A 54,084-nucleotide genomic window follows, 5' to 3' on the forward strand; every position below is an offset into this window, starting at 1 on the left:
ACGTCGTCCTGGCTGCCGGCGAATTTGGCGGGGCCGCGCGCGTCGATCACCTGCTCCGCGCCGGAGGCGACATTGGCCAGCATCTGGTCCAGCGAGCGCACGAGGGCCGGATTGAGACTTGCGGTGAAGGTCTTGGGCTCGGGCCGCACCGGCGACATGTCGGAGGGGAGCTTCTCCTTCACCCATTTGCCGTAGCCGCCGTCGAGCATGGCCACCTCCTGATAGCCGAAGATGCGGAACATCCACCACACGCGGGCAGCGGCCGCGCCGCCGCACATGCGGTCGTAGACGATCACCTTGTCGCCGTCGCCGATGCCCAGCAGGCCCACCTTCTTGGCGAACTCCGCCGCCGGCGGCAGCATGTGGGGGAGGGGATTGGTCTTGTCGGCCACGGCGTCGATGTCGAAATGCACCGAGCCCGGCAGATGGCGGCCGCGATACTGGGTGCGGCCGTCCATGTTGGAGCTTTCATGCAGCCAGGTGCAGTCCAGAATCTTCACGTCCGGGGCCGACAGATGGTCCGCTAGCCATTGGGTGCTCACCAGCGGTCCGGGAAGAACGGTGGACATGACGCAAGGCTCTCCTGTGGCTGTGGGGCGGTGTTGGGGCGACGTCGCTTTGGGTGCAGTCGCGTCCCGGGGCGGGGTGCCCCGGGACGGCGTCGGGTGGGGGCTCAGCGCACCTTGGGCAGGCTGTAGCCGGGACGCGGATGGGCGTCGTAATAATCGGGGCGCTCGGGCCAGCCGCCCTCGGGATTGAAGGTGAACTTGACCACCTTCACCGGCGCGCCAGGCGAGCAGGACACTTCGGCGAGCTTGATCTCGCGCGTGCCCGGACCGACCGAGAAGTCCGCGACGGTCTTGCCGTCGGCGGTCACGGCACGGGCGAAGCCGGGGGTGCCCACCTCGCCCGCCTTCACCGCCGCATCCACGAAGCTCGGCACTTCCGAGCCGTCTTCCGAGGGGGTCGCGAAGGCCGGGGTGGCGAAGGTGAAGGCCGCGAGCTTGCCGCTGCGGTCCACCGGATGGTCGGCATTCACGGGCCGGGCGACGGAATAGAAGGTGAGGGTGCCGCCGGCGAGGGCAGCCTTGATATCGTCAAGGGAGGACGAGGCGAATTCGGACGCGACGAGCATTTCCAATCTCCGGGGCACTATCGGTCAAACGAACTGTCCGCTGACGGGATCAAGTTTCGTGCCAGCCGCCGCGAGGGCCGGCGCCATGACTTCGGCTTGTCTTGTGAACGTGCTGGAAGTCTTGCGCCGATGCGGGTTCGCGGCCGTGGACGGACCGAAAGACGGCGGATCGCCCGGAGGTAAAGGCGGGCGTCGTGTCGGAAATCCGTCGCACCACGCGGGAAATGCGACGCTGCCGAGGTGGGCGATCCCACAGGGCGAGGCCCAAAGCCGACCGTGCGCGCCGTCGCAGGGCGTGGGAAATGCCCGCAAGGCCATATTTCCCGGAACTGTGCGCGAATCTTGCAAGGGCTCCAATCAGCAAGATTTGCGAGGACTGTTCCATGCTGGATACGGCGATCATCGGCGGAGGGCTCTGCGGCCTCGCGCTGGCGCGGCAGTTCAAGAAACAGGAGCGCAGCTTCACCCTGTTCGAGGCGCGCCCCCGGCTCGGCGGTCGCATCCTCTCGGCCGTGGCCTCCAGTAACGGCGCGGCCTTCGATCTCGGTCCCACCTGGTTCTGGCCCGACACCCAGCCGCTCATTGCCGCCTTCGTCGCGGAACTCGGCCTCGCGTCGTTCCCCCAGCATGACGAAGGCACGGTGCTGCACCTCACCGAGGCGGACAAGAACCCCCAGGGCTTCGCGCAGGAGGTGCATGGCGGCGCGCGGCGGGTCGCCGGCGGCATGGCGCGTCTGGTGTCGGTTCTCGCCGAAAGCATCGGCGAGGATCGCCTGCGCCTCAACCACGTGCTCCACAGCGTGGAGGACAAGGGCGACCATGTGGTCCTGACCTTCCGGGTGGACGACGCCTTCTTCATCGTCGAGGCGCGCCACGTGGTGGTGGCGCTGCCGCCGCGCCTCGTCGCGGAGACGGTGCGCTTCATCCCGGAACTCGACAGCGCGACCTTCGACGCCATGGGTGCCGCGCCCACCTGGATGGCGCAGCAGGCCAAGGTGGTGATGGCCTATCCCTCCGCCTTCTGGCGGGTCGCCGGCCAGTCTGGCAACGCCTTTGTCACCCACGAGCAGGCGGTGGTCGGCGAGATCTTCGACGCCTGCGACGTCACCGGCGCCAAGGCGGCCCTCGGCGGCTTCCTGAGCTTTCCCCCCGATCTGCGCGAAGCCTTCGCCGACGGCCTGTCCATGCTGATGGACAGCCAGATGGTGCAGGTGTTCGGCTCGGCGGCGGAAGGCGGTGAGCAACTCTATCAGGACTGGGCCGGCGAGGCCTTCACCTGCTCGGCCCGCGACAAGGCGGAGCCGAGGGGCGAGCACGTGGCCTTCTCCAATCCCCTGCTGCGGCGGCCACTGTGGGACGGGCGGCTGCATCTCGGCAGCTCCGAGACGGCGACGCAGGGGGCAGGCTACCTGGAAGGCGCGCTGGAGGCGGCGCGACGCATCGACCGTGCCCTGTCGCGCGAGCGGGCGGAGGAGACGGGAGCCGTCATTCCCGAGGGCCTGCCGGTGAATGCCGCCAGCCTCGCCCGCTTCGCCAACTGGGTCGCCGGGCAGAACGATGCGGCGTTCGAGGCCTATCGCATCCGCCTCAACCGGGCGCTCGCCAGCCAGGACCGCGAGCAGCTCACCCAGAGGGCGATGCTGGGCGCCATCGAGGACATCTACGAGCGCGCGGCGGATCTCATCGAGACGCTGCCCTTCGACATGAGCGACGTGCCGGTGGAGAAGGGCCGCTCCGCGCTGATGGGCGACGTGCAGCTGCCGTTCCGCGACTTCATCCAGACGCTGCTCGACGATGTTGTCGCGTTCAACCGCACCTCCTGTGCGCTTTCCAACTTCCCCGGAGAGCATCACCTCTCGCGCGATTATGTGCAGACCATCCTGCGCGACGTCGCCGCCGCCTGGCGGGACTTCTGCCTCGCCGCCAACCGGCGCCTGCTGGCCAAGGCCGAGGCCGGCGCTCCCCTGACCCCCGGTGCCGGCAGCGGCCCGGTCCTGACGCGTGCATCGTGAACGAGGATAAGATGGAACCGACCGTCATCGACAACGAAGCCCCCCAGGATGCCCTCCCGGACGAGGCGGCCGCCGTCGCCTACGTCATCTGCTCCATGAGCGACATCCCCAGCCAGCGGGCCCGGGGTTTCGAGCTGATGCAGGTGGCGGAGGATGGCTCCGAGCAGCCGTTCAAGATCGTGGTTGTGCGGTGGGGCCGGCAGGTGTTCGGCTACATCAACCGCTGCCCGCACGACCAGGTGCAGCTGGACTGGGAACGCAACCAGTTCCTCGATCCCAACGGCATCCGCCTGATGTGTGGAAAACACGGCGCCCTGTTCGAGCTCGGCACCGGCGTCTGCCTGGAAGGGCCGTGCAAGGGCAAGAGCCTCATCCCGGTGGCCCTTACCGTGCTCGACAACGACATCTGCGTGACCGGCGTGACGCTGGCCGAGGAGGCGGATGACGACGAGGAGGAGATCACCTCCTGCTCGGACGAGGGCGGCGGCGTCTGAGCGGTGCGCACCTTATGGGAATAAAAATGGCCGGGCTTGCCCGGCCATTTTTTGTGTCGCGATGTGCTGACGGAGACGGCCCGGCGTGCCACCCGGTCCTGCCGGGCGGCACGGGGCGCTGGCCCCGGATCAGACCGGGCGGTTCTCGTTGCGGTTCTTCACCGGCTCCATGATGGAGACGCCCTTTTCATAGGTGATGATCTCGTAGTCCTCGTGCCACGCCGCGGCGGCGTCGAGCACCACGTCGGTCTTGCCACCCGTGTCCATCTTCTTGATGTCGTTCTTGTCGATGGAGAGGAGGTCGGTCATCTCCTTCCACACGGTGCTCTCGTCGCAGGGCAGGACGTAGAAGGTCTTGCCGTTGTGGGTGACGCGATACTTCGCCAGCAGGTCGATGTTGTTGCAGAACAGGAAATACTTTCCGTCGGGCGCCAGCGCGTCGCCGAGCACGTCGACCACGTCGGAGAGGAAGGCGAAATTCTGCAGGTAGCCGGCGAGCACCGGGATGGTGGACTTGCCCTCCTCGGCGAAGGTCAGCACCTGCTCCATGGTGTACTCCGGCGGGCGCTTCTCGTCCGCGACCTGCTGCTGGAACTTCAGCGCAATGTCGCCGCGGAAATCGAAGCGGCCGGGCTTGGTGGGCTGCTTGAGCACGGCATTCAGGAGTCGCCCCTCTTTATCCAGCCGGCCCAGGGGGGTGTTCTCGATCGCGGTCATCAAAAAGGTCTCCGGTTCAGCACACGACTGTTCAGACGGGTCTTGGGTTCAACACGGGCGCGAGCCGCGCTCGTCCCGGACAGGAGCGCCCGGGAGAGAGTGCCGCCCTCCGCCGAATGCCGTTCGGCGGGCCACCCGCGCAGGGGCAGGCGCTGCGCTTCATGCAAGCCCTTTGCCGCTTCGCCTGACGGGCGAGGCGAAACCCGCCGCCAGCGACAATCGGCCCCGTGCGGGCACCGGCCGAGGGCTGCCGGCAAGGCGCGGGAAGCCCGCAGGGGCACGGAAACGCGGGGCTCGCCTGGCCTCGCGGCGGGGTGCGCCTCGCCATTCCGGCGCGCCACGCGGGGGCGGCGGGAGTGGTCCGTGCCCATGTCCGAAACCGGACACGCGTCGCAAAGGCAACAGCTTCGATCCTGAAAATCGAAAGAAATCAGCCCGTTGCTGTCTGGCACGAGGCTTGCTGCTGTCCCGGCAGACCAGTCTTTCAAGCGAAGGTCGAGCAATGATCAATTTGACCGACAGCGCACTTCATGCGGTCCGCGACGCGATCCATGATGCCGATCAGCCCGTCAGCGGCCTGCGCATCATGGTCGAGACCGGCGGCTGCGCCGGCTACCAGTACAAGATGGGCCTCGTCACCGATGCCGAGCCCGACGACACCGTGGTGGAGCGCGAGGGCGTGCGCGTCTTCGTCGATAACAAGAGCCACGAGCTGCTCGCCGGCACCACCATCGACTTCGTGGTGGCCCTGGAAGGCTCCGGCTTCACCTTCGAGAATCCGAACGCCACCTCCAGCTGCTCCTGCGGCAAATCCTTCGGCTGACCGCCATCCGCGCGCCGTCCTCTGATGGGCGGCAGAACAGAGAACACAGAGAGGATATTGCGATGTTGGCCGAGACCGAAGCGCCCGCCCCGCTGAGCCGTGAAGCCCACCGCGAGGCGATCATCCGCGAGGTGATCGAGGAGATCCGCCCCAACCTCATCCGCGACGGCGGCGATTGCGAGCTGGTGGAAATCGACGGCACCAAGGTCATGGTCAAGATGACCGGCGCCTGCGTCTTCTGCAAACTGGCGAGCGAGACCATCGAGGGCATCCAGTCCAAGATCGTGGAGCGCCTCGGCGAGCTGATCCGGCTGATCCCCGTCGCCGGCGCGCAGAACAAGCCGCTGGTGAGCCTGAAGGGCCCCGGCCCGGCGCTTTCCGCTGCGCCCAAGCCCGCTGCCCCCAAGCCCGCCGCGGCTGCCCCGGCCGTTCCGGCGCCGGCGGCGCCGTCTCCCATCCGCTGACGGCCTGCCACACAGCAAGACGCCGCAGCCGACCCGAGGGGTGAGCGCCGTGCGCCCGGTCTATCTCGACAACAACGCGACGACGCGCACCGACCCTGCCGTCGTCGCGGCAATGCTGCCGTTCTTCTCGGAGCATTTCGGCAACGCCTCGTCCACCCACGCCTTCGGCGAGCATGTGGGCGAGGCGCTGAAGAAGGCCCGCAAGCAGTTGCAGGCCCTTCTCGGTGCCCAGTTCGACCACGAGATCATCTACACCTCGGGCGGAACGGAATCCGACAACGCCGCCATCCTCTCCGCGCTGGAGACCCAGGAGGGGCGGGACGAGATCGTCACCACCACGGTGGAGCACCCGGCGGTGCTCACCCTCGTCGCCCATCTGGAGAAGACGCGCGGCATCAAGTTCCATCTCATCGGGGTGGACCGGCAGGGGCGGCTCGACCTCGACGCCTTCGCCGCGGCCTTGTCGCCGAAGACCGCGCTGGTCTCCGTGATGTGGGCCAACAACGAGACCGGCACGCTGTTTCCGGTGGCGGATCTCGCGCGACAGGCCCATGCGGCGGGCGCCCTGTTCCACACCGATGCGGTGCAGGCGGTGGGCAAGGTCGCCATCGATCTCAAGTCCACCGAGATCGACATGCTGTCGCTCTCCGGCCACAAGCTGCACGGCCCCAAGGGCATCGGCGCGCTCTATGTGCGCAAGGGCGTGAAATTCCGTCCCCTCGTCCGCGGTGGCCATCAGGAGCGCGGACGGCGCGGCGGCACGGAGAACGTGCCCGGTATCATCGGCCTCGGCGCGGCGGCCGAGCTGGCGCTCGCTTACATGGAGGAGGAGCGCACCCGCGTGAAGGCGCTGCGCGACCGGCTGGAGCAGGGCATCCTGCAGCAGGTCAGCCATACCCTCCTCAATGGCGATGGCGACAACCGCCTGCCCAACACTGCCAACGTCGCGTTTGAATATCTCGACGGCGAGGCGGTACTGCACAATCTCAACAAGGCCGGCGTCGCCGCCTCCACCGGCTCGGCCTGCACCTCCGGCTCCACCGAGCCCTCCCATGTGCTGCGCGCCATGAACCTGCCCGCGAGCGCGCTGCATGGTGCGCTCCGCCTCTCCTTGTCCCGCGAGAATACGAGCGACGACGTGGACCGGGTGCTGGAGGTTCTTCCCGACATCGTGGCCCGCCTGCGCGCCATGTCGCCGGCCTGGGCGGTGGCCACGGGCGAGGCATCTGCCGTCGCAGATCATGTTTGACGCCGGACATGCCGGACGTCCGGCGCCACACCCTTTCGTGCTCCGTGCGGTGCCCCGCGCCCGGCGCGCATCACCAGCGTCCCCGTTCGGGCCTTCGGTCCTGCCGGGTCACAGCGGCGAGTAAAGCCCGATCAAGGAGCCAATAAATGAAAGTCATGATTCGCCGTTCCCCGGAAATCGGCCTGTCCATCTACGTCCCCAAGAAGGACCTGGAGGAGCCGATCGTCGAGTTCGAGCACGAGTCCCTGTGGGGTGGTTGGATCAAGATCGCCAACGGCTGGGTGCTCGACCTGCCCGAGATGGCCGAGGGAACCACCCTGCCCATCACCGTCAACGCGAAGAAGCGTGGCGAGGAGGAGTGAACTGAGATGAACATTTCCGTCGCCAATATCGAGACGCTGAAGCTCGCCGACGCCGAAGCCGTCCTGAAGGACGTGGCGGCGGAGTTGCGTGCGGACAAGGTCGTGCCCTATCTCGGGCCCGGCCTCGTCGCCCTCGGAACGCCCGCCATCCCGGTGACGCCGGAAGACCTTTCGGTCTTCTTCGGCACCAAGGTGGCGCTGCCCAAGCGCGCCAAGGGCAATTGCTGGGCCGCGGCCCAGCACATCGAGAGCATGAAGCACCGCAACACCGTCTCCGCTCTGATGGCGGAGGCGTTCGGGCCCGAAGTGGCGCCGCTGCCGTTCCACACTTTTCTCGCGGGCCTGCCCCTCGCGCTGATCGTGGACACCTGGTACGACGGCGCCATGCGCGGGGCCCTCGCCGGCCGTACGGACTGGGGCGAGGCGCAGGGCATCACCCGCGCCGGCATCGGCGAGGACCGCTGGTATCGCTTCTACGATCCGGCCGGCGCCGAGAGCGACCGCGCCACCGCGGAAGGCTGGAAGACCGTGCTCTACAAGCCGCACGGCAGTGCCGCCCCGGCGAAGAACTGGCTGATCTCCGACGCGGACTATGTGGAAGTCCTCACCGAGATCGACATCCAGACCCCCATCCCGGACGTGGTGAAGAACCGGCGCACCGAGCGCAGCTTCCTGTTCCTGGGCTGTCGCTTCCACGACCAGATGCTGCGCACCTATGCGCGGCAGATCTCCAAGCGCTCGCGCGCGCCGCACTTCGCCATCGTGGACGAGGCGACGCTCACCAAGAACGAACTGCGCTTCCTGCTGGGCCACGCCATCACGCCCATCGCCATGTCGCTGCCGAAGGCGCTCGACGTCATCATGTCGGCCTGATGCGGGCTGCGGCCCGGCGTGAACACTGAGGGGGAGCATGTCCGACACCGGGCATGCTCCCCTTGCTTTTGGGATTGTCGCCTTCGCCCGGGAGGTGGTGGCGGGCTGGCTTTCGGGCTTCGCATTGATCTCGATCAATTGCGCGCAGGGGCGGGCCGGAATTCGACGCCGGAGCATGTAACTTTTCCAACATGTCAGTCGTGTCGCGGCTCGATGTTCACAAGCCGACAGCCTGTCGGTCGCTCCTAGTCTCTTGATATATATCAGCTATTTTGTCTCTGATGGGCTGGCACGGCTGTTGCTCTTCCTTGGGCCAAGGATTTATCGGGATCCTGCTGCAAGCGAGGAGCAGATAGATGCACGCGTCGACACAGCAAGAAAACGCGGTTGGCCTGAACGCCGTCGGAATGGACGAGAAGCTGGCCGAGGTCATGCAGGCCAAGGCCGAGCACCAGGGCTGCGGCACCTCGGGTGGTTCGGGCAAGGCGAGCTGCGGCTCGTCGGCCGGACAGGGCGACCTGCCCACCGAGATCTGGGAGAAGGTGAAGAACCATCCCTGCTACAGTGAAGAAGCCCACCACCACTATGCGCGTATGCATGTTGCCGTTGCCCCGGCGTGCAACATCCAGTGCAACTACTGCAATCGCAAGTATGACTGCGCCAACGAGAGCCGCCCCGGCGTGGTCTCGGAGAAGCTGACGCCCGAGCAGGCCGCGAAGAAGGTGCTGGCGGTGGCCTCCACCATCCCGCAGATGACCGTGCTTGGCATCGCCGGCCCCGGCGACCCGCTCGCCAACCCCGAGAAGACCTTCAAGACCTTCGAGCTGATCGCGAAGACCGCGCCGGACATCAAGCTCTGCCTGTCCACCAACGGCCTTGCCCTGCCGGACCACGTGGACACCATCGCCGGCTTCAACGTGGACCACGTGACGATCACCATCAACATGGTGGACCCCGAGGTCGGCGCGAAGATCTATCCCTGGGTGTTCTGGAAGCACAAGCGCTACACCGGCTATGAGGCGGCCAAGCTCCTCACCGACCGGCAGATGCTCGGCCTCGAGATGCTCACCGAGCGCGGCATCCTGTGCAAGGTGAACTCGGTGATGATCCCCGGCATCAACGACAAGCACCTTGTCGAGGTGAACCGTGCCGTGAAGTCGCGCGGCGCGTTCCTGCACAACATCATGCCGCTCATCTCCTCCCCCGAGCATGGCACCGTGTTCGGCCTCAACGGCCAGCGCGGCCCGACCGCCCAGGAGCTCAAGGCGCTCCAGGACGAGTGCGAGGGCGAGATGAACATGATGCGTCACTGCCGCCAGTGCCGCGCCGACGCCGTGGGCCTCCTCGGCGAGGACCGCTCCGCCGAGTTCACCACCGACAAGATCATGGCCATGGAGGTCAATTACGACCTCGACAGCCGCAAGGCCTACCAGGCCCTCGTCGAGGAAGAGCGCGTCGCCAAGGTGGCGGCGAAGCAGGAGGAGCTGGAGGCTCTCGCCGGCGAGCAGAGCGACATCAAGCTGCTCACCGCTGTCGCCACCAAGGGCTCGGGCCTCATCAACGAGCACTTCGGCCACGCCAAGGAGTTCCAGGTGTGGGAACTCTCCACGGCGGGCGCCAAGTTCGTCGGCCATCGCCGCGTCGACCTGTACTGCCAGGGCGGCTACGGCGAGGAGGACAGCCTCGAGACCATCATCCGCGCCATCAACGACTGCCATGCGGTGTTCGTGGCGAAGATCGGCGGCTGCCCGAAGGCGGACCTCATCAAGGCCGGCATCGAGCCCGTCGACACCTTCGCCCACGAGTTCATCGAGAAGTCGGCGATCACCTGGTTCAAGGAATACCTGAACAAGGTGAAGACCGGCGAGATCGTCCACACCGCGCGCGGCGACGCCGAGATCCGGCAGGGCGCGCTCATCAACGCGGCCTGACCGGCGAAGTAAAGGAGCATCGCCATGACCCTCAAAATCGTCGCGTCGCAGTGCACGAGCTGCTCGGCCTGTGAGCCGGAATGCCCCAACGTGGCCATTTCGGAGAAGAACGGGACGTTCGTGATCGATCCGAAGAAGTGCACCGAGTGCATCGGCCACTTCGACGTGCCGCAGTGCGCGGCGGTCTGCCCGGTGGACGATACGTGCGTGATCGACAACGCGTATCCCCGCTACCAGCCCACCGCCTGAGGATCTGCGCGATGAACTTCACCATGACCCGCTCCGCCGCCCGCTTCATGCGCATGATGATCATGGCGGACGGCGGCCCCACCGCCGGCTTCCGCATGCATGTGACGCCCGGCGGATGCTCCGGTCTCAACGCCGACATCTCCGTGCTGCCCGAGCCGCAGCCCGGCGATGTGGTGGTGGAGAAGGACGGGGTGAAGCTGTTCCTGCCGGCGGAAAGCCGCCTGCTGCTCGATGGCGTGACCATCGACTTCACCGACACGGCCGCCAAGACCGGGCTCGTCTTCAACGATCCCAAGGCGACCACCTGCTCCTCCCACGCCCATTGAGGGCGGGGAGGGCGGCAACGTCTGATCACGACCCGGGGCGGCCTGGCGCCGTCCCGGCATTTCCGGGCCGGATTTCCGCCGGCACCAGGACAGGACGGGGACAGGGAATGGACGGGATCGTGGGTTCCGCGCAGGTCTCCGGCGAGCCCGATTTCCTGACCCCCGAAGCGCTCCTTGCGAGCGCGGTGATGGGCGGAGGGTTGCCGGAAGACGCACAGTTTCATCTGTGGGAAGCCGGCCTCTCCTACCAACAGTACGACGTTGCGGAAGCGCATCTTCGCAAGGCCGAGGCCATCGCCCCCGGTCATGCGGCGGTGCTGATCGGGCTCTACCGCTTCTACTTCTACAAGGGCCGCCTGCGGGAGTGCCTCGGGGTGGCGCGGGAGTGTCTCGCCAAGGCGCAGCGGGAGACCAATCTCCCGGCCGACTGGCGGGACGTGCGGGCGGAGGACGCGGAATTCTCCCGCTATGACCGCCTGATGCCGCGCTTCTTCCTGTTCACGCTGAAGGGCTACGCCTACCTCAACATGCGCCTCGGGGATCTCGACGAGGGGCGCGCCGCGGTGATGAAGCTGCTCGAGCTCGATCCGTCCGACAAGATCGGCGCGAAGCTCTTGCTCGACGTGCTGAACAGAGCGGGGCAGGACGATGATGACTGACGACGACATCGAGGATGCCAAGACCTGGCTCGGCGAAGACGTCGACTGCCGGAGCTGCGCTCATGCGGGCGACCTTCTGCCCGCCGGCAAATGCCAGCTGCGGCGCGCCTGCGTGAACGACCGGTACGCCCGACGCATCGACCGCTTCTTCAACTGGAATCCGAAGCTCGCCAATTCCTATGTGGGCCACGAGCATTTCGAGGTCCGTGCCATCGCGGCGAAGCATGCCGACGTGTTCTTCCTGAAGCCGCTCCTCAACGATCCCGAGGAGACCGTGCGCTGGAACGCGGCGCGCCGGTTGCCCAAGCGGCTCATCCTGCCGCTGCGCAACGATCCCCATCGCGAAGTGCGCATCCGCATCGTCTCGCTGCTGGAGGATGCGGAACTGGCGCCCATGCTGGCGGATGACGATTACTACGTGCGCCTCGTGGTGGCCCGCCGCATCGCGCCGCCGCTGCTGTCGCGCCTCGTGGACGATCCGGAGCCGGAGGTGCGCAAGGTGGTGGCCCAGCGGCTGCCGGCCGAATGGCTGATGTGCATGGCGAAGGATCGCAGCGCCGCCGTCCGCCTGGAAGTGGCGCAGCGCCTTGCCCCGGACCTGCTCCCGGCGCTCGCCGGCGATGCGGACTGGCGGGTGCGCTACGAGGTGGCGGGCCGCGTGGCGCCGTCCCAGCTCGCCCGTTTCCTGGATGACGACGACGACTTCGTGCGCGAGGTCGCCCGCTCCCGCATGGAGGCGGGCGGGCCGCTCTTGAGGGAGATGCCGCTATGAGCAACATCGTCCGCGACAGTGATGTGGTTGAGATTTCCGAGCCGCCCTACTTCAATTTCGGCGAGAAGGTGAAGGCGAAGCGGGTGATCCGCAACGACGGAACCTATGCCGGCAAGGAGATCGGCGAGATTCTCGCGAAGAAGGGCGAGATCGGCTACGTGGTCTCCATCGGCACCTTCCTCCAGCAGTTCTACATTTACGGCGTCGAGTTTACCGAGAGTGGCAACCGCGTCGGCATGAAGCGCAAGGAACTGGAGAGCGCCGTTCCGCGCGAAGAACAGGACATCCCGCTGCCCCCCGCCCCCGGAGTTTGACTGCCATGATGCTCGAACCGCGCCTGCCCAAGTATGACTGGGGCATGAAGGTCAAGACCCTCATCGATCTCTACAATGACGGGTCCTATCCAGACATGCCGGAGGAGGGGCTTCTGGTCGGCGTCGGCACGGTCGGCGAGATCGTGCAGGTGGGCCAGCACACGGATACCAACACGCCCATCTACCTCATCGAATTCAACGAGCGCCTGGTCGTGGGTTGCCTCGAGGAAGAGATCCAGCCGCTCTGATCCCTCGATGCGGGGCATCGGCGCCGCGCGAGACACAGCCGCGAGAGATAGGACGATGAGGCTGCCCGCTCATCCGAACGATCTCGACAGGAAGCGCATCGAGCGCGCCATCCGGGCGCGCAAGCGCTATCGCTATGTCACGCCCCGCGTCCTGGCCACGGAAGGCGGCTACCGGATCGAGAGCGCGTGCTGCTCGCGCAATATCGATCCCGAAGGCGGGGTGGTCGACATCGCCCTGATGATCTTCGATCCGGAGCAGGCCGCGTGGCAGCTGTTCCGCAAGAACCACGGCAAGCGCCTCTGGGAGCTCGACAGTATTCACGAGCGGCTGAAGGAATTGCTGGAGCTTCTGAACGACGACACCGAGCGTCGATTTTGGCAGTGATCCAAACTGGCAATGATCCTGCATGGCATGGGATGGACCGCGACAAAGCCGCCGGTCGTGTCTCATTCCGGCACGGGAGAGTAAGGTTATGGCCCTGAGCGACAGCGACCTCACCGAGATCGAGAAGGTGCTCACCGCCGAGGAGCCGGCGGGCCCGGTCTTCGCCGAACTGCGCAAGCGCTTTCCGGCCCTCTCCTGGACCCAGTGCGACGCCTCCGACGTCACCGAGGCGCCGTTCCGGACCTATCCCCGGTACGACGTGCATCTGCTCGACACCGCGGATCACTGCGCCCACATCACCTCCGATCCCGGCGCCGCCACCGGCGTGATCCTCGCACGGCGGAGCGCGTGATGAGCGACGCCGATTTCCTGGACGATTTCGATCTCGGCGAGGGAGAAGGTGGCGAGGCCACCAATATCCTTCTGTCGGATCCCGACATCACCGTCATCGAGCTGCAGGCGGTGGCCGAGGCCATGCAGGCGCCGCGCCTGTCCAGCGGTCCCCTGGCGGAGCAGTTCGAGGCGGAGTTCGCGGCCTATCTCGGCCGCAAATATGCCGTCGCCGTGCCGAGCGGCACCCTCGGCCTGCTCTACACGCTGAAGGCCTACGGCATCGGCCCGGGGGACGAGGTGATCGCCTCGCCCTATTCCTTCCGCGAGACGGTGCACGCCATCAGCCTCTCCGGCGCGCGCCCGGTGTTCGCCGACATCGACTATTGGGCGGGAACCCTCGTGCCGGAGAAGGCCGAGGCGAAGATCACCGACAAGACCAAGGCCATCGTCGCCGGCAACACCAATGGCCATCCCGCGCCCTGGACCGCCTTCCAGGAGCTGGCGCGCAAGCACAAGCTGGCGTTGATAGAGGATTCCACCGAGGCCATCGGTTCGCGCTACAAGGGTGCGCTGGTGGGGACGTTCGGCGACACGTCCGTGTTCGATTTCTCACAGCCCTTCCCCATCGTGTGCGGCGAGGGCGGCATGGTGGTGACGGACGACATCGACGTCGCCGTGGCGCTGCGGCGCTTCCGCTCTCACAAGCTGGAGGAGCGGTCCTCCGTCGTCGTCAGCATGAGCGCGCCCTACCAGGGCGCCATGAGCGATATCACCGCCGCGCTGGGCCTCACCCAGCTGCGCCGGCTCGAGGAAATCCTCGAGCAGCGGCACACGGTGGAGCACCTCTACCAGAAGTACGTCCAGTCCTTCGAGGGCATCAAGGATCCCTTCATCGGGCCGGACGTGACGGAGGTGAACTGGTTCCTCTACGTGGTCCATCTCGGCACCCGTTTCTCCAAGTCGAGCCGCGATTCCATCGTCGAGGATCTGAAGGTGGAGAAGGTCGAATCCGCCGGCTACAGCACCCCGCTGCATGTGCAGCGGCACTATTTCGACCTCGGCTATCGCCGGGGCGATTTCCTTGTGACGGAGAAGGTGGCCGACCGCGCGGTGGCGCTGCCGTTCCACACCCACCTGAACGAGGAGGAGATCGAGTTCATCGTGGCAACGATGAAGGATGCCTCGGTCAATGTAGGGGCGGGCGCCGCCATCTACTGAAACGCAACAAGATCGCACCCCAAACACTAAGACGAAACGACAGGAGTTGTTGATGTCCACGGTTACGCTGAAGGTCCTCCCCATGGGCAAGACCATTGAAGTCGCGGAAGGCACGAACCTCCTCGAGGCGCTCATCACCGTCGAGCCGGGGCTCGCCGAGCGCCAGAAGAGCGACAAGGACGGCAGCGCGTCCCACGTGTTCGTCCAGGAAGGCCGCAAGGGCCTGTCCAAGACCACCCGTGAGGAGAACGAGAGCCTCGACGCGATCGTCGGTGTCGGCTCCAAGTCCCGCCTCGCCAAGCATGTCACCGTGCTCGGCACCGAGAACGTGACCATCGAGCTGCTCGGCGAGTTCTCGGGCTTCTGATGGCGGGGAGCGGCGCTTCCGCGGGGGCGCCGGGGCTGTCGGCGACGGGAAGGGCGGAGCCTTCCGGTCGCGGCTGAAGACACAAGCTTCCGGTGGCGCGCTGCCGGAAGCTCAACAAAAAGCGTGCCGGGTAATCAAGTCGTCGTGCGGGTTTGCGGTGAAACGTCGGTTTCGCTCCGGGCCTGCGCCAGTGAAGAGCTTTGAGAGGAGAGACGAGATGAGCGACGAGACTGTGATCATTCACGCCCGCTTTGCCGCCAACGGCACCATCGCGGAGATCAGCGAGCGGCCTCAGGGACTGAATCCCCAGGAGTGGTTCGACTTCCTGTCCTACCGTTCCGCCGACAAGTACCAGGCGCTGGCCGGCGGTCGCGGCGTGTTCCGCCTCACCCGCGCCGAGGTCGAGGCCTCCAAGGTCGACGCGACCACCAAGGCGGCGTGAGCCGACGTTTGCCGCGGCGTATCCCGGCCGGGTTTGTGGTCGGCGCGCCGCTGCATCCGGCCCGTACCGGGCCGATGCCGTGATCGTTTTGCGAATACTTGAGGGCCGACTGGTTCATCCGGCCCGACGTGTTTTCGAGGTCGTTCCATAGTGCAGCAAAAGGGCCCGGATGCGCGCGCATCCGGGCCCTTTTTTGTGGGTCGATCCCTGTCAGGCGGTGACGGCGACGCCCTTGTCGGCGAGGAGCTGGGTCAGCTCGCCGGCCTGGAACATCTCGCGGACGATGTCGCAGCCGCCGACGAATTCACCCTTGATGTAGAGCTGGGGAATGGTCGGCCAGTTGGAATAGGCTTTGATGCCCTCGCGCACCATCGGATCCTGCAGCACGTCCACGGCGCGATAGGGCACGCCGACGCCGGCGAGCACCTGCACGACGGCAGCGGAAAAGCCGCACTGGGGGGCGGCGGGAATGCCCTTCATGAACAGGACCACATCGCTGGAGGCGATGATGTCTTCAATACGTTCGGCAGTGGTGGCCATGGGGCAGTCTCCTGATTGAAACGAAGCGGATGAAAATGGGAATTTGAAATGGTCCTGAACTCGCCGCGCGGATCGCGCTGCGGACGATCTCACTTGGGGATCAGCGTCTCCAGCTTCAGGGCATGGAGCGTGCCGCCCATGTGCTCCCCGAGCGCCGCATAGACCATCTGGTGCTGCTGGACGCGGCTCTTGCCCTTGAAGGCCTCCGAGGTGATGCGGGCGGCATAGTGGTCGCCGTCGCCGGCGAGATCGATGATCACCACCTGACTGTCTGGAAGAGCCTCCTTCACGAGGCGCTCGATTTCATCTGCGGCCATGGCCATCGCGCTATCTCCTTCGATATACGACGCCCCCATGCAAGCCCGGCACCACTCGCCATTGCAGCAAATGCAGCCGTAGCGGTGGCTGGGCTGTCGCGAATCTGACAGCGCGGCCGGCCGGGGAGGTTGGATGCCGCCGGACGGCGCGCGCATGACGGGATGCTGGGGGTGACCCTGGGGCCGTTCCAAACGGCCCGCCTCTTGCTTACGCCTTGTCGCCCCGGGGAAACGAGAACCGTTATGAGCGATTTGCTACAGCAGGGACGCGGTGCGCCGCGCAACGGCTTTGCGACCATACTCGGAACCAACGAGATCGCATCGGCCGTGGCCATTGAGCTGCATCGCGGCGGCTATGGCGTCGTGCTGTCCCATGATCCGGCCCCGCCGGTGATCCGGCGCAAGATGGCGTTTCACGACGCCCTTTATGAGGACGATGTGCGCGTGGACGGCGTGCGCGCGGTGCGGGCCGATACCGGCATCCATGTCCGCAAGGGGCTGGCGCGCGGCGATGTGATGGTCACCACCCTCGGGCTGCTCGATCTCATCGTCCTCGGCCCCATCGAGCTGCTCGTCGATGCCCGCATGAACAAATATCAGGTGACGCCGGACCTGCGCCGTCTCGCGCGCCTCACCATCGGCCTCGGGCCGGGGTTCAGCGGCGGCACCAATTGCGATCTCGCCATCGAGACACGCCCCGGCAAGGAGGGGCAGGTGATCCAGCACGGCCCCACGGACGAGCCGGACCACATTCCCCGGGATCTCGGCGGCGTGACGACCGAGCGCTTCGTGCATTCCGCCGCTCCCGGTCGCTGGCACACGGCCATCGAGATCGGCACCCGCGTCTACAAGGATTTCCATATCGGCTTCCTCGGCAACGAGCCGATCCGCGCCCCATTCGACGGCGTGGTGCGCGGCGTGGTCCGCGACGGCACGGAAGTGCCCGCCGGGGTGAAGCTTCTGGAGATCGATCCGCGCGGCCGCGGCGCCGACTGGACCGGGCTCGATGCCCGCGCCCTCGTCATCGCCAAGGCGGTGAGCCGGGCGCTGACCTTCCGTGGCGCCCGGCTCACCGAAGCCGCGGCCAATCCCCATCTGGTGAAATAGGCGCGCGAACGAGGCAATTGGCGGCGCCCTTCGCCGGCCCCACCGAAGGGTAGAAACGTGAGCGTCGATCTTTTCCCCAACACCGATGTCATCAATTTCGGCGAGGTCTCCGGCCCGGTGAACGCCCTGCTGCAGCAGGGCGTCATCGCCTATCGCAAGGACCGCAAGCGCGCGGACGAATTGTTCCGCCAGGCGCTCGCGACGGCGCCGTCCGAGCTGCCGGTCTATTTCTGCCTCTACAAGATCCACACCTACCAGGGCAATCTGGACGAAGCTGAAGCCGCGGCACGGGGTGGGCTCATCGAGGCGGCGACCCAGGCGGGCTGGGACACGGACTGGCGCAATTGGGTGCCCTACGACCTCCTGCCCGACGGGCCGGGCCGGTTCGCCCTCTACACGCTCAAGGCGCTGGCCTTCATTCACCTGCGCCAGAACCAGCCGGAGCTGGCGGTGGAGAAGCTCGAGGCGCTCAAGGTGCTCGACCCCACCGGCGCGGTAGGGTGGCCAGTTGTCGCGGCCCTCGCCGAGGGTCTGGATTGAAGAGCCCGGCCATCGTTGGCATCGTGCTTGCTACGTTATCGGGTACGATGAGGGGGCAGGAGGCATTGGTCCCATGACTCACCCTGTGGAGCACGGCCTTGCCGCACCGACGACCATGATCGTCCACGGTGAGGTGCGCAGTTTCGAAGAATTCGCCGAGGATGATGCCGTTCTTCTCGAAGGCATCGTTGCGGCGCTGAGAACCGTCAACGACCCGGAAATTCCGGTGAACATCTATGATCTTGGCCTGATCTATCGGATCGAGGTCAAGGACGAGGGCGCGGTCGAGATCGACATGACGTTGACCGCCCCGGGCTGCCCGGTTGCCGGGCAGATGCTCGGCTGGGTGCAGGAGGCCGTGGTGGTGGTGCCCGGCGTCAGCGACGTGAAGATGAAGCTGGTGTTCGATCCGCCATGGGACAAGTCGCGCATGAGCGACGAGGTCCAGCTCGAGCTGGGCCTCCTCTGAGACACCTCGACAGAAGCGGAGTGGCCGGCCCTGCGCCGGCCATTTTCGTTGGCGCCGGAGTTCGGCACGCTTCCTGCTAATCCCGGAGGGTTTCACGCCGGCCGCGGGACTGCTGCCACGGTCGGACAGGGACTGTTTCATTTGCGACAGGGGCCGGCGCCTCCGGGAGGGGCGGGCGGAAAATTGATGTCTGCCGAACAATCTGCCGAGCAACAGGATGCCGATGCCGGGATCGAGGTCTTCGCCATCTGCGGGACGCACGAGCTGCCGCCCGGCGAGGCGAAGGCGTTCGATCTGTCCCGTCTGACCCCGGAAGGGGACGCGCGGCCGTTCCGCATCGTGGTGGTGCGCACCGGTGCGCGCGAGGTGGTGGGCTATGTGAATGCCTGTCCGCACAAGGGCGCGTGGCTCAATATCGGCGGCGGCCAGTTCTTCAATGCCGAGCGCACGCATCTGCGCTGCGGCCGCCATGGCGCGCTGTTCGACATCGAGAGCGGGGCCTGCACAAAGGGCGAGTGCGAGGGCGCGCACCTGGAGCCGGTGGCGGTGGCCATCGTGGGCGCCGACGTGTGCCTGTGTGGCGTGCCGCTGGTGGAGGCGGAGGTCGCCGGCTTTCCCTATGACGATTTCGACGAGACCATGGAAATCATGATTTCTCCCGACTGATCGGCAGTCGTGATGGTGAAAATGCGGGTGTCGGGAGACGTGCGAATGAGTGCAGGGGCCGCGAGTGCTGTGCCGCCGGAGATGCCGGGCGAGTGCCGCTTCTATATAACCTATACCGGCGTGAAGATGCCGTTCCGGCTGGTGGAGCCCATCCCCGAGGCGCAGCTCACCCACCGCAACACCTTCATCCGGGCTTGGTTCGACGCGGCCGGCCAGCTGACCGGCTTCGACAAGATGGTCTATGGCGAGGTCGAGCTGGCCCATCGCTACAGCTACCATGGCAACGGGGCGCTGAAGCGTGCCGAGGTGCGCATGGTGGATGAGGACACGGTGATCGTCGCCTTCGACGAGGCGGGATCGCCGATACGGCCGGAATAGCCCGGCGCCGACAGGAGGGCAGGACGGATGACGGTGGCTCAACTGGTCGAGGCGCTCGGCAGGATGCCGCCGGACGCCGTGGTGCTGATGGAGGCCGACGGCGGACTTTCGCTGGTGTCGGCCCTCGACTTTGTCGAGGCGCAAGGCGCCGGTGCGCCGGCCGAGGTCATCCTGCTGCCCAACATGGACGAATAGGGGCCGAGCCCGAGGGGACAGATCATGTCGGACGTCGCCGAGACCACAACCATGTATGAGCGCCTGGGCGGCGCCGTCGTCATCGATCGGCTGGTGGAGGCCTTCTATGCGCGCATGGATCGGCTGCCGGAGGCGGAGGGCATCCGCGCCATGCATGCCGACGACCTCGGCCACACCAAGCAGGTGCTGAAGCGCTATCTCAGCGAGTGGACGGGCGGCCCCAAGCTCTATTCGCCGGAAAAGGGCCACCCCCGCCTGCGGCAGCGGCACATGGGATTCTCCATCGGCAATGCGGAGCGCGACGCTTGGCTGCTGTGCATGCAGGGCGCGTTGGAGGAGACGGTGGCGGATGCCGCCGCGCGTGCCGCCATCTACGATGCCATGGCGAAGCTCGCCGACTGGATGCGCAACACCGCCGGCAATCCGCACGACACCGTGGGCCACGCCGCGCGGCCCTGAAAAGGGCGGCGCGGCTAAAGCGGCACGCCGAAGAAATCCTCGTCGGATCCGCCCCAGGCCTGGTGCAGCGCCAGGGCATTCTTCCACTTGGCCATCTCGTCCTCGGAGGCGGTGCGGTGGGTGATCTTCCCCTCCGGCTTTTCGGCGAGGAGGAAGTCCTTGGCGTTGCGCAGGAAGCGGTTGAGGGCCTTGGTGTCGTTGGGGCGGACGACGCAGCGGGGGGCTTCGTCGATGAGAATCGTCGTCGGGAGCATCGCCAATTCTCCAGTGCTGTGTCAGCTGTGCGGGGGCGGCAGGCCGGCGCCGAGGACGGCCACGGACCGGCCGCCGGCACCGGCCTGAAGGCTCAGAAGCCGTCCTGCTTGGAGCCCCACGGATGGGAGCCCGGCACGAAGCCGGCCTTGATGCCGGCTTTCGCGATGTCTTCCATGGTCTTGTAGAAGGTGCCCTCGTGCACCAGCGTGCCGGTCTTGGTCGTCACCGCCACGTATTTCGCGACGCGGTCGGTCTCGCACAGATATCCGCCGCCGGGATCATCGACGCTGCGGGCGTTGCCGTCCCAGTCGATGAAGAAGCCTTCGCTCGTCGACATGCCTCACTCCAATGGACGCGCTCCGGGAAAAAGACTTTCCGGAGGCCGGGGCTCCAAACAGGTTTGGCGGGGCGATCGCTGCCCCCGCGTATTGCGCGCAGCAAGGTTCTTGCCAAGAGGCGCCGGCGGCCGCACGCGGCCCGGGGTGTCGCGCATCGCACATCTGCCGGATGAGGACGTATGCTTCATGACACTGTCGTGCGGTAAGATGAAATCATCGACTTATGATCGGATCATGATCGGTAATTATTGAATTTACTAGTCTTTGAACTAAGATGTCGACGTTGTTTTTCTGTCTGCTCCGGAGATACATTTCATGGCTGAATTGACTCGCCGTATGGCGTCCCTCAGCGACGTCCAAGGCCTGTGGGGGCTGCTGCGGCAGGCCGCCGCCGCTGTCCCCTTCAACGCGGAAGACGAGGCCGACCAGGAGACGCTTCTGTCCGAGCTCGTCGCCTGCTGCACGTCCGGCCTGTCGCCGGTGGTGGTGGACCATGAGAAGGGCATCGTGGGCGCGCTGCTGGCGCGACGCGACACATTCGAGTGGGGCTTCCGCAACAGCGAAGCCATCCATGTGACCTATGCCGCCGTCGCCCCGGCTGCCAAGGGTGACGAAGTGCTCCCCGCGCTCCTCGGCGAATTGCAGGGTCGGAAGGTGCCGCTGCTCGCCAGCGTGAAGAGCGGCGAGCAGCTGGGCTTCGCGGCCGCGCTGGGCGATCTCGGCTTCACCCACGAGGTGAAGGCGCTCAACGGCTGGGGCGACCTCTATCAGTGGACCCCGCCGCCCTCCGTCCACAATTGAACAATGCGCCGTGGGCGCGTCCGCGCGCTCACGGGTTTTCGGGGCGGCGCTTCAGCGCGGCTTGTCCTCCTCCGGCCGCGCCTGGATCTCGGCGAGGGCGGAATCGACGATGGCGCGGCAGGCGAGAAGACGGTCGTATTCCGCCTTGCTGAGGGTCACGGACGGGCCCTTGTCGTCGGCCTCGGCGCCGAAGGCCGGCCGGGCGGCCAGCGCCGCCTCGAAGATGGTCTTCTCGAGCTGGTAGATGCGCTCGCTCGCCCGTTCCAGATAGGGCAGGGGATTGGCGCGCACATTCTGCTCATGCAGGGCGTCGAGGTTCAGGAGGTCGCGGAAGCGCTTTTCCGTTCGCCGCTTGCCCGCCCCGAAATCATGCTCGATCACGCTCATGTCCGACGCTCCGGCGGATGTGCGCCCCCATGATCCGGGGTGATGAACCGGACCCATCGCCCGTCATCAAGATGAAACGTCCGGGCCGGCGGCGCGTCAAGGGGGACGGCCGCCGGCACGCGGATAGGGAAGGCCGAAGCTTGGCCCCCACAGGTCAATCCATGGGCGGGCCCATGTCGTTGCCCTCGGACTTCTTCTTGCCCTTCTTCTCGGTCTTCGCGAGGGCATAGGCACCGGCATTCTTCAGCTGCACGGGGCCTTGCCCGACCACGAACTGAGAGATCCAGAAGAGGGTGCGCTCCATGGCCTGGTCGGCCGCGGCGGCGTCATAGGCCGGGTTCGCCTTGTAGCTGAAGCCGCGATTGGCGCCGGGGTAGGAGAAGGCCGACACGTCGGGCCGGCGTGCGCGGAACTGGATCATGTCCGCTTCGGCGATGGCGGGGTCGGCCTCGGCGAAGTGCATGAGGGTGGGAATGCGGCGCTTCTCCGATATGCCGTCGAGGATGCCCTCCTCGGCGTGATAGCCGATGGCGCAGGCGAGGCCCTTCACCTTGTTGGCGGCCGTGTAGGCGAGGAAGCCGCCCCAGGCATAGCCGACGAGGGCCACCTTGCCGGCGTCCTTCACCGCATCGACGGTGGCCTGGATGGCTTCCAGCGACCAGTCGGTGCCGACTTCCTCGGTGAGGGCCTTGCCTTCGTCGGTGGCGGCTGCGTCGAGTTCGATGTCGGACTTCACTTTGTCGAACAAGGACGGCGCAATGGCGACATAGCCGGCGGCGGCGAAGCCGTCGGCGATCTGGCGGATGTCCGAATTGACGCCGTAGACGTCCTGCAGGACCACCACCGCACCCTTGGGCGCGCCTTCGGGATCTGCCCGATAGGCGGAGAATTTCACGTTGCTTGCTGTGACTTCGACCATGGCATCCTCGATTTCCGAGCGGCTGAAAAGGGGCAGGGCCGCTCGCTCTGCCAGTCTGAAACAGCTTCCACATGCAAAATGGACGCCAGAGGGCGGGAAATACGTGCGGTGCAGCGCGGTTTGTGCGTCATGATCAAGTAAATATCGCGTCGCAGCAAAATATACTTCGCGAGCGCCAATCATTCGCGTCATGACGTGCGCAAACGAAAATGGCCGGCCCTGGGAGGCCGGCCATTGGATCGTCGGACAGGAAGCGCGCCTCAGCCGGCGGCAAGGCGCTCCCGCGCCACCTCGGCGATGGGCGGCACGTCGTCATGGGTGAGCGGGGCGAGGAAGGCGGGGGAGATCCGCTCGGCGACGACGAAACGCACGCGCATGTCGGGATCGCCACGCAGGGCGACAAGACGCTCGGGATCGAGATGTTCGGCCACCACCACGCGTACCAGCGGATCGGGGTCATCCGCCATGCGGGCGAGAGGCACCTGCGGCAGGCGCGCGGCAATGATGCGCCGCACGTCCACTTCCGGGTCGTGCATCAGATAGACCAGCGCATCCGCCGGCGCGCGCCGGGCGGCCGCCATGCGCACGCTGTAGTCCACGTCCGACATGAGGGCGACGAGATCGCTGCCTTCGAGACGGCGCGCGACGGCGATGCGCACCCGCGGCTCGGGGTCGAACCGCATGTCCCGCACGCGGGCGATGGGCAGGCGCTCGGCGCAGACCATCCGCACGTCCGGCTCGGGATCGTCCTTCAGCGGGGTAAGGAGGAAGACGCTGGCATGCCGGGCGGCCAGCGCCCGCACCTCGAAATAGGGATGGTCGAGATAGCGCGCGGCGAGGGCCGCATTGTTGGCGAAGAAGCGATCGATGCGCTTGCGCCGCCGGTCGAGGACGCATGCCTTGCCGAGGTCGCAGCGCCCTTCGGCCTTGATGTCCTCGTGCGGACAATCCTGGCAGCGCAGCGGCCGCCCCTGCCAGTCCAGCGCCTCGACGGCGAAGTCGGATGCGAAGCCTTCGGCGAACCCCGGCTCTCCGGCCGTTGATCCTGACGAAAATGCGGACATGAAATCGTCCTCCCGACCCCTAATCTAGGGGCGAAGGCGATTGGATGCCAGATGGCGTATCGGAAGCCGTGCGCCGGCTTCCGATCGCTATTTTGTTACCTCTGGGGCCGAATGCCTCAGCCGAACTTGAACAGCACGCCGTAGCCGCCGCGGGGATAGTTCCACTCGATGTCACCGGTGGGCTCGCCGATGATGCGGCAGGTGCCGCACTCGACGCAGCCGTCGGCGGTGATCTCCACCTGGCCCTTGTCATTCAGCTCGTAGCAGCGGGCGGGGCAGGTGGTGAGCAGGGTGCGCAGTGCGGCGGACGGGGTGGTGTGAGGCCGTACCTTGATGTGCGCGCGCCCGGCATCCACCAGGTAGCGGTTCTGGAAAAGCTTGTCCTCGACGCGGAAGGCGGTTTCGGTGGCCATGAAAAATCTCCCGGAAATCGGCGACGGGCGAGGCCCGCCGCGCAAGGTGGGAAAACAGGATGCGCTGAGCTGAAAGCTCCTCAGCGCCAGGCGCGGGCGAGTTTGAAGGCGTCGCCGAAAAGGCCCGCCCACGACCGCGCGGAGGTGAAGGACTTCACCGTCATCTTCTCCTTCTCCTTCTTCGGCGTGCCGTCGACGCGCACGAAGTTCTGCATGGCCTTGTTGACCAGCTGGGGGTAGGTGAGGAAGAAGTTCTGCGACTGGATGTGCAGAAGCTGCGGCATGTCCTTGTACTTCTTGAGGTCTTTTATCACGAAGCTGTCGTCGAGCATCTTCTTGTAGAGCGAGAGGTTCGACGCGGTCATGGGGTCCTTGCGGGACTTGACCTGGAAGATGGCCTCGCCGGCGATGCGGCCGGAGGTCATGGCGAGGTTCGAGCCCTCGCGGTGGATGGCGTTGTTGAGCTGGGCGGCATCGCCCACCACCACCCAGCCCTCGCCATAGAGCTGCGGGATGGACTTGAACCCGCCCTCGGGGATGAGGTGGGCGGCGTATTCCTTCACCTCGGAGCCTTCCAGCAGCGGGGCGATGGAGGGGTGGCGCTTGAACTTCTCGAGCAGCGTGTAGGGGGATTCCCCGCTCTTCTGGAAGTCCGACACAAGGCAGCCGATTCCCACCGACACGCATTCGCGGTTGGTGTAGAGGAAGCCCATGCCGGTCATGCCTTCCGAGATGGTCCCGGCGGCCTCGATGACGGCGCCCTCATTGCCCTTCACGTTGAAGCGCTGCTCGATCACCTCCTGCGGCATGAAGTGCATTTCCTTCACCGCCAGCGCCACCTCGGTGGGCTTGGGGATCTTGCGCAGGCCGGCGCGGGCGCCCAGCAGACCGGTGACGCCTTCCGCCAGCACCACCACGTCCGCATGAATCTGGCCGCCGCCACGATCGGTCTTCACGCCGATCACCTTGCCATAGGCGTCCTGCACCAGCTCGGTCACCGTGGTCTCGCACACCACCAGGGCGCCGGCTTCGCGCACCTTGGAGGAGAACCACTTGTCGAACTGCGCGCGGATGATGGTGTAGCGGTTCGGCTTCTCCTCGTTGAAGTCGTCGGACCGGTAGTGCAGGCCGGTGTGGGAGTTCTCGCCCATCATCCAGAAGCGCTGCTCGATCAGGTGACGCTCCAGCGGGGCATCCTCCCGGAAGTCCGGGATGATCTTTTCCATCATGTCGGCGTAGAGGATGGCGCCCTGCACGTTCTTGGAGCCGGAATATTCGCCACGCTCCAGCTGCAGCACCTTCAGGCCGCGGGAGGCCATGGTGTAGGCGGCGGCATTGCCGGCCATGCCGGCGCCGACGACAATCGCATCGAACCTTTCGTCGATCATCGGATGTTCCTTTCGCTGGCTGTCAGCTGGCGAGCTTGTCGCTGGAGTGGGCCGAGAGGCGCTTGGCGAAGGCCTCCGTCAGGGCCGGGAGAAGGCGGATGGCATCGGTGACGATGCCCACATGGGCAAAGTCGAAGATCGGCGCGTTCTTGTCGGTGTTGATGGCGACGATCAGGTCCGCGCCCTCGACGCCCACCCGGTGCTGGATGGCGCCCGAGATGCCGGCGGCGATGTAGAGGCGGGGGCGGATGGTCTTGCCGGTCTGGCCGATCTGCCGGTCCGAGGAGACCCAGCCCTTCTGCACCAGCGGGCGCGAACAGCCATATTCGGCGCCCATGGCCACGGCGAGGTTGCGCACCAGCTGGAAGTTCTCCGGCGAGCCGAGGCCCATGCCGCCGGCCACCACCACGTCCGCATAGGCGAGGTTGGCCTTGTTGGAATCGCGGTCGGGGATGAAGTTCAGGATCTTGGTGACGATGTCGGCTTCCACCACGCCGAGCTTGTGCTCGATGACCCGGCCGATGGGCTTCTCCACGCGGATCGGCATGGGCATGACACGCGGGCGCACCGTCGCCATCTGCGGGCGATAGTTCAGCGTGTAGATGGTGCAGAGCAGGGAGCCGCCGAAGGTCGGGCGGGTGGCGGCGAGCGAGCCGTCGGCGTCCACGTCCAGCTCGGTGGAATCGGCGGTGAGGCCGGTGAGCAGGGTGGTCGCCACGGCGCCGGCGAGGTCGCGGCCGAGCGTGGTGGCGCCCAGCAGCAGGATTTCCGGCTTGTAGGTGTTCACGAGGTCGGTCATCGCGGCCGTGTAGGCCTCGTTGCGATAGTCGGTGAGCACCGGGTCTGCCACGACATAAGCGAGGTCGGCGCCGTAGCAGAAGGATTCAGCCACCGCGCCGCGCACGGTCTCGCCCTCGGCGCCGACCACCACGGCTGCAAGCTCGACACCCAGCTTGTCGGCGAGCTTGCGGCCCGCGCCCATGAGCTCCCAGGACACGGGATGGACCTGGCCACGCTCCTGCTCGATGAACACCCAGACGTGCTTGTACGCCTTGAAGTGTTCCGGCAGCTCTTTCTTGGTGGACGCGCGTCCACCGGCGGCGGGGGCTTTGGGGGTGGTTGGCTCGCTCATGATGGTCGGCTCTTTAATCTTGAGTCACGAAGGGCGCGCGGGCTCTGCGGCGGGGGCCGTCAGAAGCCGCGCGCCAGCGCGGTCAGGTCGGCTTCCAGGCTGGGCTGGCGGGAGAAGATTTCGGCGATCAGCGCCTCGGAGAGGTTGCCGCCGTCGCCGGCCTCGATGAACTTGGCCTTCTCCGAACGCGCGCTCGGTGCGAACACGCGCTTGACGATGGTGGGCGAGCCCTTGAGGCCGCACATGTTGAGATCGGTGACGCCGGCGTCCTTGGCATTCCACTTCACCACCTCGGCGCGGGCGGCGCGCAGGGCATCCACCATGGTGCCGCGGCGGATCTCGTTGGTGGCTTCCAGCATGGCGACGAGGCAGGGCAGGCGGGACTTCAGCACCTGCGTGCCGCCCTCGGCGCGCCGCTCCAGGGTGATGGTGCGGTCGGCGGGATCGAACTCGGCGATCTTCGCCACATAGGTGATCTGCATCAGGCCGAGGCGCTTGGCGATGCCGGGGCCGACCTGGGCGGTGTCGCCGTCGATGGTCTGCTTGCCGGTGAAGACCAAGTCCGGCACGCCCCAGGTCTCGCCGATCTTGGTGATGGCGGTGGCGAGGGCGAAGCTGGTGGCCAGCGTGTCCGAGCCGGCGAAGAAGCGGTCGGTCAGCAGCACGGCGCGGTCGGCACCGAAGGTCAGCGCCTTGCGCAGGGAGTCTTCCGCGGAGGGCGGGCCCATGGTGAGCACCGTGACTTCGCCGCCGAACTTGTCGCGCAGGCGAAGCGCTTCTTCCAGCGCGAACAGATCATAAGGGTTGATGATCGTCGGCACGCCCTGCCGCATGATCGTGTTGGTGACGGGATGGACGCGGATCTGCGCCGAATCCGGAACCTGTTTGATGCAGACGACGATGTGCATGAATTCGCTCCGAGCCAAACCCAACGGCTCCTGAGCCATGACTAGCAAGCGGCGTACCAAGCCGGCGTCACTTGTGAATCGCTCGCATTTTCAGTGATTTGTCATGCCGATCGGTCGATTGTCGGGTCTCGACGACACACGAATACATGGAACAACGCGTGTCCGTGTCGGGAAGGTGACAGGTGGGCGTCGCTGGGTGGTGGTGCGCGGAGTGTCGTATTTGCGCGCATCGGCGGCGCGTCGCGAACGCGACGTCGGGGCTCACAGGCGATGTGTCGGGGAGGGGACGATGCGGCCGGCGCCCATTGGGGGTGACAGGGCCGCGGCGCGTGGGGGATGGTTTTGAAGTATTCGGCGTCGCTGATGGGAGGTTCTCGCAAAAGGTCCCCCGCCTTGCGGCGAGGGACCGGAACCTAAAATAGTCTTCAGCGTACGGTGTGTGAAAAGGCGTATTCGCAAAGGTCACGCCCTGCCCCGTTCAAATGTGCGCGGCAAGCCGCGGGGGTGGACGTCGGGTGGACGGGCCGGCGGGGGCCGGCCCGTCGATCCTCGTTCAGCCGACGGCGAGTTCGGCGGCGGTCTTGCCGATCTGGCTCTCGTCCACGGCCTTCATGATGCCGTGCTCCATGAGCAGGTCTTCCAGCTCGTCCATGGTGATCGGGGTCGGGATGATGCCGTTGCCCGAGTTGCCATGCACCTTGGTGGCGAGGTTGCGGTAGTGCTGAGCCTGCGCGGAATCCGGCGCATACTCGATCACCGTCATGCGGCGCAGCTCGGCGTGCTGCACGATGTTGTCGCGCGGCACGAAGTAGATCAGCTGCGTGCCGAGCTTCTTCGCCAGGGACTCCGCCAGCTCGTACTCCTTGTCGGTCTGGCGCTCGTTGCACACCAGGCCGCCCAGGCGCACGCCGCCGGAGTTCGCATACTTCAGGATGCCCTTGGAGATGTTGTTGGCCGCATACATGGCCATCATCTCGCCGGACATGACGATGTAGATTTCCTGAGCCTTGTTCTCGCGGATCGGCATCGCGAAGCCGCCGCACACCACGTCGCCCAGCACGTCGTAGGACACGTAGTCGATGTCCTCGTAGGCGCCGTTCTCCTCAAGGAAGTTGATCGAGGTGATCACGCCACGGCCGGCGCAGCCGACGCCCGGCTCCGGGCCACCCGACTCCACGCAGCGGATGTCGTTGTAGCCGACCTTCATCACGTCCTCGAGCTCGAGGTCTTCCACCGAACCCGCGTTCGCGGCCAGCGAAAGGATGGTGTCCTGCGCCTTGGCGTGCAGGATCAGGCGGGTCGAGTCCGCCTTCGGGTCGCAGCCCACGATGAGGATGCGCTGACCAAGCTCGGTCAGGGCCGCAAGCGTGTTCTGGGACGTGGTGGACTTGCCGATGCCACCCTTGCCGTAAAACGCGATCTGTCGCAGCGAAGCCATCTTGCTCTCCTTCGAACCTACTTTGGAAGACCACCGCGCGAATTGGCGCGAGGCCGTTTCTCTCGTCAGCAATATCGATCGGAAACGCCCCGCGGGTTACGGGAAGGAGCGCATCGCTGGCAGCCGGCCTAGGCGTGCACTCAGCCCTCACTCGCTGTTGCGCCATGGCAGGAGCAACCAGCGTGCCAGTCGCCTCCATTCCCCGCAGGCCTTTGATCTCAATCAAATTCCCGGGGTGTGAGGGGGCTTTCCTTGGCCTTTCGGATGGTGTGTCGAACCCGACAGGTGGGTCTTGTGTGTCGGGATTTGGACACATCCCGTGCGCCCCGTGCGCCGTGGCCGGAGCAATCCCCTCCAAACCTGTCGTTGCCGGGGAGGAACGGAACTTGCTTGACGGTCAATCAACCCGCTCGCGCGCGGATGGCCGTGGTCCCGAACCCGGTCCGCTGCAGCAGGCGGGCCGTGCCGACGACGGGGATCGGCGCGCGATAAACGCAAGTAATGAGCGAGGCGACAGATGCAGATCGGCGTTGAGACGTCCAAGGCGGTGGACCAGCGGCGTGTCTTCGTGGTGGACGAAGACGAGATCACCCGCGCGGCGCTCCAGTTCATGCTGCACGACGAGATCGAGACCCACGAGCTCGCCACCCCCGAGGAGGCCTATGAGAAGGGCCAGGGCTGGCTAGTCCCGCATGTGATCCTGCTCGGCGTCGGGCTGCTGAAGGCCCGCGGCGATGCGCTGATCGCGGAGATGAAGGCGAAGTTTCCCGGCGTGCGCATCCTCATCGTCACCGACAAGTCGGAAGAGGCGGTGGCGGTGAGCGGGCTCAAGGCCGGCGCTCATGGCGCGGTGGTGAAGCCGCTGACGCTGGAGAGCGTGCGCAAGAAGGTGGATACGGTGCTCGGCCGCGACGGCGGCGCGCAACTCGTCCAGCTGTCCGTGATGAAGTAGGCCGGCCGTGGCCCACGTCACCTTCTGGGAGAAGCCGGGCTGCGGCACCAATGCCCGGCAGAAGCTCGCCCTTGCCAATGCCGGCCACACGCTGGACGTCCGCAGCCTCCTGACCGAGGCGTGGACGGCCGAGCGGCTGAAGGAGTTCTTCGGCGCGACGCCGGTCGCCACCTGGTTCAATCCGGCGGCGCCGAAGGTGAAGTCGGGCGAGGTCAAGCCCGAGGCGGTGGAGGCTGAGGCGGCCATCGCGCTGATGCTGGCGGAGCCGTTGCTGATCCGCCGCCCCTTGGTGGAGGTGGAGGGCGCCCGCTGCGCCGGCTTCGACCGCGAGCCCGTCACCTCCCTGCTGGGGCCGGCCGCGCCGGGGGCGAGGCCCCTGGAAGGCTGCTCCCATCCCGGCGAGGCCCATCCCTGTCCGGACCCCGGCGAACGGAAGGCATCCTGAACATGAACGCGCTGCTGCCCCCCGCGCGTCCCTTCGAGGCGGCGCTGGCCTACCACGCCCGCACCAAGCACAGCCTGAAGGCCTATGCCGCCGGCCCCGAGACGCTGGACTGGGACATGCAGCCCAATCCGTTCCGGGAGTATGAGGGCGCGCCGCGCACCGCTTTGCCGCTGGCGGCGGAAAGGCTCGACGTCTCCTTTGCCGAGATGGTGTCGGGAACGGTGGCGCCCGCACCTTTGGACCTTGCCGGCGTCGCCTTGCTGCTGGAACTTTCCTTCGGCCTCGCCGCCTGGAAGCAGCTCGGCCCCGATCGCTGGGCGCTGCGCTGCAATCCTTCCAGCGGCAATCTGCACCCCACCGAGGCCTATGTGATCGCCGGGCGCATCGCCGGTCTCGACGATGGCGTGCACCACTATGTCAGCCGCGACCATGTGCTCGAGCATCGCTTCGCACCTCCGGGGCCGGACGTGGTGGCGGTGGCGAGCGCCTCCGGTTTCGCCATGGAGCAGAGGTTCGGCCCGACCGGCGGCGTGCCGTCTTTGTTCCTCGCCCTGTCGTCCATCCATTGGCGCGAGGCGTGGAAATATGGCGAGCGGGCCTTCCGCTATTGCCAGCTGGACCTCGGCCACGCGCTGGCCGCCGTGCGCTACGCCGCCTCCTGCCTCGGCTGGACCGCGCGACTGGTGGAGACCATCCCCAGCGCCGACATCGCCCGCCGCATCGGCCTCGACCGGGCGGTGGACTTTGCGGGGGCAGAGCGCGAGGATCCCGACATCCTAATCGCGCTGGCTCCTGTCGGCGGCGATCTGCCGGCCTTGCCGGCGGTGCCGTTTGGCGGGCGCTGGATGGGGCGGGCCAATGTGCTCGACCGGCATCCGCTCTATCGCTGGCCGGTGATCGATCAGGTGAGCCTTGCCACCCATCGCGCCGGCGTCGATGCGGGGGAGGTGCTGACGGCTCCGGCCCTCCCCGCGCGTGATGTCTCCGGCGAGGCGCGGGCGGCGTCGGTCATCCTCGGCCGGCGCAGCGCGCAGCGCTTCACCGCCAAGGGCAGCCTCATGCCCCGCGAGGTCTTCCTTGGCCTCATGGATGCGCTGATGCCGCGCGCCTTGGCGCCGTTCGATGCCGCTCCCTTCGAGGCGCGCGTCCATCCGCTCCTGTTCGTCCACCGGGTGGAGGGGCTGGCTCCCGGCCTTTATGCCCTGCCGCGCCGGGATGGTGTGATCGCGGATCTCAAGGCCGCGCTCCGCTCCGACTTCACCTGGGAAAAGCCGGAGGGCGTGCCCGCGCACCTGCCGCTCTACCGGCTGGTGGAAACCGACTGCCGGGGCATCGCCCGCACCGTGAGCTGCCATCAGGCCATCGCCAGCGACAGTTCCTTCGCCCTCGCCATGCTGGCGGAGTTCGAGCCGCTGGTGACGGCTGAGGCGTGGCGCTACCGCCAGCTCCATTGGGAGGCGGGCATGGTCGGCCAGTCGCTCTATCTGGAAGCGGAGGCGGCGGGCTTTCGCGGCACCGGCATCGGCTGCTTCTTCGATGATGACCTGCACCAGCTCCTGGGGCTCGAAGGCGGGGCCTTCCAGTCCATCTACCACTTCACCGTCGGGCGCGCCGCCGTCGACGACCGCATCACCACCGAGCCGGCCTATCTCGGCCGGGGCGCTTGAGCACGCGCCGATCTGATTGCGAGGCAATCAGATCGGATAACGCGTTCTCTTTCTTAGAGTTGGAGGGCGATTCACCGATCAAGTTGTTTCAACTTGATCGGATCGCGCTCTGAGCGGGACGGGAGAGACCATCATGAGACAGCGCACGCCCTTCCGCCGCATCGGCGTCGCGGAGGCGGTGGCCATCGTCGGCACGGGCAAGGCCCTGCTGCTCGATGTGCGTGACGCCAATTCCTACGCCGCCGGCCATGTGGAGGGCGCGCGGAACATGGCGTTCGGCAATCTCGGCGACATTATCGGCACCACGCCGAAGGCGCAGCCGGTGGTCATCTATTGCTATCACGGCAATGCCAGCCAGGAGTACGCGCAGGCCTTGTCGGATTTCGGCTTCTCCGACGTGACGAGCGTCGACGGCGGCTATGAGGCCTGGTTCAACCACGCGCAGGCGCAAAAGCCCGCCGCCGCGCTCGACCCCGCGCTCTCGGCCTGGATCGCCAGCCGTGGCTTTCCCCCGGATGGGCTGAACGCCACCGCCGAGAACGGCATGACGCCGCTGATGAAGGCCTGCGCCGAAGGGCTTCCCGAGACCGTCGCCGCCCTCATCGCCGCCGGTGCCACCCTCGACATCCGCAATGCGGACGGCAACACGGCGCTGTGGATCGCCTGCGTGGGCGATCATCTCGACATCATCGACGCGCTGGTGGATGCGGGCATCGCCATCGACAGCGCCAACGACAATGGCGCTACGGCCCTGATGTATGCGGCCTCCGCCGGCAAGGCCGGCGTGGTGGAGAGGCTGCTCGCCCGCGGGGCCGATCCAAGGCCGGAGACGCTGGACGGCTTCTCCGCGCTTGATCTCGCCTCCACCATCGAATGCCTCACGCTGCTGCGGCGCGCGACCAAGGAGGCCAGGGTCGCCACCCCGGCCTGATGCCCGATTGTCGCATTGCGCCTTGCCCGGTGGCCCCTTCGGCCTACCCGCGCGAGAGGCAGGCATTTTCTTCACGCGAACCGGTATCCACTTCGCTCGAAAATGTTTTATGCCTCCTGCTGTATCGGGACTGAGCGAGGATACGGCGCATGACCTACCGCTGGTGGACGCAGGCCATGGTGGACGCCCTCCTCGCCGAGGACGCGCCCTATGGCGACCTCACGACCGAGAGCCTCGGCCTCGCCGGGCGCGACGCGCGCCTCTCCATGGCCGTGCGCGGCGATACCACCCTGTGCGGGGTGGAACTCGCGCGCGATCTGTTCCTCACGGCTGGCGCCAAGGCCGACCTGCTGGCGGCGAGCGGGGCGCGGGTGCCGAAGGGCGACACCTTCCTCCTCGCCGAAGGCGCGGCCGGCCCCATCTTCCGCGCCTGGAAGGTGGCGCAGACGCTGGTGGAATATCTCTCCGGCATCGCCACCCTCACCGCCGACATCGTGGCCGCCGCGCGGGCGGTGTCGCCCGAGGTGGCGGTGGTGACCACGCGCAAGACTTTGCCCGGCGCCAAGGCGCAGATGATCGCCGCCATCCGCGCCGGCGGCGCCTTCCCGCACCGGCTCGGCCTCTCCGAGACGCTGCTGCTTTTCCCCGAACACGCCGCCTTCCTCGCCGATCCCGCCGAGGGCATCGCGCGGCTGCGCCGGCAGGCGCCGGAGAAGAAGGTGGTGGTGGAGGTGAAGACGCCGGAGGAGGCTGAGGCCGTTCTCCCCGCGCGGCCGGACGTGCTCCAGTGCGAGAAGATGACACCGGACGACATCCGACAGGTGGTCGCCATCACCGCGCAACGCTCGCCCGGCACGAAGGTCGCGGCGGCTGGCGGCGTCAATCTCTCCAACGCCGCCGCCTATGCCGCGGCTGGCGCCCATGTGCTGGTGACGTCCGCGCCCTATTGGGCGAAGCCCGCCGACGTGAAGGTGGTGATCGGCCCGGCCTGAGCGGCGCCTGCCGCCGGCTCTCGCGCCGGATGATCTGCCCTCACCTGTGAATTCGTCCGGCTCCGGCAAGAAATGACGGGACGGGAACGGGCGGCTACGTAGTTATACGTATGTTCGATACCGACAAGGCGGCGTGTCGCACGTGTCTCGTCTGTCGTGATCCTGTCGAACCTCGGACAAGCTTGCCGGCTGTCGGCTTTGCGACAGTTTCGCAGCCCACGATTTTCATCGATTTCAGAATGGCTTGCGGCAATGGCACGCGGTTTGCGTGATCCCTGTCAGGCGCTGCTGGCTCAAGTGGGCGGTTTCGATGCTCCGGCTCACCACAGGCGCGGTTCAGGGCCAAGGGACTTAGGGTCACGGGACTTGAGGAAGACACCATGCTCGCGAAGTCTCCATCGGTGACATCTGGGCGCTCCGGCCGGGCCTCGGCGGAGGTCGGCGGTTCGGCGAAGGGGGCTGCGGCCACCCGCACGGTCTTCCTGAACGACACAACGCTCCGCGACGGGGAGCAGGCGCCCGGCGTCGCCTTCACCCGCAAGGAGAAGATCGAGATCGCCGAGGCGCTCGCCGCCGCGGGCGTGCCCGAGATCGAGGCCGGCACGCCGGCCATGGGCGACGAGGAGATCGAGACCCTTCGCTCTATCGTCTCGCTCAAGCTGCCCCTGCGCGTCGCGGCCTGGTGCCGGATGAGCGAGGAGGACCTGTTCGCGGCGGTCTCGGCCGGGGTCAATTACGTCAATCTTTCCATTCCCACCTCCGATCGCCAGCTTCAGGGCAAGCTGAACCGGGATCGCGAGTGGGCGCTTGCGGCGATCAAGCATGTGGCGACCCTCGCCACCAAGCTCGGCTTCACCGTCGCCATCGGCTGCGAGGACGCCTCCCGCGCCGATCCGGATTTCCTGTGCCGCGTGGCCGAGGCGGCGCGGGAGGCGGGGGCCTTCCGCCTGCGCCTCGCCGACACGCTGGGCGTGCTCGATCCCTTCTCCACCTATGCGCTGGTGCGGCGCGTCGCCAATGCGACGGACCTCGAGATCGAGTTCCACGCCCACGACGATCTCGGCCTTGCCACCGCCAACACGCTCGCCGCCGTCACCGGCGGCGCCCGCCATGCCAGCGTGACCGTGGTCGGGCTTGGCGAGCGGGCCGGCAATGCGGCGCTGGAGGAAGTGGCCATCGCCCTGCGCCAGACCGCCCGCGCCGAAAGCGGCATCGACCCGCGCGCCCTGCGCCCGCTGGCCGAGAAGGTGATGGCCGCGGCCGGCCGCGCCATGCCGCGCACCAAGGCCATCGTGGGCGAGGACGTGTTCACCCACGAGAGCGGTATCCATGTTTCCGGCCTGCTGAAGGATCGCGGCACCTACGAGGCGCTGAACCCGGAACTGCTCGGCCGCTCCCACCGCGTGGTGCTGGGCAAGCATTCGGGCCTTGCCGCCATCTCCAAGGCGCTCGCCGACGAGGGGCTGGCGGTGGACGAGGCGCGCGGCCGGGCCATCCTCGCCCGGGTCCGCGACTTCTCGGTGCGCACCAAGGAGACGGTGACGCCCCAGGTGCTCCGCCGCTTCTACGAGGACAGCTTCACCGAAGAAGCGCTGAAGCGCCGCCACGCAGCCGTGATGGGAGCCTGACCCATGATCATGGGAAGTCCGAAGTGGCATGGTAGCGAAGTGCCCCTCGCCGCAGCCGTCGCGTCGGATGCGCCGGCGGCATCCTTCTCGGTCTGGCAGCTCATCCGCGAGGATGTGAACTGCGTGAAGGCGCGGGACCCGGCGGCGCGGCACACGTTCGAGATCGTGCTCACCTATCCTGGCGTCCACGCCATCATCTGGCACCGCCTCGCCAGCCGGCTGTGGCGGCGGGGGGTGAAGTTCCCGGCCCGCTTCCTGTCCTGGCTGGGCCGCTTTCTGACCAATGTGGACATCCACCCCGGCGCCACCATCGGCCGGCGCTTCTTCATCGATCACGGCGCCTGCGTGGTGATCGGCGAGACCGCCGAGATCGGGGACGACGTAACCCTGTACCATGGCGTGACCCTCGGCGGGACGTCCTGGACGTCGGGCAAGCGCCATCCCACCTTGCGTAACGGCGTTCTCGTCGGGGCCGGGGCGAAGATCCTCGGGCCGATCACGGTCGGGGCGGGCTGCCGCGTGGGCGCCAATTCCGTGGTGATCGAGGACGTTCCCCCCGCCATGACGGTGGTGGGCATTCCCGGCCGGGTGGTGAAGCCCACCTCCGACCGCCGCAAGCTCGGCGACGGCCGCATCGACCTCGAGCACCACCTCATGCCCGATCCGGTGGGCGAGGCCATCGTCTCCCTGCTCGACCGGATCGAGTTCCTCGAGGCGCGCCTCTCGCACCTGCAGGGCGAGCGACAGCGCGGCCGGCCGGCGAGCGCGGACGAGGCGGCGTGACATACCGGACTTGAGCTGATCGACAGGAGAAAGAGCGACATGTCCATCATCGACAAGCTGAAGTCTCTCCACAGCGCCGAAGAATTCTTCGAGGTGCTGCAGGTGGAATACCAGCCGGAAGTGTTGCAGGTGCTGCGCCTCCACATCCTCAGGCGCATGGGCCAGTACCTCGTCTCTGCCGAATTCGACGGCATGAGCGAGGAAGAGATCTATTCCGCCGCCCAGACCATGCTGGGGCAGGCCTATGCCGACTTCATCGCCTCCAACCCCATGGCGGAGCGGGTGTTCAAGGTGCTGAAGGAGCACGACCCGAACCGCCCGGCGGCCCCCGCCGCCAAGCCCGCTTTCGTCCAGCTCGGCTCGCTCAAGACCGGAAGCTGAGACGGCCTCCTTCGTCCCGCCCGCCGGCGTCTATGCCCGGCGTGCGGGGCCAACCTTCCGCCGGAGCGCCCCGAAGCGCTCCGGCCGGCTGCCCTCTCCCTGCTGATTGTTCGTTGATATTTACGTTGTTTTATTTTTTTCATCCGGCTGGTCGCTCGGCCGTGTGCGGGGAGAGGGCAGATTTCCCTGGGTTCCGGCGCCTCATCGCGCCGATGAAAGCGCAGCGATAACCGCGCTGCGCCCGCCCTGGTGCCGATGGCCGCCGGGCCGATCCCGGCTTTAGCCAGCTATCCGCGCGAGCATGCGGACGGGGCGCGCCCGTCGCGCCAGTGGCGCCCCAAATTCCACATTCCACGGCAGATATCGCGCGGTCCCGCCTGCAAACGGCCGGACCTTCGCGCCTTTTTCAAAATCGCACGGTGCCGCACCGGTCCGGCGCGGCCCGGCCATGCCCTGCCCGGGCGGTGGCAAGGGTGACCGTTCCGGGGGCCTCCGGCGGTAGGCCGCTGCACCGCTCTGCGGGATGGTTTTCCGCATGGTGCAAAAGAGCGGAAAATCGCGGTGAAACGACCCGTTTTTGCGGCAAAATCCCGCTCCATGCCACTATTTGTGCAGTGCGGCCGGCTTGAACGCCCGGACGGATGGGAGTAGTCAAGCGCCGCGTTCCTGCGGCGGCTCGTCTCATGTGCCGGCTCGCAGCGTTTTCCGGGGACTTGTGATGGCCCGCAACAAGATCGCCCTCATCGGGGCCGGCCAGATCGGCGGCACGCTCGCCCTTCTGGCTGGACTGAAGGAGCTGGGCGACATCGTGCTGTTCGACGTCGCGGACGGCGTTCCCGACGGCAAGGCCCTGGACCTCGCCCAGCTCACCCCTGTGGAGGGGTTCGATGCGGGCATCTGGGGCGCCTCGAGCTATGACGCCATCGCCGGTGCCGACGTGGTGATCGTCACCGCCGGCGTGCCGCGCAAGCCGGGCATGAGCCGGGACGACCTCCTCGCCATCAATCTCAAGGTGATGGAGCAGGTGGGCGCGGGCCTGCGCAAATATGCGCCTGACGCTTTCGTCATCTGCATCACCAATCCGCTCGATGCCATGGTCTGGGCGCTCCAGCGCACCAGCGGCCTGCCGCCGGAGAAGGTGGTGGGCATGGCCGGCGTGCTCGATTCCGCCCGCTTCCGCTTCTTCCTCTCCGAGGAGTTCGGCGTATCGGTGGAGGATGTGACCGCCTTCGTCATGGGCGGGCACGGCGATACGATGGTGCCGCTGGTGCGCTATTCCGCCGTGGGCGGCATCCCGGTGCCGGACCTCATCCGCATGGGCTGGACCAGCGAGGAGCGCATCGCCGCCATCGTCCAGCGCGTGCGCGACGGCGGGGCGGAGATCGTCAACCTGCTCAAGACCGGCTCGGCTTTCTATGCGCCGGCCGCCGCCGCCATCGCCATGGCGGAGAGCTACCTGAAGGACAAGAAGCGCGTGCTCCCGGTCGCTGCAAGGCTCGATGGGGAATACGGGCTCAGGGACATCTATCTCGGCGTGCCGGCTGTCATCGGCGCGCGGGGGGTGGAGCGTATCGTGGAGGTCGAGCTCGACCGATCCGAACGCGCCATGTTCGAAAGATCGGTCGCCGCAGTCGAAGGACTGGTGGAGGCCTGCCTGAAGATCGCACCCGGCCTCGGGAAGTGATCTCGCTCATGACGGCGTGCCGGAAGGCGCGCCGTTTTCGTGCCGGGGTACAACCGGCGTGGTGAAGGAGACGAGTGTTCCCCTCCTCGGGGGAGACCGCATCTTCGCCCCAGTCCTTCGGGCCGGGGTGGTGGCGCGGGTCCCCCTTCTGCGGTGGAGGCGGTTCGGACAGGGTGGTCCCGCAATTGCGCGGGATCCGGGACGGGCCGGGGCGGGGAAAGGGACACATCGCAACCCTGAGGGACACGGAAGATGAATATTCACGAGTATCAGGCCAAGGCGCTGCTGAAGAGCTTCGGCGCCCCGGTCTCGCGCGGCATTCCCGTGCTGAAGGTCGAGGAGGCGGAAGCCGCCGCCAAGGAGCTGGGTGGCCCGCTCTGGGTTGTGAAGTCGCAGATCCACGCCGGCGGCCGCGGCAAGGGCAAGTTCAAGGAGCCCGAGGCTGGCGAGAAGGGCGGCGTGCGCCTCGCCAAGTCCGTGGAAGAGGTGAAGGAGTTCGTCGGCCAGATGCTCGGCCGCACCCTCGTCACCATCCAGACCGGCCCGGCCGGCAAGCAGGTGAACCGCCTCTACATCGAGGAAGGCTCGGACATCGAGAAGGAGTTCTACATCTCCCTGCTCGTGGACCGCGTCACCTCGCGCGTGGCCTTCGTGGTCTCCACCGAAGGCGGCATGGACATCGAGGAAGTCGCCCACTCCACCCCTGAGAAGATCGTGACCTTCTCGGTGGACCCGGTGACCGGCGTGCAGGGTTTTCACGGCCGCAAGATCGCCAAGGCCCTCGGCCTCTCCGGTGAACTCGCCAAGCAGGCCGGCAAGCTCGCCGAGGTGCTCTACACCGCCTTCGTCGAGACCGACATGGCGATGCTGGAGATCAACCCGCTCATCGTCACCAAGGACGGCAACCTGCGCGTGCTCGACGCCAAGGTGTCCTTCGATTCCAACTCCCTGTTCCGCCATCCCAAGCTCACCGAGCTGCGCGACCTGACGGAAGAGGACGAGAAGGAGATCGAGGCGTCCAAGTACGACCTCGCCTACATCGCCCTCGACGGCACCATCGGCTGCATGGTCAACGGCGCGGGTCTTGCCATGGCGACCCTCGACATCATCCAGCTTTACGGCGAAAGCCCGGCGAACTTCCTCGACGTGGGCGGCGGCGCCAACGAAGAGAAGGTGACGGCGGCGTTCAAGATCATCACCGCCGACCCGAACGTGAAGGGCATCCTCGTCAACATCTTCGGCGGCATCATGAAGTGCGACGTGATCGCCAACGGCGTGATCGCGGCGGTGAAGGCGGTGGGCCTCCAGGTGCCCCTCGTGGTGCGCCTCGAAGGCACCAATGTGGAAGAAGGCAAGCAGATCATCCGTGAGAGCGGGCTCAATGTGATCCCTGCCGATGATCTCGATGACGCGGCGCAGAAGATCGTCGCTGCCGTGAAGAAGGATGCTGCGTGATGTCCGTGCTGATCGACGCCAACACCAAGGTCATCACCCAGGGCTTCACCGGCAAGAACGGCACCTTCCACGCCCAGCAGGCCATCGCCTACGGGACGAAGATGGTCGGCGGCACCTCGCCGGGCAAGGGTGGCACCACCCACCTCAACCTGCCGGTGTTCGACACCGTTCTGGAAGCCAAGGAAGCCACCGGCGCCGACGCCTCGGTGATCTACGTGCCGCCTCCGGGCGCCGCCGACGCCATCCTTGAGGCGATCGACGCGGAAATCCCGCTCATCGTCTGCATCACCGAGGGCATCCCGGTCCTCGACATGGTGAAGGTGAAGCGCGCCCTCTCGGGCTCGAAGAGCCGCCTCATCGGCCCCAACTGCCCCGGCATCGTCACCGCCGGCCAGTCGAAGATCGGCATCATGCCGGCCAACATCTTCAAGACCGGCTCGGTGGGCGTGGTCTCGCGCTCCGGCACGCTGACCTACGAAGCCGTGTTCCAGACCTCGCAGGTGGGCCTCGGCCAGACCTCGGCGGTGGGCATCGGCGGCGACCCGGTGAAGGGCACCGAGTTCATCGACGTGCTGGAGATGTTCCTGGCCGATCCCAAGACCGAGTCGATCATCATGATCGGCGAGATCGGCGGCTCGGCCGAGGAAGAGGCCGCGCAGTTCATCGCCGACGAGGCGAAGAAGGGCCGCAAGAAGCCGATGGTGGGCTTCATCGCCGGCCGCACGGCCCCTCCCGGCCGTCGCATGGGCCATGCCGGCGCCATCATCTCCGGTGGCAAGGGCGGCGCCGAGGACAAGATCGCGGCCATGGAGGCGGCGGGTATCCGCGTGTCTCCGTCCCCCGCGCGCCTCGGCAAGACTCTCGTTGAGGTGCTGAAGGGCTGAGGCAGATCCCCCGGCCCGGCCGGGGGATCGCCACACGGATGGACCGGGAGCGGGGATGCCGGGCGAAAGCCGATGAGGCCAAAGCCTTGGAATTCCGCTCCCGCAAGGGCATCCGCCGCGCAATCGCCATGAAGTTCGGCGACTGGCGAGCGCGGTTCGGGTGGGGCGCGGAACCGGCCTTTCGGCTGGTGGCAGCCCTGCCCATATAAAGGTTGTCGAGCACCGCTGTCGAAGGCCGCCACGAGCCTCGCAGGGGTGACGGGGCGTCCGGCAAGGGCCGGGCGCCGGATTTGTGGCAGACGAGCGGCCTTGGGGCTTCATTTTCCGAGCGAAATGCGCTCAAGGAGAGTGAGGCGCCCACGGTCTTCCGGGAACAAGCCCATGTCGCGCGCGGAACAGAACGACGTTTTCCTGAACACCTCCTTCCTCTATGGCGCCAATGCCGCCTGGATCGAGGATCTCTACGCCCGCTATGAGACCGATCCCAATTCGGTCAGCGCTGAGTGGCAGGCCTTCTTCGCGGCGTTGAAGGACGATCCCAACCAGGTGATCGAGAACGCCCGCGGCGCCTCCTGGAAGAAGCCCAACTGGCCGGTGCACGCCAATGGCGAGCTGGTCTCGGCCATGGACGGCCAGTGGATCGAGGTGGAGAAGGCCATCGCCGACAAGGTGAAGGCCAAGGCGCAGAAGTCCGGCGTCGAGTTCTCCGCTACCGAGGTGCAGCAGGCCACCCGCGATTCCGTCAAGGCGCTGATGATGATCCGCGCCTACCGCATGCGCGGCCACCTGCACGCCAATCTCGACCCGCTGGGCCTGACCCCGCCGCGCGAGGCGCCCGAGCTCGACCCGGCGTCCTACGGCTTCTACGAGGCCGACCTCGACCGCAAGATCTTCATCGACCACGTGCTGGGCCTGGAATTCGCGACCGTCCGCGAGATGGTCGCCATCCTGCGCCGCACCTATTGCGCGTCCGTGGGCGTCGAGTTCATGCACATCTCCTCGCCCGAGGAGAAGGCGTGGATCCAGGAGCGCATCGAGGGGCCGGACAAGGAAGTCACCTTCACCCGCGAGGGCAAGCGCGCCATCCTCAACAAGCTGGTTGAGGCCGAGGGCTTCGAGAAGTTCCTCGACGTGAAGTTCACCGGCACCAAGCGCTTCGGCCTCGACGGCGGCGAGAGCCTGATCCCGGCGCTGGAGCAGATCATCAAGCGCGGCGGCAATCTCGGCCTCAAGGAGATCGTGTTCGGCATGGCCCATCGTGGCCGCCTGAACGTGCTGACCCAGGTGATGGGCAAGCCGCACCGCGCGCTGTTCCACGAGTTCAAGGGCGGCTCCTGGGCCCCCGATGACGTGGAAGGCTCGGGCGACGTGAAGTACCACCTCGGTGCTTCGTCCGACCGCGAGTTCGACAACAACAAGGTCCACCTGTCGCTGACCGCCAACCCCTCGCACCTCGAGATCGTCGATCCGGTGGTACTGGGCAAGGCGCGCGCCAAGCAGGACCAGCTGGGCGACACCGAGCGCACCAAGGTGCTGCCGCTGCTGCTGCACGGCGATGCCGCCTTCGCCGGCCAGGGCGTGGTGGCCGAGTGCCTCGGCCTCTCCGGCCTGAAGGGTCACCGCACCGGCGGCTCGATCCACTTCATCATCAACAACCAAATCGGCTTCACCACCAATCCGCGCTACTCGCGCTCTTCGCCCTATCCGTCGGATGTGGCGAAGATGATCGAGGCGCCGATCTTCCACTGCAACGGCGACGACCCGGAATCCGTGGTGTTCTGCGCCAAGGTGGCCACCGAGTTCCGCCAGCGCTTCCACAAGCCGGTGGTGGTGGACATGTTCTGCTACCGCCGCTTCGGCCACAACGAGGGCGACGAGCCCGCGTTCACCCAGCCGAAGATGTACAAGGTGATCCGCCAGCACCCGAGCGTGCTCGAGCTCTACACCAAGAAGCTGGAGAGCGAGGGCGTGGTGACCGCGGGCGAGGTGGACACCATGCGCAATGCGTGGCGCGACCGCCTCGAGGCCGAGCACGAGGCCGGCCAGGCCTACAAGCCCAACAAGGCCGACTGGCTCGACGGCCGCTGGGCCGGCTTCAAGCCCACCCACGAGGATGACGATCCGCGCCGCGGCAACACCGGCCTGCCGGAAGACGAGCTGAAGGCCATCGGCGCCAAGATCACCACCGTGCCGGAGGGCTTCCAGGTCCACCGCACGATCCAGCGCTTCCTCGACAACCGCAAGAAGGCGATCGAGGACGGCAAGGGCATCGACTGGGCGACCGGCGAGGCGCTCGCCTTCTCCTCCCTGCTCTTGGAAGGCCACCCGGTCCGCCTGTCGGGCCAGGACGTGGAGCGCGGCACCTTCTCCCAGCGCCATTCGGTGCTGCTCGACCAGGAGACCGAGGCCCGCTACAAGCCGTTCAACCACCTCTCCGAGACCCAGGCCAAGTACGAGGTCATCAATTCGATGCTCTCGGAAGAGGCGGTGCTCGGCTTCGAGTATGGCTACACGCTGTCCGAGCCCAACACTTTGGTGCTCTGGGAGGCGCAGTTCGGCGACTTCGCCAACGGCGCGCAGGTGGTGTTCGACCAGTTCATCTCCTCGGGCGAGCGCAAGTGGCTGCGCATGTCCGGCCTCGTCTGCCTGCTGCCGCACGGCTATGAGGGCCAGGGTCCGGAGCACTCCTCCGCCCGCCTCGAGCGCTATCTGCAGCTGTGCGCCGAGGACAACATGCAGGTGGCCAACGTCACCACCCCGGCCAACTACTTCCACATCCTGCGCCGGCAGATGAAGCGGGAGTTCCGCAAGCCGCTGATCCTGATGACGCCCAAGTCGCTGCTGCGCCACAAGCGGGCGGTGTCCAGCCTGGCGGAGATGGTGACCGGCACCACCTTCCACCGCGTGCTGTGGGACGACGCCCAGTCGCACCCGGACGAGAGCGCCATCAAGCTCCAGCCGGACGACAAGATCCGGCGCGTCGTGCTGTCCTCGGGCAAGGTCTATTACGACCTGCTGGAGGAGCGCGAGAAGCGGGGCGTGGACGACGTCTACCTGATGCGCGTGGAGCAGCTCTATCCGTTCCCGCTCAAGACGCTGGTGCAGGAACTCGGCCGCTTCAAGAATGCCGAGGTGGTGTGGTGCCAGGAAGAGCCGAAGAACCAGGGGTCCTGGGCCTTCGTGCAGCCTTACCTGGAGTGGGTTCTGGAGCAGGCTGGCGGCACCGCGCGGCGTCCGCGCTATGCCGGCCGTCCGGCGTCCGCCGCCACCGCCACGGGCCTGATGTCCAAGCACATGGCGCAGCTCAAGGCCTTCCTCGAGGAAGCCCTGGGCTGATCCGACCCCAGTAACGGTCACAAGCAGACCCGCCCCGAAAGAGGACGCGCCGTGCCGCACTTCCTGCTCCGCCTTTCCCCGCCGCGCCCGAGCTTTCCCTCGGACGCCAGCGCTGCCGAGATGGACGCCATGGGCGCGCACTTCGCCTTCTGGCAGGCCGAGGCGGAGGCCGGCACGGCCCTCGCCGTCGGTCCGGTGGCGGACCCGGCGGGCATCTGGGGGATGGCCGTCATCGAAGTACCCGACGAGGCCGCCGCGACCGGCCTCTCGCTTCGGGATCCCGTCATCAAGGCGGACCTGGGCTTCACCTATGCGGTGATGCCCATTCTGTCGCTCATCGAGCGCCGGGCGCCACGCCCGGCCCAAGCCGAAGTCTGAGGGAGGCCCCCTCAAGGGGCGAACACAATGACCGAGATCCGCGTGCCCACCCTGGGCGAGTCCGTTACCGAGGCGACCATCGGCAAGTGGTTCAAGAAGCCCGGCGATGCCGTCAAGGCTGATGAGCCGCTGGTGGAGCTCGAGACCGACAAGGTGACCGTCGAGGTGCCGGCTCCGGCCTCCGGCGTCCTCTCCGAGATCGTCGCCAAGGACGGCGAGACCGTCGGCGTCGGCGCGCTGCTCGGCAATATCGGTGCCGGCTCGGGCGCCGAGGCGGCGCCTGCCGCTGCCCCCGCCGCATCTCCGGCTCCCGCCGCTGCGCCCGCTCCGGCCCCGGCCGCCGCTCCCGCCGCCGCTGTTGCGGCCGGCAGCAACGGTCCAGCCGTTGGCCGCATCGCCGCCGAGACCGGCGTGAACCCGGCCGACGTCTCCGGCTCCGGCAAGGACGGCCGCGTCACCAAGGGTGACATGCTGGCCGCCATCGCTTCGGGCGTTTCGGCGGCTCCCGCCGCCGCCCCTGTGGCGGTGCGTGCCCCCTCGGCGCCCACCGACGCCGCCCGCGAAGAGCGGGTGAAGATGACCAAGCTGCGCCAGACCATCGCGCGGCGCCTGAAGGATGCGCAGAACACTGCCGCCATGCTCACCACGTTCAACGACGTGGACATGACCGCGGTGATGAGCCTGCGCAGCCAGTTCAAGGATGCCTTCGAGAAGAAGCACGGCACCAAGCTCGGCTTCATGGGCTTCTTCACCAAGGCGGTGATCGCGGCTCTGAAGGACATCCCGGCGGTGAACGCCGAGATCGACGGCCAGGATCTCGTCTACAAGAACTACTACAACATCGGTATCGCGGTGGGCACCGAGAAGGGCCTCGTGGTTCCGGTGGTGCGCGACGCGGACCTGCTCTCCGTCGCCGAGATCGAGAAGGCCATCGCCGGTTACGGCCGCAAGGCGCGTGACGGCAAGCTCGGCATCGAGGAGATGCAGGGCGGCACCTTCACCGTCACCAACGGCGGCATCTACGGCTCGCTGATGTCCACCCCCATCCTCAACGCGCCGCAGTCGGGCATCCTCGGCATGCACCGCATCGAGGAGCGCCCGGTGGTGGTCAAGGGGCAGATCGTGATCCGCCCGATGATGTACCTCGCTTTGTCCTACGACCACCGCATCGTCGACGGCCGCGAGGCCGTGACCTTCCTGGTGCGCGTGAAGGAGACCCTGGAAGATCCCGCGCGCCTCGTGCTGGATCTGTGAGGTACTGAGGGATGGCCAGGCCCGGAAGCGTCTGGCCATCCTTCTCCTCGCCTATGCGGGGGCGATCTGTGCGGCCTTCAGCGGCTGGTTCGGGGGACGGGTCTTCGAGACTGTCATGGCCCATCCGGAGCTTGCCATGTTCGGGCCGCACCCCCCGGAACTGGACTTGGCCTACTGGCTCTTTGCCGGAGCCGTCGCTCTGGGGCTGGCATTTCTCTTCCTGGTCCGGAAGATCGTTCCGGCAGATGACGGGCTGGCGCATGATGCTCCCGATCATCCTTGAGGGTAGTCGATGACGAGCCATCTGGCCGAATACCTCACACTTATGGCGGTGTTCGCCGTCGCGGCGATCGCGCCGGGGCCGGACTTCGCCATGGTGGTGCGCCAGAGCGTGGTGTTCGGCCGGCGCGCCGGCCTCTTCACCAGCCTCGGCATCGGTTTCGCGATCCTTCTCCACGCCAGCTACACGCTGGCCGGTCTCGGATTCCTCGTCGCCCACTCCCTCGTTGCCTTCTCGGTGTTGAAGTGGGTGGGCTGCGCCTATCTCATCTATGTGGGCGTGAAGACGTGGGCCGCGCCTGCGCCCGCAATGGACGGCGAGGCCGCGCCCGCGCCCGCCGGTGTCATGACCGACCGGCGCGCCTTCGCTCTGGGGTTTCTCACCAATGCGCTGAACCCCAAGGCGATGCTGTTCTTCCTATCCCTGTTCTCGACGCTGGTGAGCACCGAGACGCCCTTGGTGGTGCAGGGCTTCTACGGGCTGTCCATGGGCGTGCTGCTGGTGTGCTGGTTCGCCCTCGTCACCATGTTCTTCACCGGCCGAGCGGTGCGCGACGGGCTCGTCCGCTTCGGCCGCTGGTTCAATCGCGTCACCGGCGCACTCCTGATCTGCCTCGGTATCCGCCTCGCCTTGCAAAGGGCCGTTGCCGCGCCCTGACGCGCTCCGGCCCCTTACCTTGAAGGAACTCCGCATGTCCTACGATCTCACCATCATCGGCACCGGCCCCGGCGGCTATGTGTGCGCCATCCGCGCGGCCCAGCTCGGCCTCAAGGTCGCGGTGGTGGAGAAGCGCGGCACCCATGGTGGCACCTGCCTGAACGTGGGCTGCATCCCCTCCAAGGCGCTCCTTTATGCCTCCGAGCTGTTCGAGGAAGCCGGCCACAAGTTCGGCGAGATGGGCATCGGCGTCCCCGCCCCCAAGCTCGACCTGCCCGCCATGCTGGCCTTCAAGGACCGCGGCGTGGACGGCAACGTGAAGGGCGTCGAGTTCCTGCTGAAGAAGAACAAGGTCGACGTCTACATGGGCGCCGGCAAGATCCTCGGCACCGGCAAGGTGGAAGTCACCCTCAATGCCGACGGCAAGGTCGAGGTGCTCGAGACGAAGAACATCGTCATCGCCACCGGCTCGGACGTCGCCCCGCTGCCGGGCGTGACCATCGACGAGGAGCGCATCGTCTCCTCCACCGGCGCGCTGAAGCTGCCGAAGGTTCCGGGCAAGCTGGTGGTGGTCGGCGCGGGCGTCATCGGCCTCGAGCTCGGCTCGGTGTGGCGGCGTCTGGGCGCGCAGGTGACGGTGGTGGAATTCCTCGACCGCATCCTGCCCGGCATGGATTCGGACGTGGCCAAGTCGTTCCAGCGCATCCTCGACAAGCAGGGCTTCGCCTTCAAACTCGGCACCAAGGTCACTGGCGTGGACACCAAGGGCAAGACCCTCAAGGTCACGGTGGAGCCCGCCGCGGGCGGCGCCGCCGAGGTGCTGGAGGCCGACGTGGTGCTGGTGGCCATCGGCCGCATTCCCTACACCGCCGGCCTTGGGCTGGAGGAGGCGGGCGTCGCCAAGGATGCGCGCGGCCGGGTCGTCACCGACCACCACTTCGCCACCAACGTGCCCGGCATCTATGCCATCGGCGACGTGATCGTCGGCCCCATGCTCGCCCACAAGGCCGAGGACGAGGGCGTGGCGCTGGCGGAGCAGCTGGCCGGCAAGGCGGGCCACGTGAACTATGACGTGATCCCCGGCGTGGTCTACACCTTCCCGGAGGTCGCCTCCGTCGGCAAGACCGAGGACGAGCTGAAGGCCGCGGGCGTCGCCTACAAGGTCGGCAAGTTCCCCTTCACCGCCAACGGCCGCACCAAGGTGAACAACACCACCGACGGCTTCGTGAAGATCATCGCCGACGCCGCCACCGACAAGGTGCTGGGCGCCCACATCATCGGCCCCGAGGCCGGCGAGATGATCCACGAATGCGCGGTGCTGATGGAGTTCGGCGGCTCGTCGGAAGACCTCGCCCGCACCTGCCACGCCCACCCCACCCGCTCGGAAGCGGTGAAGGAGGCGGCCATGGCCGTGGAGAAGCGCGCCATCCATATGTGAGGGCGCGGCGCCCGGGCGCTGCCAATGGTTTGAGCGTGAGCGGCCGGCGGGCATCCCGCCGGCCGTTTGCGTTTCGCGCATAAAAAAGCCCCGGCCCGAGGGCCGGGGAACGGAGGTTCCGTCCGGGAGGAAGCCGAGGCGCGAGATGCGCCGAAATCAGCCGCCCTTCTGGGTCACCGGATTGCTGGCGGTGGTGGTGGTGTCGCCGATGGAGGCGTTGGTCATGCCCGGGCATGCGAGCGCCGGGCCGGCGAGGATGCTCAGGGCGCACACGACGAAAGCGATCCGCTTCATCTTCCTCTCCTGCCTGTCACGGGGTTGGACCCGATGATTAGGCCAGAGAAGGGCGCGGCGGGAAAGCCCTCCGCCCGTACCGCGCGATCACGAACCCGCGCGGCTTGGCCATAGCGCAGACCGTGCGGGGATGGTTTCTCAGCGCGCGGGCGCGTCCGGCTGGGCGAGGATGAGCGCCCAATAGACCTTGTACTTGGAATTGGGGGCATTGGCCGTGGCGATGCCCATGCGGGTCACCCCCGGCTCCAGCATGTTCTTGTTGTGCGAGGGGGAATCGCGCCAGCCGGAGAAGGCCTCGGCGAGGGTGTGGTAGCCGGCGCCCACATTCTCCACCGCGCGCTTCGCATCATAGCCCGAGGCCTTGATGCGGGTGATGAAATTGCGCCCGCCCACCTCGTGGGAGAGGTTGTCCGCCTTGGCCATGGCATTGGCCTGGTCCTGGGCGAGGCGGCTCAGCGTGTCGTCGATGGTCACCGCGGGCAGGCCGCGCGCGGTGCGGTAGTCGGAGAGGAGCGAGGCCGCGGCGGCGGCGTCCACCGGCTTACCGGTCTTGGCGAGGTTGATGTAGAAGGCCGGCTGGGTGTCGATCTGCTCGGTGGTGGCACAGCCGGCGATGGCGGCGAGAAGCGCAAGGCCGGCACCGGCGAGGAGGGAGCGGCGGAGGATCTGTTCGCGCATGTCTCGGCTTCCGGCTGGCCTTTTCGGGCGGGCTTTCGGGGGCGGCCCCCGGCGGTCCCCCTGTCTTGTGCGCCGGGAGGGTTGAGGAAGCGTTAGCGCGCCCCGCCCTCCCGCACCGGCCTATTGCAGAGGATCAGGGGGCGCCGGCGGCGGGGGCACCATGTCGCGGGGGGCGCGGGCGAGGGCGGCCCAGGGCTGGGCCACCATGCCCACATGCGCCTTGCGGAAGCGCGAGAGCACCTGGAAGTGCAGGTCGCTCTTCACGGTCAGCGCATAGTCCACGTTGGCCACCACGCAGCGCAGCTCGAACACGATGCCCGCATCGGCGAACTTCATCAGGAACACCCGCGGCGGCGGCGTCTGGAGCACCTGCGGATGGTCGCAGGCGCAGCCGACGAGGATGTCGCGCACCTCCTCCGGGTCGCTGTCATAGGAGACGGTGACGGCGACGATGATGCGGCCGGTGGTGTTGGAGTGCGTCCAGTTCTTCACCATGCCGGTGATGAGGTCGGCATTGGGGACGATCACCGTGGCGCGCTCGAAGGTCTCGATCTCGGTGGAGCGCACCGAGATGCGCCGCACGTAGCCTTCCTCGCCCTTCACGTTGATGGTGTCGCCCACCCGGATCGGCCGCTCGGCGAGCAGGATCAGGCCCGAGACGAAGTTCGAAACGATCGACTGCAGGCCGAAACCGATACCGACCGAGAGGGCACCGGCGACCAGCGCGATGTTCTCGAGGTTCAGCCCCAACTGGCCCATGGCCACCATGACGGCGACGATGGTGCCCACATAGCCGACGATGGTGGCGATGGAGGATTGCAGCGAGGGCTCGAGCCCGGTGCGGGGCAGCAGCGCGCTCGACACCCATTTCTGCAGCCCGCGCGCCGCCGCGAGGCTGACGAGCAGCAGCAGCACGGCATAGACCACGCTCCACAACGTGATCGTGGCGTTGCCGATCCGCACGCCGAAGGACACGCGCTCCACCGTCTCCATCATGTCGGCGGTGGAGGTGCCCCAGCTGCCGACAATGAGGAACGCGGCGACCACGAACAGCTGCAGCTTGAGCAGGCCCGACGCCAGGACGCCGATCAGCTCCACCCGCTCCGGCTTCAGGCCGAGCATGCTGGAGATCATCCGCGCGCGATGGGTCTCGGCCGAAAGCCCCTCGCCGAAGAAGGCGTCGATGAGGGCATAGAGCAGATAGAGCACGCCAAGCACGGCGGCCGCGATGACCATGCGCGCGGCCACGAAGGCGGCGAAGCTGATGTAGCCGGCCACCAGCGCGCCGATGAGCGCGAACACCGCCACCCACACGAACAGGCGGATGTAGCGCGGCGGCGCCTGCGAGGGGCCGGTGGCGGCGATGGCCGAGGGGTCGGTGGTTTCCTTTGCGGTATCCGCATTGGCCTCGGCGCGGGCGGCGCCCACGAGGAAGCGCGAGATGAAGCCGGCGATGAGCAGCGACATGATCGCGCTCGTCACCACCGTCAGCCCCACCGGCGCGAACAGCACCCGGTGCAGGGCGTTGAGCGCGGCGGCGATGGCCAGCGTCCACACGGTGAAGGAGTAGTAGCGGAAGGCGAGGGCTGCGGCCGTGTCCGAGAGCTGCGGCAGGCGGCGCCACGGTTCGTTCGGAGCCAAGAAGGCGCGGCCCACGGCATTGCCGATGGCCTTGATGAAGATGGCGATGATGATGCCCTGCACCAGTTCCTCGGCGCGGGGCGGGATGATCTCGAAGGCGCCGATGAAGGCGATGGCCGCCATGGCCGCGGCGGGCGCGACGGTGGCGTTGAGGAACAGCACCTTCATCGCCTCGCGCGCGGAGCGCAGGCGGGTGAAGCTCTCGCCCTCGCCGGGCGGCGGGGTGCGCAGGCGCTTGCGCAGCAGGCGCCCGCCCGCCACCACCGCGCCCATGATGCCGAGGCCGCCGAGGAGGATGCCGATCACCGCCAGCGGCGACAGGCGCCGCACCGAATAGGCGCGCAGGTCGTTTCCGAAATAGCTCAGGGCGCGGAATTCGGAGGAGAGCGCGTTAAAGGCGTTGGTCCACAGGTCCGGGTCGATGATGGAATCCACCCGCTCGAACAGCTGCCCGGTGAACAAGGCGCGGCGGCGCGAGCTGATGCGGTCGGAAATCTGGTCGCCGCGCAGCACCAGCGCGCGGTTCTGCTTCAGCACGGCGCCGAGCTCGGCGGAGATCTTGGTGAGGCGCTCGCGGTCGGCGGCGATGGTGGGTTCTTCGGTGGCGCCCTCGGCGGGCTTGGGGCCGAGGCCGTTGAGCCGGCTCTCCGCGTCCGCGACGCGGGGGGCGATCTGGTCGGAGACGGCGGCAAGGTCCTTGCGGGCCGGGTCGAGGCGCTGGCGCAGTTCATCAAGGTCGCCGGGGCGCAGACCCTCCACCGCGAGGGCGGCGTCGATGGAATCGAGGGCGGAACGGGCCGCCTCCATCTTCTCCCGCGCGGCGACGATGGTCGGATCGGGCGGCAGCGGCGCGGGCTTGGCCACCGGCTGCGTCGGCGTGGCATCGCCGGCAGCGGGGGCGCCGGCAGGTGCGGCCGCCGGCGCGGCGGGGGGCGAGGCTGCGGCATTGGGCGTGGCGGCGGCGGGCGCAGCCTGTCCGTGGCCCTGTGTCTGGCCCTGTCCCTGCTGTTGTCCCTGCGCCGGCGGGCTGGCGGCCTGCTGGGCGCCGGCCTGGGCCAGGGGGAAAACCGACAGGGCGAGCGCGACCAGAAAGGCCGCGGACGTCTTCACCTTCATATTGAACCTCCGCGGCGGCGTTCCTGTCGCCTGAAGGCGGCAGCCTCGTGGCGGATGGGGGATAAAGGCGGCCAAGTCGCCCCAAACCGCGACAAAACCGCTGGAAAGACCAGCGCCTTTGCCGCTATCTCGACATCCCCCGGTAGCGAAGGGCTTTCCTGATGACCGCCGATGCTTCCGTCAAGCCCGAGCTTCGGGCAAATGTCCCCGATGCGCTGACCCTGGCGACCGAACTGATCCGGGCGCCGTCCGTCACCCCCGATTCGGGCGGCGCGCTGGAAATCGTCGCCCGCCGTCTGGAGGCCTTCGGATACCATGTCGAGCGCCTGACCTTCGACAGCGGCGGCATCCCCATTCCCAACATCTACGCCCGCATCGGCACCGGCGCCCCCAACCTCTGCTTCGCCGGCCATGTGGACGTGGTGCCCGAGGGCGATCCTGCCCACTGGCTGCACGGCCCGTTCGCCGGCACCGTGGAGGACGGCAAGCTCTTCGGCCGCGGCGCGGTGGACATGAAGGGCGCGGTGGCGGCCTTCCTCGCCGCTGCACTGGCCCATGGGCGGCCGGAGACGGGAAGCCTCTCCTTCCTCATCACCGGCGACGAGGAAGGCCCGGCCCTCGATGGCACCGTGAAGGTGGTGGAGTGGCTGAAGGAGAAGGGCGAGGTCATCGACCACTGCGTCCTCGGCGAGCCCACCAACCCGCAGGCCATGGGCGATGCCTTCAAGGTGGGCCGGCGCGGCAGCCTCTCCGGCATCCTCACGGTGAAGGGCGTGCAGGGGCACGTGGCCTATCCGCACCTCGCCGACAATCCCATTCCCCGCCTGCTGAAGCTGGTGGGCGAGCTGACGTCCGCCCCCCTCGACCATGGCTCGGACTTCTTCCCGCCGTCGAACCTGGAGGTGGTCTCCATCGATGTGGGCAATCCGGTGTTCAACCTGATCCCGGCCGAGGCCACTGCCCGCTTCAACGTGCGCTTCAACGACCTCTATTCGCTGGAGACGCTGAAGTCCGAGATCATCCGCCGGATCGACGGCGCCGGCCTCACTTATGATCTCGAATTCCAGCCTGGGGCCAGCCAGAGCTTCCTCACCGCGCCCGGCCCCTTCGTGGAGCTGGTGGCCGATGCGGTGGAGGCGGAAACCGGTCGGCGGCCGGAGGCCTCCACCTCGGGCGGCACCTCGGACGCGCGCTTCATCAAGGACATCTGCCCGGTGGTGGAATTCGGCCTCGTCGGCCAGACCATGCACAAGGTGGACGAGGCGACGCCGGTCGCCGACCTCGAGGCGCTGACGCGCATCTATTCCCGCATCATCGCGCGCTATTTCGCCACCTTCGCCTGAGCTGACGCCATGACCGAGACCATCCCCGGCGAAACCGCCTCCACCCTCGACGTGGACGGCCGCGCCATCGCCATCCGCGCCATTCCCGGCGCGGCGCCCGGCCTGTTCTGGCTCGGCGGCTTCAAATCGGACATGACCGGCACCAAGGCCGAGCACCTCGCCCGCTGGGCGCAGGCGCGGGGGCAGGCCAATGTGCGGTTCGACTATTCCGGCCATGGCGCATCCGGCGGGGCGTTCGAGGAGAGCACCATCTCGCGCTGGCTCGGTGAGGCGCTGGCGGTGTTCGACCACGCCACCTCCGGCGAACAGGTGGTGATCGGCTCGTCCATGGGGGGCTGGATCGCGCTGCTGCTCGCCCGCGCCCTCGCGGCGCGGGGGGAGAAGCGGCTGAAGGGGCTGGTGCTGGTGGCGCCGGCGCCGGACTTCACCGAGGCCCTGATGTGGGACAAGTTCCCGCCCCCGGTGCGCGAGCTGATCGAGACCTCCGGCCGCTTCCTCAAGCCGACGCTCTATGGCGAGGACCCCTATGTCATCACCCGCGAGCTGATCGAGGACGGGCGCCGCCATCTGCTGCTCGGCACGCCGTTCGCGGTGGGCTGCCCGGTGCGCATCCTGCAGGGCGCGCGGGACGAGGATGTGCCGTGGGAGCACGCCATGCGCCTCGTGAGCTGCCTCGCCGAGGACGATGTGGTGTTCTCCCTCATCAAGGACGGCGACCACCGCCTGTCCCGCCCGGAGGATCTGGAGCGGCTGACGGAGGCGGTGGAAGGGCTGGTGTGA

The 54,084-nt window shown here is 67.2% G+C and carries 64 protein-coding genes (1 of these 64 running past the window's edge); 46 read left to right on the forward strand and 18 right to left on the reverse strand.

The window, feature by feature from the left end; translation table 11 throughout:
* Both sseA and D7006_RS01635 read right to left on the reverse strand, forming a co-directional pair.
* On the reverse strand, positions 1–569 hold the 5' portion of the coding sequence (sseA, locus tag D7006_RS01630) for a 3-mercaptopyruvate sulfurtransferase (protein ID WP_229645054.1). Its footprint begins 292 nt before the window's first position; 569 of the gene's 861 nt are visible here — the first part of the coding sequence; its start codon is at positions 567–569; its stop codon lies beyond the left edge, outside the window.
* Between the two features lie 104 nt (positions 570–673).
* Positions 674–1,135, reverse strand: a complete 462-nt coding sequence (locus D7006_RS01635) for a hypothetical protein (protein ID WP_169124966.1) — start codon at positions 1,133–1,135, stop codon at positions 674–676.
* A 383-nt stretch (positions 1,136–1,518) separates the two neighbouring features.
* Here D7006_RS01635 and D7006_RS01640 point away from each other — a divergent pair, with 383 nt between their 5' ends.
* Positions 1,519–3,147, forward strand: a complete 1,629-nt coding sequence (locus tag D7006_RS01640; RefSeq protein WP_237355308.1) for an FAD-dependent oxidoreductase — start codon at positions 1,519–1,521, stop codon at positions 3,145–3,147.
* A 95-nt stretch (positions 3,148–3,242) separates the two neighbouring features.
* A complete protein-coding gene (locus tag D7006_RS01645) occupies positions 3,243–3,641 on the forward strand; it encodes a Rieske 2Fe-2S domain-containing protein (protein WP_237356834.1) in 399 nt (132 codons plus the stop codon).
* Positions 3,642–3,770: 129 nt separating this feature from the next.
* Here D7006_RS01645 and D7006_RS01650 read toward each other — a convergent pair whose 3' ends face one another.
* Positions 3,771–4,358 (reverse strand): hypothetical protein, encoded by a 588-nt coding sequence (locus D7006_RS01650; protein WP_029555923.1) that lies wholly within the window; start codon positions 4,356–4,358, stop codon positions 3,771–3,773.
* Between the two features lie 502 nt (positions 4,359–4,860).
* Between D7006_RS01650 and D7006_RS01655 the strand changes: the two genes are divergently transcribed.
* The 17 genes from D7006_RS01655 (at position 4,861) to D7006_RS01735 (ending at position 15,373) form a co-directional block, all read left to right on the forward strand.
* Positions 4,861–5,181 carry an iron-sulfur cluster assembly accessory protein gene (locus D7006_RS01655; RefSeq protein WP_169124963.1) on the forward strand — a complete coding sequence of 107 codons (321 nt, stop codon included), beginning with the start codon at positions 4,861–4,863 and terminating at the stop codon, positions 5,179–5,181.
* A gap of 62 nt (positions 5,182–5,243) precedes the next feature.
* Complete coding sequence (locus D7006_RS01660) at positions 5,244–5,645, forward strand: NifU family protein (RefSeq protein ID WP_169124962.1); 402 nt, start codon at positions 5,244–5,246, stop codon at positions 5,643–5,645.
* A gap of 49 nt (positions 5,646–5,694) precedes the next feature.
* On the forward strand, positions 5,695–6,894 hold the full coding sequence (gene nifS / locus D7006_RS01665; RefSeq protein ID WP_237356835.1) for a cysteine desulfurase NifS: 1,200 nt from the start codon (positions 5,695–5,697) through the stop codon (positions 6,892–6,894).
* Between the two features lie 146 nt (positions 6,895–7,040).
* On the forward strand, positions 7,041–7,256 hold the full coding sequence (nifT, locus tag D7006_RS01670; RefSeq protein WP_024281053.1) for a putative nitrogen fixation protein NifT: 216 nt from the start codon (positions 7,041–7,043) through the stop codon (positions 7,254–7,256).
* 6 nt (positions 7,257–7,262) lie between these two features.
* On the forward strand, positions 7,263–8,129 hold the full coding sequence (locus D7006_RS01675; protein WP_237355309.1) for an SIR2 family protein: 867 nt from the start codon (positions 7,263–7,265) through the stop codon (positions 8,127–8,129).
* Between the two features lie 356 nt (positions 8,130–8,485).
* Positions 8,486–10,060 carry a nitrogenase cofactor biosynthesis protein NifB gene (gene nifB, locus D7006_RS01680; RefSeq protein WP_371745017.1) on the forward strand — a complete coding sequence of 525 codons (1,575 nt, stop codon included), beginning with the start codon at positions 8,486–8,488 and terminating at the stop codon, positions 10,058–10,060.
* 24 nt (positions 10,061–10,084) lie between these two features.
* A complete protein-coding gene (locus D7006_RS01685; protein ID WP_011995790.1) occupies positions 10,085–10,309 on the forward strand; it encodes a 4Fe-4S binding protein in 225 nt (74 codons plus the stop codon).
* 11 nt (positions 10,310–10,320) lie between these two features.
* Positions 10,321–10,635 (forward strand): iron-sulfur cluster assembly accessory protein, encoded by a 315-nt coding sequence (locus D7006_RS01690; RefSeq protein WP_024281049.1) that lies wholly within the window; start codon positions 10,321–10,323, stop codon positions 10,633–10,635.
* A gap of 107 nt (positions 10,636–10,742) precedes the next feature.
* Entirely contained in the window at positions 10,743–11,294 is a 552-nt protein-coding gene (locus D7006_RS01695; RefSeq protein ID WP_237355310.1) for a M48 family metallopeptidase, read from the forward strand.
* Positions 11,284–12,066, forward strand: a complete 783-nt coding sequence (locus D7006_RS01700) for a 4Fe4S-binding leucine-rich repeat protein (protein ID WP_237355311.1) — start codon at positions 11,284–11,286, stop codon at positions 12,064–12,066. The genes D7006_RS01695 and D7006_RS01700 overlap by 11 nt, the downstream gene beginning before the upstream one ends.
* Positions 12,063–12,380, forward strand: a complete 318-nt coding sequence (locus D7006_RS01705) for a nitrogen fixation protein NifZ (RefSeq protein ID WP_029555916.1) — start codon at positions 12,063–12,065, stop codon at positions 12,378–12,380. The genes D7006_RS01700 and D7006_RS01705 overlap by 4 nt, the downstream gene beginning before the upstream one ends.
* A gap of 8 nt (positions 12,381–12,388) precedes the next feature.
* Positions 12,389–12,628: a nitrogen fixation protein NifZ gene (locus tag D7006_RS01710; protein WP_168457692.1), complete on the forward strand. Its 240-nt coding sequence runs from the start codon at positions 12,389–12,391 to the stop codon at positions 12,626–12,628.
* Positions 12,629–12,683: 55 nt separating this feature from the next.
* On the forward strand, positions 12,684–13,013 hold the full coding sequence (locus tag D7006_RS01715) for a hypothetical protein (RefSeq protein WP_210257958.1): 330 nt from the start codon (positions 12,684–12,686) through the stop codon (positions 13,011–13,013).
* An 88-nt stretch (positions 13,014–13,101) separates the two neighbouring features.
* On the forward strand, positions 13,102–13,365 hold the full coding sequence (locus D7006_RS01720; protein WP_024281043.1) for a hypothetical protein: 264 nt from the start codon (positions 13,102–13,104) through the stop codon (positions 13,363–13,365).
* The gene (locus D7006_RS01725; RefSeq protein ID WP_169124957.1) at positions 13,365–14,564 is read left to right on the forward strand and encodes a DegT/DnrJ/EryC1/StrS aminotransferase family protein; all 1,200 of its coding nucleotides are present in this window, start codon (positions 13,365–13,367) and stop codon (positions 14,562–14,564) included. Before D7006_RS01720 ends, D7006_RS01725 begins: the two co-directional genes overlap by 1 nt.
* A 52-nt stretch (positions 14,565–14,616) precedes the next feature.
* Positions 14,617–14,931 (forward strand): ferredoxin, encoded by a 315-nt coding sequence (locus D7006_RS01730; protein ID WP_169124956.1) that lies wholly within the window; start codon positions 14,617–14,619, stop codon positions 14,929–14,931.
* Between the two features lie 217 nt (positions 14,932–15,148).
* A complete protein-coding gene (locus D7006_RS01735; protein WP_169124955.1) occupies positions 15,149–15,373 on the forward strand; it encodes a hypothetical protein in 225 nt (74 codons plus the stop codon).
* A 210-nt stretch (positions 15,374–15,583) separates the two neighbouring features.
* Here D7006_RS01735 and grxD read toward each other — a convergent pair whose 3' ends face one another.
* Together grxD and D7006_RS01745 are read right to left on the reverse strand one after the other, a co-directional pair.
* On the reverse strand, positions 15,584–15,913 hold the full coding sequence (gene grxD, locus D7006_RS01740) for a Grx4 family monothiol glutaredoxin (RefSeq protein WP_168457274.1): 330 nt from the start codon (positions 15,911–15,913) through the stop codon (positions 15,584–15,586).
* A gap of 89 nt (positions 15,914–16,002) precedes the next feature.
* The gene (locus tag D7006_RS01745) at positions 16,003–16,236 is read right to left on the reverse strand and encodes a BolA family protein (RefSeq protein WP_168457275.1); all 234 of its coding nucleotides are present in this window, start codon (positions 16,234–16,236) and stop codon (positions 16,003–16,005) included.
* A gap of 237 nt (positions 16,237–16,473) precedes the next feature.
* On the opposite strand from D7006_RS01745, the gene D7006_RS01750 reads away from it, so the two are divergent.
* The 7 genes from D7006_RS01750 (at position 16,474) to D7006_RS01780 (ending at position 20,044) form a co-directional block, all read left to right on the forward strand.
* Complete coding sequence (locus D7006_RS01750; RefSeq protein ID WP_237355312.1) at positions 16,474–17,337, forward strand: xanthine dehydrogenase; 864 nt, start codon at positions 16,474–16,476, stop codon at positions 17,335–17,337.
* A gap of 57 nt (positions 17,338–17,394) precedes the next feature.
* Complete coding sequence (locus D7006_RS01755) at positions 17,395–17,877, forward strand: M48 family metallopeptidase (RefSeq protein ID WP_169124953.1); 483 nt, start codon at positions 17,395–17,397, stop codon at positions 17,875–17,877.
* A 73-nt stretch (positions 17,878–17,950) separates the two neighbouring features.
* Positions 17,951–18,346: an iron-sulfur cluster assembly protein gene (locus tag D7006_RS01760; protein ID WP_229645062.1), complete on the forward strand. Its 396-nt coding sequence runs from the start codon at positions 17,951–17,953 to the stop codon at positions 18,344–18,346.
* Between the two features lie 186 nt (positions 18,347–18,532).
* Positions 18,533–19,012 (forward strand): Rieske 2Fe-2S domain-containing protein, encoded by a 480-nt coding sequence (locus D7006_RS01765; RefSeq protein ID WP_237355313.1) that lies wholly within the window; start codon positions 18,533–18,535, stop codon positions 19,010–19,012.
* A gap of 45 nt (positions 19,013–19,057) precedes the next feature.
* Entirely contained in the window at positions 19,058–19,390 is a 333-nt protein-coding gene (locus D7006_RS01770) for a DUF6156 family protein (protein ID WP_237355314.1), read from the forward strand.
* Between the two features lie 27 nt (positions 19,391–19,417).
* Positions 19,418–19,585 (forward strand): hypothetical protein, encoded by a 168-nt coding sequence (locus D7006_RS01775; RefSeq protein ID WP_169124951.1) that lies wholly within the window; start codon positions 19,418–19,420, stop codon positions 19,583–19,585.
* A gap of 24 nt (positions 19,586–19,609) precedes the next feature.
* A complete protein-coding gene (locus tag D7006_RS01780) occupies positions 19,610–20,044 on the forward strand; it encodes a group II truncated hemoglobin (RefSeq protein WP_229645064.1) in 435 nt (144 codons plus the stop codon).
* 14 nt (positions 20,045–20,058) lie between these two features.
* Here the strand turns inward: D7006_RS01780 and D7006_RS01785 are convergent, their stop codons facing one another.
* Both D7006_RS01785 and D7006_RS01790 read right to left on the reverse strand, forming a co-directional pair.
* A complete protein-coding gene (locus D7006_RS01785; protein ID WP_229645065.1) occupies positions 20,059–20,298 on the reverse strand; it encodes a hypothetical protein in 240 nt (79 codons plus the stop codon).
* A 92-nt stretch (positions 20,299–20,390) separates the two neighbouring features.
* The gene (locus tag D7006_RS01790; RefSeq protein WP_024281030.1) at positions 20,391–20,636 is read right to left on the reverse strand and encodes a hypothetical protein; all 246 of its coding nucleotides are present in this window, start codon (positions 20,634–20,636) and stop codon (positions 20,391–20,393) included.
* A 316-nt stretch (positions 20,637–20,952) separates the two neighbouring features.
* On the opposite strand from D7006_RS01790, the gene D7006_RS01795 reads away from it, so the two are divergent.
* Positions 20,953–21,438 carry a hypothetical protein gene (locus tag D7006_RS01795; RefSeq protein WP_237355315.1) on the forward strand — a complete coding sequence of 162 codons (486 nt, stop codon included), beginning with the start codon at positions 20,953–20,955 and terminating at the stop codon, positions 21,436–21,438.
* Positions 21,439–21,489: 51 nt separating this feature from the next.
* Here D7006_RS01795 and D7006_RS01800 read toward each other — a convergent pair whose 3' ends face one another.
* The 8 genes from D7006_RS01800 to nifH form a co-directional block, all read right to left on the reverse strand.
* Positions 21,490–21,825, reverse strand: a complete 336-nt coding sequence (locus D7006_RS01800; protein ID WP_169124946.1) for a hypothetical protein — start codon at positions 21,823–21,825, stop codon at positions 21,490–21,492.
* A 154-nt stretch (positions 21,826–21,979) separates the two neighbouring features.
* Positions 21,980–22,744 carry a dienelactone hydrolase family protein gene (locus D7006_RS01805; RefSeq protein WP_237355316.1) on the reverse strand — a complete coding sequence of 255 codons (765 nt, stop codon included), beginning with the start codon at positions 22,742–22,744 and terminating at the stop codon, positions 21,980–21,982.
* A 260-nt stretch (positions 22,745–23,004) separates the two neighbouring features.
* Entirely contained in the window at positions 23,005–23,808 is an 804-nt protein-coding gene (locus D7006_RS01810) for a 4Fe4S-binding leucine-rich repeat protein (protein WP_237355317.1), read from the reverse strand.
* A gap of 116 nt (positions 23,809–23,924) precedes the next feature.
* Entirely contained in the window at positions 23,925–24,221 is a 297-nt protein-coding gene (locus D7006_RS01815; protein ID WP_169124943.1) for a ferredoxin family protein, read from the reverse strand.
* A gap of 80 nt (positions 24,222–24,301) precedes the next feature.
* Positions 24,302–25,609, reverse strand: coding sequence for an FAD-dependent monooxygenase (locus tag D7006_RS01820; RefSeq protein ID WP_169124942.1), 1,308 nt, complete (start codon positions 25,607–25,609; stop codon positions 24,302–24,304).
* 22 nt (positions 25,610–25,631) lie between these two features.
* Positions 25,632–26,741, reverse strand: a complete 1,110-nt coding sequence (locus tag D7006_RS01825; RefSeq protein ID WP_169124941.1) for an electron transfer flavoprotein subunit alpha/FixB family protein — start codon at positions 26,739–26,741, stop codon at positions 25,632–25,634.
* A gap of 59 nt (positions 26,742–26,800) precedes the next feature.
* On the reverse strand, positions 26,801–27,649 hold the full coding sequence (locus D7006_RS01830; RefSeq protein ID WP_169124940.1) for an electron transfer flavoprotein subunit beta/FixA family protein: 849 nt from the start codon (positions 27,647–27,649) through the stop codon (positions 26,801–26,803).
* Between the two features lie 553 nt (positions 27,650–28,202).
* Positions 28,203–29,087: a nitrogenase iron protein gene (gene nifH / locus D7006_RS01835; protein WP_029555901.1), complete on the reverse strand. Its 885-nt coding sequence runs from the start codon at positions 29,085–29,087 to the stop codon at positions 28,203–28,205.
* Between the two features lie 517 nt (positions 29,088–29,604).
* Here nifH and D7006_RS01840 point away from each other — a divergent pair.
* The 17 genes from D7006_RS01840 to lpdA all read left to right on the forward strand — a co-directional run bounded on the left by D7006_RS01840 (position 29,605) and on the right by lpdA (position 48,232).
* Entirely contained in the window at positions 29,605–30,039 is a 435-nt protein-coding gene (locus tag D7006_RS01840; RefSeq protein WP_237355318.1) for a response regulator transcription factor, read from the forward strand.
* A 7-nt stretch (positions 30,040–30,046) separates the two neighbouring features.
* Positions 30,047–30,484, forward strand: a complete 438-nt coding sequence (locus tag D7006_RS01845) for an ArsC/Spx/MgsR family protein (RefSeq protein WP_237355319.1) — start codon at positions 30,047–30,049, stop codon at positions 30,482–30,484.
* A gap of 2 nt (positions 30,485–30,486) precedes the next feature.
* Positions 30,487–32,151 carry a SagB/ThcOx family dehydrogenase gene (locus D7006_RS01850; protein ID WP_237355320.1) on the forward strand — a complete coding sequence of 555 codons (1,665 nt, stop codon included), beginning with the start codon at positions 30,487–30,489 and terminating at the stop codon, positions 32,149–32,151.
* 133 nt (positions 32,152–32,284) lie between these two features.
* Positions 32,285–33,082 carry an ankyrin repeat domain-containing protein gene (locus tag D7006_RS01855; protein WP_237355321.1) on the forward strand — a complete coding sequence of 266 codons (798 nt, stop codon included), beginning with the start codon at positions 32,285–32,287 and terminating at the stop codon, positions 33,080–33,082.
* 149 nt (positions 33,083–33,231) lie between these two features.
* Entirely contained in the window at positions 33,232–34,074 is an 843-nt protein-coding gene (gene modD, locus D7006_RS01860) for a ModD protein (protein WP_237355322.1), read from the forward strand.
* Positions 34,075–34,454: 380 nt separating this feature from the next.
* A complete protein-coding gene (nifV, locus tag D7006_RS01865; RefSeq protein ID WP_237355323.1) occupies positions 34,455–35,702 on the forward strand; it encodes a homocitrate synthase in 1,248 nt (415 codons plus the stop codon).
* Positions 35,703–35,705: 3 nt separating this feature from the next.
* Positions 35,706–36,485 carry a serine O-acetyltransferase gene (cysE, locus tag D7006_RS01870; RefSeq protein ID WP_169124604.1) on the forward strand — a complete coding sequence of 260 codons (780 nt, stop codon included), beginning with the start codon at positions 35,706–35,708 and terminating at the stop codon, positions 36,483–36,485.
* A gap of 39 nt (positions 36,486–36,524) precedes the next feature.
* Positions 36,525–36,866 (forward strand): nitrogenase stabilizing/protective protein NifW, encoded by a 342-nt coding sequence (nifW, locus tag D7006_RS01875; protein WP_169124605.1) that lies wholly within the window; start codon positions 36,525–36,527, stop codon positions 36,864–36,866.
* Between the two features lie 718 nt (positions 36,867–37,584).
* Positions 37,585–38,550, forward strand: a complete 966-nt coding sequence (gene mdh, locus D7006_RS01880) for a malate dehydrogenase (RefSeq protein WP_169124606.1) — start codon at positions 37,585–37,587, stop codon at positions 38,548–38,550.
* A gap of 252 nt (positions 38,551–38,802) precedes the next feature.
* Complete coding sequence (gene sucC, locus D7006_RS01885) at positions 38,803–40,005, forward strand: ADP-forming succinate--CoA ligase subunit beta (protein ID WP_169124607.1); 1,203 nt, start codon at positions 38,803–38,805, stop codon at positions 40,003–40,005.
* Entirely contained in the window at positions 40,005–40,889 is an 885-nt protein-coding gene (gene sucD, locus D7006_RS01890; protein WP_169124608.1) for a succinate--CoA ligase subunit alpha, read from the forward strand. Before sucC ends, sucD begins: the two co-directional genes overlap by 1 nt.
* Positions 40,890–41,270: 381 nt before the next feature.
* Positions 41,271–44,225 carry a 2-oxoglutarate dehydrogenase E1 component gene (locus D7006_RS01895; RefSeq protein WP_237355324.1) on the forward strand — a complete coding sequence of 985 codons (2,955 nt, stop codon included), beginning with the start codon at positions 41,271–41,273 and terminating at the stop codon, positions 44,223–44,225.
* A 51-nt stretch (positions 44,226–44,276) separates the two neighbouring features.
* Positions 44,277–44,603, forward strand: coding sequence for a YciI family protein (locus tag D7006_RS01900; RefSeq protein WP_024281006.1), 327 nt, complete (start codon positions 44,277–44,279; stop codon positions 44,601–44,603).
* Positions 44,604–44,630: 27 nt separating this feature from the next.
* Positions 44,631–45,857: a 2-oxoglutarate dehydrogenase complex dihydrolipoyllysine-residue succinyltransferase gene (gene odhB / locus D7006_RS01905; protein WP_237355325.1), complete on the forward strand. Its 1,227-nt coding sequence runs from the start codon at positions 44,631–44,633 to the stop codon at positions 45,855–45,857.
* Between the two features lie 115 nt (positions 45,858–45,972).
* On the forward strand, positions 45,973–46,140 hold the full coding sequence (locus D7006_RS01910; RefSeq protein ID WP_237355326.1) for a hypothetical protein: 168 nt from the start codon (positions 45,973–45,975) through the stop codon (positions 46,138–46,140).
* A gap of 9 nt (positions 46,141–46,149) precedes the next feature.
* Positions 46,150–46,794 carry a LysE family translocator gene (locus D7006_RS01915; protein WP_237355327.1) on the forward strand — a complete coding sequence of 215 codons (645 nt, stop codon included), beginning with the start codon at positions 46,150–46,152 and terminating at the stop codon, positions 46,792–46,794.
* Positions 46,795–46,828: 34 nt separating this feature from the next.
* Positions 46,829–48,232 carry a dihydrolipoyl dehydrogenase gene (gene lpdA / locus D7006_RS01920; RefSeq protein ID WP_237355328.1) on the forward strand — a complete coding sequence of 468 codons (1,404 nt, stop codon included), beginning with the start codon at positions 46,829–46,831 and terminating at the stop codon, positions 48,230–48,232.
* A gap of 156 nt (positions 48,233–48,388) precedes the next feature.
* Here lpdA and D7006_RS01925 read toward each other — a convergent pair whose 3' ends face one another.
* From D7006_RS01925 to D7006_RS01935, 3 genes are all read right to left on the reverse strand, one after another.
* Entirely contained in the window at positions 48,389–48,526 is a 138-nt protein-coding gene (locus tag D7006_RS01925; RefSeq protein ID WP_169124613.1) for a hypothetical protein, read from the reverse strand.
* Positions 48,527–48,664: 138 nt separating this feature from the next.
* Positions 48,665–49,204: a CAP domain-containing protein gene (locus D7006_RS01930; RefSeq protein ID WP_169124614.1), complete on the reverse strand. Its 540-nt coding sequence runs from the start codon at positions 49,202–49,204 to the stop codon at positions 48,665–48,667.
* Between the two features lie 120 nt (positions 49,205–49,324).
* On the reverse strand, positions 49,325–51,961 hold the full coding sequence (locus D7006_RS01935; protein ID WP_237355329.1) for a DUF3772 domain-containing protein: 2,637 nt from the start codon (positions 51,959–51,961) through the stop codon (positions 49,325–49,327).
* A gap of 161 nt (positions 51,962–52,122) precedes the next feature.
* Here D7006_RS01935 and dapE point away from each other — a divergent pair, with 161 nt between their 5' ends.
* A complete protein-coding gene (gene dapE / locus D7006_RS01940; protein ID WP_237355330.1) occupies positions 52,123–53,304 on the forward strand; it encodes a succinyl-diaminopimelate desuccinylase in 1,182 nt (393 codons plus the stop codon).
* 9 nt (positions 53,305–53,313) lie between these two features.
* Positions 53,314–54,084 (forward strand): carboxylesterase, encoded by a 771-nt coding sequence (locus D7006_RS01945; protein ID WP_237355331.1) that lies wholly within the window; start codon positions 53,314–53,316, stop codon positions 54,082–54,084.

The sequence above is a fragment of the Xanthobacter sp. YC-JY1 genome (assembly GCF_021730305.1).
In the GTDB taxonomy this organism is placed as follows: Bacteria; Pseudomonadota; Alphaproteobacteria; order Rhizobiales; family Xanthobacteraceae; genus Xanthobacter; species Xanthobacter flavus.

Bases quoted from the DNA above. Each gene is read 5' to 3' on its own strand.
- D7006_RS01635 (WP_169124966.1), bottom strand. From the start codon at position 1,135: ATGCTCGTCGCGTCCGAATTCGCCTCGTCCTCCCTTGACGATATCAAG.
- D7006_RS01640 (WP_237355308.1), top strand. From the start codon at position 1,519: ATGCTGGATACGGCGATCATCGGCGGAGGGCTCTGCGGCCTCGCGCTG.
- D7006_RS01645 (WP_237356834.1), top strand. From the start codon at position 3,243: ATGAGCGACATCCCCAGCCAGCGGGCCCGGGGTTTCGAGCTGATGCAG.
- D7006_RS01650 (WP_029555923.1), bottom strand. From the start codon at position 4,358: ATGACCGCGATCGAGAACACCCCCCTGGGCCGGCTGGATAAAGAGGGG.
- D7006_RS01655 (WP_169124963.1), top strand. From the start codon at position 4,861: ATGATCAATTTGACCGACAGCGCACTTCATGCGGTCCGCGACGCGATC.
- D7006_RS01660 (WP_169124962.1), top strand. From the start codon at position 5,244: ATGTTGGCCGAGACCGAAGCGCCCGCCCCGCTGAGCCGTGAAGCCCAC.
- nifT (WP_024281053.1), top strand. From the start codon at position 7,041: ATGAAAGTCATGATTCGCCGTTCCCCGGAAATCGGCCTGTCCATCTAC.
- D7006_RS01675 (WP_237355309.1), top strand. From the start codon at position 7,263: ATGAACATTTCCGTCGCCAATATCGAGACGCTGAAGCTCGCCGACGCC.
- nifB (WP_371745017.1), top strand. From the start codon at position 8,486: ATGCACGCGTCGACACAGCAAGAAAACGCGGTTGGCCTGAACGCCGTC.
- D7006_RS01685 (WP_011995790.1), top strand. From the start codon at position 10,085: ATGACCCTCAAAATCGTCGCGTCGCAGTGCACGAGCTGCTCGGCCTGT.
- D7006_RS01690 (WP_024281049.1), top strand. From the start codon at position 10,321: ATGAACTTCACCATGACCCGCTCCGCCGCCCGCTTCATGCGCATGATG.
- D7006_RS01695 (WP_237355310.1), top strand. From the start codon at position 10,743: ATGGACGGGATCGTGGGTTCCGCGCAGGTCTCCGGCGAGCCCGATTTC.
- D7006_RS01700 (WP_237355311.1), top strand. From the start codon at position 11,284: ATGATGACTGACGACGACATCGAGGATGCCAAGACCTGGCTCGGCGAA.
- D7006_RS01705 (WP_029555916.1), top strand. From the start codon at position 12,063: ATGAGCAACATCGTCCGCGACAGTGATGTGGTTGAGATTTCCGAGCCG.
- D7006_RS01710 (WP_168457692.1), top strand. From the start codon at position 12,389: ATGCTCGAACCGCGCCTGCCCAAGTATGACTGGGGCATGAAGGTCAAG.
- D7006_RS01715 (WP_210257958.1), top strand. From the start codon at position 12,684: ATGAGGCTGCCCGCTCATCCGAACGATCTCGACAGGAAGCGCATCGAG.
- D7006_RS01720 (WP_024281043.1), top strand. From the start codon at position 13,102: ATGGCCCTGAGCGACAGCGACCTCACCGAGATCGAGAAGGTGCTCACC.
- D7006_RS01725 (WP_169124957.1), top strand. From the start codon at position 13,365: ATGAGCGACGCCGATTTCCTGGACGATTTCGATCTCGGCGAGGGAGAA.
- D7006_RS01730 (WP_169124956.1), top strand. From the start codon at position 14,617: ATGTCCACGGTTACGCTGAAGGTCCTCCCCATGGGCAAGACCATTGAA.
- D7006_RS01735 (WP_169124955.1), top strand. From the start codon at position 15,149: ATGAGCGACGAGACTGTGATCATTCACGCCCGCTTTGCCGCCAACGGC.
- grxD (WP_168457274.1), bottom strand. From the start codon at position 15,913: ATGGCCACCACTGCCGAACGTATTGAAGACATCATCGCCTCCAGCGAT.
- D7006_RS01745 (WP_168457275.1), bottom strand. From the start codon at position 16,236: ATGGCCATGGCCGCAGATGAAATCGAGCGCCTCGTGAAGGAGGCTCTT.
- D7006_RS01750 (WP_237355312.1), top strand. From the start codon at position 16,474: ATGAGCGATTTGCTACAGCAGGGACGCGGTGCGCCGCGCAACGGCTTT.
- D7006_RS01760 (WP_229645062.1), top strand. From the start codon at position 17,951: ATGACTCACCCTGTGGAGCACGGCCTTGCCGCACCGACGACCATGATC.
- D7006_RS01765 (WP_237355313.1), top strand. From the start codon at position 18,533: ATGTCTGCCGAACAATCTGCCGAGCAACAGGATGCCGATGCCGGGATC.
- D7006_RS01770 (WP_237355314.1), top strand. From the start codon at position 19,058: ATGAGTGCAGGGGCCGCGAGTGCTGTGCCGCCGGAGATGCCGGGCGAG.
- D7006_RS01775 (WP_169124951.1), top strand. From the start codon at position 19,418: ATGACGGTGGCTCAACTGGTCGAGGCGCTCGGCAGGATGCCGCCGGAC.
- D7006_RS01780 (WP_229645064.1), top strand. From the start codon at position 19,610: ATGTCGGACGTCGCCGAGACCACAACCATGTATGAGCGCCTGGGCGGC.
- D7006_RS01785 (WP_229645065.1), bottom strand. From the start codon at position 20,298: ATGCTCCCGACGACGATTCTCATCGACGAAGCCCCCCGCTGCGTCGTC.
- D7006_RS01790 (WP_024281030.1), bottom strand. From the start codon at position 20,636: ATGTCGACGAGCGAAGGCTTCTTCATCGACTGGGACGGCAACGCCCGC.
- D7006_RS01795 (WP_237355315.1), top strand. From the start codon at position 20,953: ATGGCTGAATTGACTCGCCGTATGGCGTCCCTCAGCGACGTCCAAGGC.
- D7006_RS01800 (WP_169124946.1), bottom strand. From the start codon at position 21,825: ATGAGCGTGATCGAGCATGATTTCGGGGCGGGCAAGCGGCGAACGGAA.
- D7006_RS01805 (WP_237355316.1), bottom strand. From the start codon at position 22,744: ATGGTCGAAGTCACAGCAAGCAACGTGAAATTCTCCGCCTATCGGGCA.
- D7006_RS01810 (WP_237355317.1), bottom strand. From the start codon at position 23,808: ATGTCCGCATTTTCGTCAGGATCAACGGCCGGAGAGCCGGGGTTCGCC.
- D7006_RS01815 (WP_169124943.1), bottom strand. From the start codon at position 24,221: ATGGCCACCGAAACCGCCTTCCGCGTCGAGGACAAGCTTTTCCAGAAC.
- D7006_RS01820 (WP_169124942.1), bottom strand. From the start codon at position 25,609: ATGATCGACGAAAGGTTCGATGCGATTGTCGTCGGCGCCGGCATGGCC.
- D7006_RS01825 (WP_169124941.1), bottom strand. From the start codon at position 26,741: ATGAGCGAGCCAACCACCCCCAAAGCCCCCGCCGCCGGTGGACGCGCG.
- D7006_RS01830 (WP_169124940.1), bottom strand. From the start codon at position 27,649: ATGCACATCGTCGTCTGCATCAAACAGGTTCCGGATTCGGCGCAGATC.
- nifH (WP_029555901.1), bottom strand. From the start codon at position 29,087: ATGGCTTCGCTGCGACAGATCGCGTTTTACGGCAAGGGTGGCATCGGC.
- D7006_RS01840 (WP_237355318.1), top strand. From the start codon at position 29,605: ATGCAGATCGGCGTTGAGACGTCCAAGGCGGTGGACCAGCGGCGTGTC.
- D7006_RS01850 (WP_237355320.1), top strand. From the start codon at position 30,487: ATGAACGCGCTGCTGCCCCCCGCGCGTCCCTTCGAGGCGGCGCTGGCC.
- D7006_RS01855 (WP_237355321.1), top strand. From the start codon at position 32,285: ATGAGACAGCGCACGCCCTTCCGCCGCATCGGCGTCGCGGAGGCGGTG.
- modD (WP_237355322.1), top strand. From the start codon at position 33,232: ATGACCTACCGCTGGTGGACGCAGGCCATGGTGGACGCCCTCCTCGCC.
- nifV (WP_237355323.1), top strand. From the start codon at position 34,455: ATGCTCGCGAAGTCTCCATCGGTGACATCTGGGCGCTCCGGCCGGGCC.
- cysE (WP_169124604.1), top strand. From the start codon at position 35,706: ATGATCATGGGAAGTCCGAAGTGGCATGGTAGCGAAGTGCCCCTCGCC.
- nifW (WP_169124605.1), top strand. From the start codon at position 36,525: ATGTCCATCATCGACAAGCTGAAGTCTCTCCACAGCGCCGAAGAATTC.
- mdh (WP_169124606.1), top strand. From the start codon at position 37,585: ATGGCCCGCAACAAGATCGCCCTCATCGGGGCCGGCCAGATCGGCGGC.
- sucC (WP_169124607.1), top strand. From the start codon at position 38,803: ATGAATATTCACGAGTATCAGGCCAAGGCGCTGCTGAAGAGCTTCGGC.
- sucD (WP_169124608.1), top strand. From the start codon at position 40,005: ATGTCCGTGCTGATCGACGCCAACACCAAGGTCATCACCCAGGGCTTC.
- D7006_RS01895 (WP_237355324.1), top strand. From the start codon at position 41,271: ATGTCGCGCGCGGAACAGAACGACGTTTTCCTGAACACCTCCTTCCTC.
- odhB (WP_237355325.1), top strand. From the start codon at position 44,631: ATGACCGAGATCCGCGTGCCCACCCTGGGCGAGTCCGTTACCGAGGCG.
- D7006_RS01910 (WP_237355326.1), top strand. From the start codon at position 45,973: ATGGCCCATCCGGAGCTTGCCATGTTCGGGCCGCACCCCCCGGAACTG.
- D7006_RS01915 (WP_237355327.1), top strand. From the start codon at position 46,150: ATGACGAGCCATCTGGCCGAATACCTCACACTTATGGCGGTGTTCGCC.
- lpdA (WP_237355328.1), top strand. From the start codon at position 46,829: ATGTCCTACGATCTCACCATCATCGGCACCGGCCCCGGCGGCTATGTG.
- D7006_RS01925 (WP_169124613.1), bottom strand. From the start codon at position 48,526: ATGAAGCGGATCGCTTTCGTCGTGTGCGCCCTGAGCATCCTCGCCGGC.
- D7006_RS01930 (WP_169124614.1), bottom strand. From the start codon at position 49,204: ATGCGCGAACAGATCCTCCGCCGCTCCCTCCTCGCCGGTGCCGGCCTT.
- D7006_RS01935 (WP_237355329.1), bottom strand. From the start codon at position 51,961: ATGAAGGTGAAGACGTCCGCGGCCTTTCTGGTCGCGCTCGCCCTGTCG.
- dapE (WP_237355330.1), top strand. From the start codon at position 52,123: ATGACCGCCGATGCTTCCGTCAAGCCCGAGCTTCGGGCAAATGTCCCC.
- D7006_RS01945 (WP_237355331.1), top strand. From the start codon at position 53,314: ATGACCGAGACCATCCCCGGCGAAACCGCCTCCACCCTCGACGTGGAC.